This is a genomic window from uncultured Alloprevotella sp. (assembly GCF_963536905.1).
Taxonomy (GTDB): domain Bacteria; phylum Bacteroidota; class Bacteroidia; order Bacteroidales; family Bacteroidaceae; genus Alloprevotella.
Map to the genome: position 1 here is coordinate 1 of NZ_CAUTBW010000002.1, position 57671 is coordinate 57671.

A 57671-nucleotide genomic window follows, 5' to 3' on the forward strand; every position below is an offset into this window, starting at 1 on the left:
GCGGTTGCTGTGTCGTATAGCTGTTGTCAATGTGCTAATGTGCTAATGTGACGCGCGCAAGCTCGCTAATGTGCCAATGCGTGGGCGCGGTTGCTGTGTCGTATAGCTGTTGTCAATGTGCTAATGTGCTAATGTGACGCGAGCCAGCTCGCTGATGTGCTAATGCGTGGTAGCGGTTGTTGTTGCTTTATGCACTTATTTTAGAGCTGAAACGTCAGATCGCCGTGTGCACTATTTTTATTGTTTTCTATTCCTATTATTAAGACGTCTACGACTGGTGCCGATGATGGCGCTCAGTATTCGTTTGATTTCTTCGTTTTGTTGCCAAAGGGATTCATCGAAGGGGTAGCGTTCGTGTCGGCGGCAAATTTTCAGCCAGTAGCTTGTCTCCTCGCATTCCTTGGCGGCAATTTTGAGTTTGTGGATGAAGTCGAGCCGCGTCTCAGCACATTGTGCTTCTTCGATATTTGCACCAATAGATGTTCCCGATCTCCACAATTGGTCGGCCAAGCGATAGATGCGTTGGTCCTCTAACATTTCTGTGAACTTAATGACGTTCAGCGCGAACTCAAAGCTTATGTCCACAATGCGGTTTCCAGTATTCTCCATAAATAGATAAGGTGTGTTTTAGCGTTATATTGTTGTTTACTTGTATTATTCTAGTCTTTAATCCCCTGCTTTCTTGCATCTGCATTAGCACATTAGCACATCAGCGAGCTTGCTCGCGTCAGATTGTGTCATTATTTTGTCTATCCATTCCCTGCTTTCTTGCATTAGCACATTCTCACATTAGCACATTCTCAATTAGCACATTAGCGAGCTTGCTCGCGTCACATTAGCACATTAGCACATTCTCACATTAGCACATTCACTTAACGAGTAATACGATTAGCTTTAAGCAAAAATCGAAGAAGACCATGCGCGGATTAACGTTGGACTCGATGTCGCGCTGTGCCAGTGAAAATTCGTCCATGATACCGATGACGTTGCGCTCATTGATGAAGCGCGCGAAATTGCGACTGAAGTCGGCCTCCTTCTGCGTTTCGTAGTTGAGTTCCGCCTGCCGGAAGTTGTAGATGAAGTTCTCGCGGATGAGTCGCTGGCAGTAGTCGAGGAAATGCTTCTGACGCTCTCGTCCCCAGGTACTCACCGTTTCGCTCCAGCGCGAAAGCTCTTTGATGTCGCGCATATAGCAGCGGCGCATGAGGAGCACAAACATATCGAAATACGTGGCCGCGTCGGCGTTCACTCCGAGCTGCTGGAGTGCCAGAGTGTAGTTGCCGTTCGCGCTGCGGGCTATGGTGCGCGCGTCGGCCTCTTGAAGGCCACGCTGGCGGCAGAGAGCCTGCTCTATGTCCTCTTGGCGAAGTGCGGGGAAGTCGATGCGCTGCACCCTACTAAGGATGGTGGGCAGGAGCTTCTCGGGCTGGTCGCTCACGAGGATGAAGGCCGTGCGCCCGATAGGTTCTTCGAGCGTTTTGAGGAGTTTGTTGGAGCAGGAGAGGTTCATCTTGTCGGCTTGCCATACGATGACGACTTTGTAGCCGCCGGCTTTTTGTGCCACAAGACTAAGTTTCTGGATGATTTCTGTGCTTTGACTTTCGTAGATTTCAGGTTGCTGATTTTCGATGCCGAGGCGGTCGTTCCAGGTGTTGCGACTGATCCAGGGCGTTTCAGAGAGCAGTGTGCGCCATTCAGAGATAAAGGTGTCGCTGACGGCTTTGGTGGAGGAGTTCTTTTTGAAAATGGGGAAGATGAAGTGGAGGTCGGGGTGCGCGAAGTGGGCCGTCATGGCGCAGTCGTTGCAATGTCCGCACGGAGTGAGTCCCTGGCGTTGTTGGCAGAGCAGCGCCGTGGCAAAAGCCAAAGCCATGGGAAGTTTTCCGCTTCCCGCAGGGCCGCAGAAGAGTTGTGCGTGAGGCACGCGCCCTTCCTCCAACTGGCGGAGTAAGAGGCGTTTCACACCCTCCTGACCTATGACCTCGTCCATGTTCATTTTCTTGAGAGCTTAATAGATTTGTTTTGCAATTTGAGCCACACTGTCCACGGCACTCATTGTGTAGAAATGGATGCTCGGTACGCCGGCAGCGATGAGTTCTTTACATTGGCTCACGGCCCATTCTATGCCGAGAGCTTTGGCCTCCTCGTCGGTGCGGCATTTGAGAGCCTCGTGCGCCAGCGGTTCGGGGAAGTCGCAGTGGAAAGTCTTTGGCACAGCTGTCAGTTGCGAAAGGCGGGTGAGCGGTTTGATACCTGGAATTACCGGCACATCCATTCCCGCCTCCTTCACGCGCTGACAGAAGCGAAGGTAAGCCGCATTGTCGTAGAAGAGCTGCGTCACGCCGTAGTCTGCTCCGAGTTCCACCTTCTTGCGGAAGTAGGCGAAATCGGTCTCCAGATTGGGCGCTTCCTCATGTTTCTCCGGATAGCAGGCCACGCCATAGCTGAAATTCATATCAGTTTCGATGGGCGACCCATCGAGAAATGTTCCTCGATTGAAAGCATTGACCTGTTCTTGCAGTTCAGTGGTGTGCGCATAGCCGCCACGCGTGGGAACAAACATCTTTTCGTCGCGAGGTTTGTCGCCGCGCAGCAGCAGGAGGTTCTCGATGCCCAGAAACTGGAGGTCGATGAGCACATACTCCGTCTCCTCCTGTGTGAAGCCCTGACAGAGAATGTGTGGCACAGCCGTAATGCCATATTCGTGTTGTATGGCAGCGGCCACCGCCACCGTGCCCGGGCGGCGACGCAGGGTAGAGCGGCGGAACGAGCCGTCGGGTTGTTCGGAATAGACATACTCCGAGTGGTGCGTCGTGATATTGATATATTTCGGATCGAACTCGCGTAGGCGTTCGATAGTGCGTTGCAGTCCATCGATGCCTCTCCCTTTCTTGGGTGGCAAGACCTCGAAGGAAAAGGCCGTACTTGAGTTCTGTCGAATCAGATCGATGACTTTCATCCTAAAACAAATGCTTCTGGCGCGTAAAGTGCCAATATTTCACGTTGCAAAGATACAAAAAGAAAAATACAATAAGGCTGTCAGCTGACAGCTTTATTGTGTCAGCCAGCATCCTTATTGTGTCAGCTGACAGCCTTATTCTCTTGAGGGTCTGACCTGTCGGACGAGTCGGACAGGTCGGAGATTCTCTTGAGAGGATTGGTTCTCGGACTGGTCTGACCAGTCTGACAGGTCGGAGGTCCTCTTGAGAGGACCAGTCCGAGCCCCAAACCAGTGGCAGCCGAGCACTCCCCCTCATGGGGGAGATGGAGGGGGCTTCCTGTAGGGGCTTTCTGGGTCTTATCCCTCTCTCCCGTCTTTTTATTATCTTTGCAGCCTAAAAACAACGAATTATGAGATATGCCGGACTGATAAGTGGCGGAGTGGACAGTGCTGTGGCCGTTCATCTGATGAAAGAACAAGGCATCACGCCCGACCTTTTCTATATCAAAATTGGTTCAGGACCTGAAGGGGAGTGGGATTGCTCTGCTGAGGAAGACTGGGAAATGGCATCGACTGTGGCGCGAAAGTATGGGTGTCGCCTCGACCTTATCGACTTGCAAAAGGAATACTGGGAATATGTTGTGGGCTACATCGTGGATCGCCTAAAGGCAGGACTAACGCCCAACTCCGATGTGATGTGTAATAAATACATCAAATTCGGGGTCTTCGAGCAGCGCGTGGGACATGAGTACGACCGCGTGGCTACGGGCCATTACGCCCAAACCGAACGCGACACCGACGGCAACGTGTGGCTCACCACCAGTCCCGACCCTGTGAAAGATCAGACCGACTTCCTTGCACAGCTCGACAACCTCGGACTGCGCAAAATCATGTTCCCCATCGGCCATCTCCTCAAGGAGGAAGTGCGCGACATTGCCGAACGCGAACACCTCGCGCCGGCACATCGCCACGACAGCCAGGGCATCTGCTTCTTAGGAAAAATACGCTTCTCCGAACTCGCACGGAAATATCTCGGTGAGAAAGAAGGCCTCGTAGTGGAAAAGGAAACCGGCAACATCATCGGTAAGCACCCCGGCTATTGGTTCTTTACCATCGGCCAGCGCAAAGGCCTCGGCTTCGGCGGCGGCCCGTGGTACGTTGTGGGCAAAGACATTCGCCGCAACATCATCTATGTGTCTCACGGTTTCCAAACGCAAGCCGCCTATGGGCGCGAGTTCTTCGTGAGTCAGCCCAATTTCCTTACGCTCAACCCCTTTGCGGAGGACGGCGAATACGATATCACCTTCAAGGTGCGCCATACTCCCGAATTCACCCCCGGCCGTCTCCTCGTCAGTCGCGGGCGCTATAAAATCATCTCCGCCGAAGATGTTCAAGGCATCGCCCCAGGTCAGTTTGCTTGTCTCTATGATGCCCACCATCATCGTTGCTACGGCAGTGGGGAGATAGCACAAAGTCGCTAACTCTATCTTACAAAATGTGCGAAATCTTTATTTCTAAATAGCAGAAATAAAGATTTCGCATCGTTTTATTTGGCTTGGTGAAGAATAACCCATATATTTGCGCGCTTTTAAGCAGGAAATGAGAAAGTTTCTCCGCTCAAGGCTCGAGCAAAGCGTGCTCCGCCTCTTGCAAGAAAAACAGCACTACATTTCCCTTATATCTATCAATAAATAGTGTTATTACAGATGGTAAAAGAAATAATCATGAGAAAGAAACCGTATGCCTCACCCGTTATCGCCGTTTATTCCTTTTGTGAGGAAGCTCCACTGATGAATATGTCGCCCGGTACAGGCCAGCACAATCCTGGGAAACGCAAACCTGGTCCTCAAGCCGGGAATACGCGCTCTGAAGGCTGGGGCTCCGACGAAAGCTCTCTGCTCTGGGAAGATTGAGGCGTTTTGACCAACAGTGGGAGATACGCCAGAAAATAGCCAAAAGCAGCATAATAATTCTGCTATAAAAACGGTCACAAACTTTTGCAAAATTCAGCACAAGTTTGTGGCTTTTTTCATGTCCTCCCACGTCTTCTCAAATCTGTGTGTTTTCTCTCTTTTCCATCCCTTTTTGGCTGGAAAGTTCATGCTTGAAAGTCGTAAGGCGGTGCCTGAAAGCGTTGGGCGCAACTAAAAAACGCGAGATTATGCCCTACTCTTGCGCTTTTTTCGTACTTTCGCGATATGCCAAGTTTTGCTTATTATCGTCTGCCGGGCAAACGCTCGTATGTCCGACTGTTCCGCGAGGGAGCAGTGGGGACACTGCCGTCGGTAGAAGAAGCCGATGGGCGAGCAGGATTCCTCATTGCGCCTTTCACGCCAAACGAAACAACGCCCATTGTCTTGCTCGAACCAGAAGAGGTGCGGGAAGGCGTTGTGCCCGAGGGAACTACCTTCGAGCTGCCTGCGGCGCGGCGCAGCGAGAACCGCGAAACTTACGGACAAGCCTTTCGCGCCATGCAGCAAGTGCTGCGGATGGGGCAATGCGATAAGGTGGTGCTGGCACGCACGGCCACAATGCCCATTCCTCCTCTTTCTAACGAAGCGTTAGAACGTTTTTTCTTTGCCGCGTGTGCGGCGCATCCCCATGCTTTTGTATCACTTTTCCAAACCCCTCAAACGGGTTGCTGGCTGGTAGCCACCCCCGAACGACTGCTTACGCACGAAAACGGCGCGTGGCAGACGATGGCGTTGGCCGGCACTATGGCCTGTGCGGACGGAGCGTGTGTGCCCCTCGATGCGTGGAGCGAGAAGAACCGCCGCGAGCAGCGCCTCGTGGCGCAGTATGTTCGCGAGCAGCTCCGCCAGCTGATGATTGAACCAGAGGAGAGTGAGACATACGTGCGCAAAGTAGGGGCCATTTGTCACCTCGAAACAGATTTCCGCTTTCTGCTTCCCGAGGATCTCGGCGTGGGAACTGTCCTTTCGCGCCTGCACCCCACGCCAGCCGTATGTGGAGTGCCAACGGAGCGCGCTCGCCGAGCCATTCTTGCGTGTGAGCCGGAGCCGCGCCGCTACTATGCCGGTTTTTGCGGCCCGCTCAATTTGCTCCACGAAACGCGCCTTTACGTCAATCTGCGCTGCCTGGAAGTGATGCCCTCCCTCTTGCGTTTCCACGCTGGCGGCGGACTCCTCCTCGAGAGCAACGAAGAAGACGAATGGCTGGAAACGCAGCGCAAAATGGCAGCTCCGCTCGAGCATCTCACAGCACCTTCCTCCGCAACGCTTTCAGGCGAAGAGTAGTGCGACAGATAGCGTTGTTGGGGCGCAAAAAAGGACACCTGATAACCTTCTTTAGGCTAACGAACGATACAAATGAAACAAAAATATAGCAGTGTAGGAAAGTTCTCCGCCGAAGCCTCCGCGACTTCGGTCTCTCCTTCATCGGCCTCCCCATCAGGCGAGGACACGGGGCGGAGTGCTGCTTCCATCTTCACCTCCCTTCTTCTTTCTTTTGGCGTTTCAGATGCTGTGGTTTGTCCCGGCTCTCGCAATGGCGCGTTGGTGCACAATCTCTATTGCTGCCAACCGCAGTTGAGCGTGTGGCCCGTAACGGACGAACGCTCGGCCGGCTTTGTGGCGCTCGGCATCGCCCTCCGGACGGGGCGCACCACAGTGGTGTGTGTCACTTCCGGTTCTGCACTGCTCAATGTGCTGCCTGCCGTGGCTGAGGCCTACTATCAGCACGTGCCGCTCCTTGTGGTGTCGGCCGACCGCCCTGAGATGCTCCTCGGTCAGTTGGACGGGCAAACGCTGCCGCAGGTCGGCGCGCTCCAGCCCTATACGCCAACGATTCAGTTGCCAGAGTTGCGCAGCGAGGCCGATGCTTGGCATTGCAACCGCCTTATGAACGAGGCGCTGCTCTCAACGCGCCGCCACGGTGGGCGGCCTGTGCATGTCAACATACCGCTCACGCCGCCGCTCTTCCGCTTCGAGGAGGAGCGTTTGCTCGAGGAACGCCTCGTTCTGGAGGACTTCCGCCCCGCTCCCGCCCACTTGGAAGCGGCGTTGCAGGAGGTGGCCGCTGCGCGCTGCCCCGCCTTGCTCATTGGGCAAAGCAGAGAGAACGTGGCGGAGGAGGTGCAACGACTGGCAAAGAGCGGGCGCGTTATCGTGCTCCCCGAATTGCTTAGCAACTGCTCTGGAACGGAGCGCATGAACGCTCTGCGTAATGGCCACTTAGACTTGCTCTCCAACATCGACCTACTGATTTCGGCTGGGGGCAATCTCATCAATAAGGACGTGAAGGAACACTTGCGCCTACAGTCTGACCTGCGCGTAATTCGCCTTGAACCGACGGACGCCATGCCCGATACTTTCTTCCACCTCCACCGCATTTGTCGGACGACATTAGCGGACTTCCTCGCGCAACTCAATGCTGCGCCGATGGAACAAAAGGAGGCGGTGGTCCGCATCAACGCGCTGCTCGAAAATACCCTTATTGCGTCAGCCGACAGTATAAGGCCGTCAGCTGACACAAAGGTTCTGCGGCGCGACACAATAAAGAAACTGACGGACACAACGGCCCTGCAACTCGTGGCCGAGGCGGTGGCGCACCACGGTATCGGTTCGCTGCATCTGGCCAATAGTAGCGTGGTGCGCAATGCCCAACCTTTCTTCGACGGCGGCCGTTTCCCTGTTCTCTGCAACCGAGGTGTCAACGGCATTGAGGGTTCTATGTCCGCCGCTGCGGGCTATTCGCTCCGCGCCGAGGGAACGGCGCTTCTTTGCATCGGAGATCTGAGTTTCTTCTACGATGTGAATGCTCTCTGGAATGCTCGTCTCGACGGTCGCCTGCGGGTGGTGCTCCTCAACAATGGAGGTGGCGGCATCTTTCGCCATCTGCCGGGACTGTCCAACTCGCCGGCTCACGAAGAATATATTGCGGGGCGCAACTGTGCCACAGCTGAGGGCATCTGCCTAAGCTACAACTGCGGCTATCTCCATGCCGCCACGCCCTCCGAGGCTGCTGCGGCTCTCCAAAGCCTGCTCACAGTTCCCTCCGATAGGCCGCAAATTCTGGAGCTTTTTGTGAGCTGACCAGCAGCGAAGGATGTTTTCGGACCAGTCGGACAGGTCGGACGAGTCGGACTGGTCCGACCTGTCCGAGAACCCCAATAAGAAAACAAAAACCCTATAATTATGACAAGAGAATGGACCTCCTTGAAAGAGTATAAGGAGATATTGTTTGAAATGTATAATGGCATCGCCAAGATCACCATCAACCGGCCGCGCTGGCGCAATGCGTTCACGCCGCTAACGGTGGGGGAGATGAGCGATGCCTTTCGTATCTGTCGGGAGAACCCCGAAATCAGTGTCGTTGTCCTGACGGGTGCTGGCGATAAGGCTTTCTGCTCGGGCGGCGATATGAATGTCAAAGGCCGCGGCGGTTATGTCGGTGGCGACGGCGTGCCCCGTCTCAATGTGCTCGACGTGCAGAAACAGATACGTTCTTTGCCCAAACCCGTCATTGCGATGGTCAACGGCTATGCCATTGGCGGGGGACACGTTCTCCACCTCATGTGCGATCTCACCATAGCTTCGGACAACGCCATCTTTGGACAAACAGGCCCGAAAGTGGGTTCGTTCGACGCTGGCTTTGGCGCGTCCTATTTGGCGCGCATCGTGGGACAGAAGAAAGCGCGCGAAATCTGGTTTATGTGCCGCCAATACTCGGCCATAGAGGCAGAGCGCATGGGCATGGTAAACAAAGTGGTGCCTTTCGAGGAACTGGAGGACGAGGTGGTACGCTGGGCGGAGAAGATGATGGAGCATTCGCCCCTGGCCTTGCGCATGATCAAAGCCGGCCTAAATGCCGAGCTCGACGGACAAGCCGGTATTCAAGAACTCGCGGGAGATGCCACCATGCTCTATTATATGCTCGATGAGGCGCACGAAGGTGGTCGCGCTTTCCTCGAAAAGCGCAAACCCGATTTCAAGAAATTCCCGAAACTGCCTTAAGAGGACTACCAACAAACAGCTATGGTTCTCCGACAAGTCCGACTGGTCTGACCCGTCCGACCCGTCCGAGAACTTCTTTCTAAAACAAAACTCCCATGAACATCAGAATCATTCCGCGCACCCTTTGTTTTAAGCAACCGGCGGGTACTTCACGCGGTGTTTACAAAGAGCGGAAGGTGTGGTATCTCGATCTCACCTATGAAACTGAAGGGCGTATAGCTCGCGGACTGGGAGAGTGTGCCCCGCTCCCCCATTTGAGTTGCGACTACAACGGCGATTACAAAGCAACGCTGCGGCGTATCTGTCGCGAGGTGGTGGAGGCTGGACGGCTCGATACGGAGGCCCTCCGCCCTTATCCGTCCATCCTCTTCGGTCTTGAGATGGCCTTTCGCTCTGCCAAAGCCTCGCTCACGGGGCATTATCTCCAGCTCTACGACACGCCGTTCACGCGTGGCGCGGAGGGAATTCCTATCAACGGCCTCGTTTGGATGGGGTCGCACGATGAGATGATGGAGCGAATGAAGGCAAAACTCCGTGAGGGTTTCCATTGTGTGAAACTGAAGATTGGGGCTATCGATTTCGAGAGTGAACTGAACCTCATCCGTCGCCTGCGAGCCCGCTTCTCGCCCGAAACTGTCGAATTGCGCGTCGATGCCAACGGCGGTTTTTCGGTGGACGAAGCGCCACGCCGATTGGAAAAGCTGAGCCGCTACCATATCCACAGCATCGAGCAGCCCATTCGGCAAAACCAATGGGAGGAGATGGCCGCACTTTGTCGCAATACGCCGTTGCCCATCGCCCTCGACGAGGAACTTATCGGTAACAACGACCGCGTTATGCGGCAGCGACTGCTCGACGAGATACGCCCGCAGTACATCGTCCTCAAGCCCTCCCTCCACGGAGGCTTCAGCGGTTGCGAGGAATGGATGATGGAGGCCGACAAACGCGGGGTGGGCTACTGGGTGACGAGTGCGCTGGAGAGCAATGTGGGACTCAACGCCTTGGCGCAATGGGTGAGCCAGTTGCCACCTATGCCCGTTCGTCATCAGGGTTTAGGCACGGGGCAATTGTTCACCAACAATTTTGAAGCCACTACCTTGCAGATACGCGGCGAAAGGCTCTGGATGGAGGATTTCGGGACAAAAGCGTTTCGGAAACAAGTGAACGAATTTCGGCACGAATGGGAGAGCGCAGTCCCCACATTGACGGTGAAAACATCTGGTTCTACCGGACAGCCAAAACTCTTGCGCGTGGAGAAAGAGAGGATGCGCCACAGTGCCGATATGACCTGCCGTTTCTTAGGTTTGAAGGAGGGCGACACGGCTTTGCTCTGTATGCCGCTCGACTACATCGCGGGAAAAATGGTCTGCGTGCGTGCCTTCACCCATGGCTTGCGCCTCGTGGTGGTCAAGCCCTCCGCCCATCCGTTTGAGACGCTGACCACTGCGCCCACCTTTGCCGCGATGACCCCGATGCAGGTGTTCGAAACGCTGAAAGTGCCGCGCGAGCGCGCCCTACTTCGCGAGGTGGGCCAACTCATCATTGGCGGCGGCAGCATCAGTGGGGCGTTGGCCGAAGAACTGCGCGATTTTCCCCATCCTGTTTGGAGCACTTACGGCATGACGGAAACGCTCTCCCACGTGGCTCTGCGCCGCCTGAATGGGCCAGCGGTCGATGAGCGCTACAAACCCTTCGACGGCGTGAAACTCTCCCTTACGGCGGACGGTTGTTTGCGCATCGAAGCCCCCGCCGTTTGTCCCACACCACTTGAGACCAACGACCGCGCCGAACTCTTCCCCGATGGCACGTTCCGCATCTTAGGGCGCAAAGACAATGTGATATGTTCGGGCGGCATCAAGTTGCAAACGGAGGAGATAGAACGCCGCCTCGCCGCCTTGGGCGTGCCGTTTCAGATCACCGCCGTGCCCGATGAGAAGTATGGCGAAGCTGTCACGCTGCTCTATGCGGGCGAAGCCGATGAGGCTGCTCTGGCGCGCTACTGCCGTGAGCACCTCGGGCGTTACGAATGTCCGCGCCACTATGTGCGGGTGGAGCGTTTGCCACACACCGCCACCGGAAAACCAGCAAGGGCAGAAGCACGCACGTTGGCTGCCTCCGCCCTTGGAAAATAAGTGTGGTGAGCGATTTCTCTTTTATACTTCTACCTCATACCCTCCTGTCCATGTCGTTCCGCCTTCAGCCTGCTGGATGAAGGCACGCTCCGCAATGGGGCCGCTGAATCCCTGCAAATCGGGTAGGCCGTACCACGGTTCGAAGCAGACAAACGGACTGTGGACGCCTTGTGGCGACCAGAAAAGCCAGACGGGAGCCGTACTGCGTACGGTGGCTATGGGACGTTGCTCCATGTCGAGCAGCGTGGCAGCCTCCACCTGACGCTCCAAGATAAGGGCTTCGTTGCTGAATGTGTCTACGCACACCGGCACGAGGCCTTCTTCTGTCAGCGGAATGGGGTAGCGCGCCGGCGTTGTTCCGTCCATGATGATACACCCTTGTTCGCCGGCGCGGAGCAGATGGTCGGCCTTGCCCGTAAGACGGATGTAGCCACAGACACCTCCGCCCTCCTTGTAGTCCGGCAGGTTCAGTCCTGGATGTCCTCCCATTTGGAAAAACATAGTTTCAGTGCCCTGATTCTCCACCTTAAAGTCGGCTTTCAGCGTGCGCCCATCGAGGTGGTAGCACACTTCAAGGCGAAACGCATAGGGGAATACCTCTCGCGTGGCCTCCGTAGCTTCGAGGAAGAACGTCACGCTCTCCGCCTTTTGTTCTCCCACCTGCCAGGTCATATTCTTTGCAAAACCATGCTTCGGAATGTTGTAGGCACGGTTGCCAACGCGGCTCTCACCGTTCCAAAGGCCGCCCGTGATGGGGAAAAGGATGGGGCTGTGGCCACTCCAAAAAGCGGGGTCGCCCTGCCAGATGTACTCGCGCCCCGTTTGGGCATCTCTCAAACTTGTTGTCTCTGCACCTTTCTCTGAAAAGGTGGCAATGAGCTGTTTGTTTTCTATCTTGACCATAAGAATAAAGATATGTGTAGGGGCGAAGTTAGGCGAAAAAAGCGATTTTATGGAAAAAAGTTGAGATTTTATTTTGTTCGTACCATTCTTTATGGTACTTTTGCACTCGCTAAAAGGAACTATCCCCTATATAAGTTCCGCAAGCTATTTCTTCGGGGTGTAGCTCAGCCCGGTTAGAGTACGCGTCTGGGGGGCGTGTGGTCGCTGGTTCGAATCCAGTCACCCCGACTGAAGAAAATAGGAAGTCGTCATCGAAAGATGGCGACTTTTTTTTTTCTTCCGCCATTTTGAGTGCTACGGCAGTCATGCAAGTGCATAAAGGCGTAGAAGAAAGTGTTTCTTATCCCTAAAGCCTCATTCGCATTTCGTTTCATTACTTTCCTCTTGGTTATTTGATGCCTTCAACTTTCCTCGTTGATAGAAGGCAGTCAATACCAGGCATGTAGGTATTTCTTATAGGCTCTTTTGCTTGCACATGCAAAACAATAGAATAAGATTCATTTTATTGCGGATAATCTATAAAAACACTCCAGATATTCTTTATATAGAGGATTTAACTATACCTTTGCCAGAAGAAATGATTACTATATGGCAAGTAAAAAATTAAATCGAATAAAAGTTGTTCTTGCGGATAAGCAGCGGACGAATAAATGGTTGGCTGAACAGTTAGGTAAGGACCAAACAACCGTATCTAAATGGTGTACCAACTCAAGTCAACCCGACTTAGGCAATCTGATGCAGATAGCCAAAATATTAGATGTAGAACTGGCCGAGTTAGTGAGGTTTGAAGAATTCAAGAACGAGGCAAAATGAAAAAAGAAGAAATAGAAAAACGATGAAGAAGAAATATAAGGGTATAGATTTGTTTTGTGGCATAGGTGGGTTTCGTCTTGCCATGAAAAGTAACAATGTCAAATGTGTATTCTCGTCAGATAACGATAAGTTTGCACAACAAACTTACGAGGCGAATTTTCACGAGATTCCGACAGGTGATATAAAGGCCATTGAAGCAAAGGATATACCCCATTTTGACATTCTAACAGCAGGATTCCCATGCCAGCCGTTTAGCTATGCAGGAGAGAAACAAGGTTTCAATGACGAAGTTAGAGGTACTTTGTTTTTTGATGTGTGTCGGATTTTGGAATACCACAAACCTCCTATGGTTTTTCTTGAGAATGTAAAAGGACTGAAATCACACGATAAGGGCAAAACTCTTCAGACTGTTTTAGACAGTCTGAGGAAACTTGGCTATTATCCACATTGGACTATTCTATCATCTTTAGATTATGGACTTCCTCAAAAAAGAGAAAGATGGTACTGTGTCGCATTTAGAAGTGATGTGAATTTTGAATGGCCGAAACCTGTAGGTGGTCATCCGACCTTGCGTGATATAGTAGATATGAATGATCATAATCCTTCACTGGCTATTTCTAAATTTGAACTTGATAGGATTGATTACCATTTTGCGAAGGCAAAGCCTGGTGATAGAATTCAACATGACAACTCCAAGTATAAGCCCAATACAAAGAAGGGTAAATATGGAGTGTTTTCGTTCCAAAAACCTGATGGTTCTTTGAGATTTCATGTAGGAGACCTAGCAAAGACTCAAATACAGGAGGCTTTTTATTCGTGTCTTGACACTTATGCCCCCACTATTATAGCCAACAGGACACCTAAGCTATGGGATATTCGTAGAAAGTTATCTGTTCTTGAATCAAAAAGACTCCAAGGTTTCCCTGATGACTTTGTATTCCCCGTATCAGATGCTCAGACATACAAACAATTAGGAAATTCAATCAGTGTTCCAATTATTGTAAAGATAATGGAAAACATGATTAAAACTTACGAAAAAACTATTGAAAAATGAAATACATAAGTGTTAAGTCCGTCGTTGAAGCCTATAAAGGATTTCAAGACTGCATGACCAATAAGTCATGGGGATACTTGGCTTTGCTAAAAGGATGTAATAATAGCATTGAGCCATCTGTTTCTTATGAGGTAAATCTTGATGGTGTTTCCAATTTTCTTGAAAACATATTCAATTTAAGCCAAACAAAAAAACAATATAATAGTGGGCGTTCTTTGTATGTAGTATTTTCTAACAAATGGGAGAAATACTTTAACGACCAAGGTAAACACATTCCTAATATCTATGACATTGCAGTTTGGGCTTATCGGAGAACGTCTTTCGAGGATAATATTACCATTGAGAGCATACTTCAAAAATTTGCCAGTGAATTCAATATACCATTGGATATTATTTATGGAAGTTTCAATACTCATGCTATAAATATTGAGTTTTCAAACTCTTTGTATTTGGAAAGTTCACTAAAAACGGAGTTGAAGAACATAGGTGTAGATGTGTCAAGAGAAAATATTGATGCAAAGAAAGGTAGCGTTGTCGCATCCCCTGGCGAAATAAGCCGTGGTCCTTTTTTCCAAACTCTATATTCTGGATTGGAAATGACAGATTATGTTTTGATTTTACAATCGAACTATCATTCTCTATACGGAAATGGAATAAAGTCAGAGGACAAAGGACATAAGTCCGAACAAAGGAACTCTTTGCAGCAAATCTTTTATGGTGCACCTGGTACAGGTAAGTCACATACCATCAATGAGGAAACGAAAGATGAAGATGTTATCCGTACGACATTTCATCCAGACACAGATTATTCAACATTTGTGGGCGCTTATAAACCAACAACGGCATTACTACCTATTTGTGATGAACTCGGACAACCAATGAAAATTGGTGCGACAACATTACATAAGGAGCAAATTGTCTATGAGTTTGTGGCTCAATCATTCCTGCAAGCATATGTCAATGCTTGGAAGAAATATGATGAGGGAGATAAGCAGTACCTTGTCATAGAAGAAATTAACAGAGGAAACTGCGCTCAAATATTTGGTGACCTGTTCCAACTTCTTGACCGTAATGATTATGGTTTTTCTGATTATCCGATAAAAGCGGATGCAGATATGAAACGACAACTTCTAAAAGCATTTGCAGGATTGTCTATTGCCCAAAGAGACAAAGTTAATGCTATGTATGAAGGCAAAGATATTGTGTCGCAAGTGTTGGATGGCGATATTCTGCTCTTACCAAGCAACCTTTACATTTGGGCAACCATGAACACGAGCGACCAAAGTCTTTTCCCGATAGACTCAGCTTTCAAGCGTCGATGGGATTGGACTTACATGCCTATATCTGATGCGGGAAAGAACTGGATTATAGAAGTTGATGGAAATAACTATGATTGGTGGCTGTTTCTTGAAAAGATAAACGAGAAGATAGGCTCTACAACTAATTCTGAGGATAAGAAACTCGGTTATTTCTTCTGTAAAGCACAAGATGGCATTATATCGGCAAAAACTTTTGTCGGTAAGGTTATCTTTTACCTGTGGAATGATGTGTTTAAGGACTATGAGTTTGGTGATGCCATTTTCAATGATGAGGATGGAAGTAAATTGTCTTTCGACAAATTCTATACCTCAGAAGGTAAGAACTCAAAAGTAGTAGAAGAGAAGGTTGCTTTATTCTTGAAAAACCTTGGGCTCATACCAATAGAAATCTCTAAAGAGGAAAGTGAAATAGAAGATGAGGACGGTAATACGCCAGAATCAAACAGTAGAAACTATGACAAGTTTACTGTAAATGATGGCGCAGAATGTGCCAAAAACAAATTGGCTATAGAATGTATAAAAGAATATATTAAGTTAAATCCAAACATTACAGCCCAAGAGGTTTATAAAGAATGGAATTCATTAGGCAGTATAGTACCTCATTTCATAGAGACAAAGGAACAATTTGATTCACGCACAGATAACAGTAAGCGTTCTGATGCTGTAGATTGTTATGGAACAACTATTTATGTTGCTCGTGATGGATACGGCTGCAATGGTCAAGCTGATACTCTCATGAAATTAGTAAATGAGAAAGATTGGGGTATTACTATTAAGAAAATTATAAAGTAATGCGCATACTGATAGAAGAATATCAATACAACGTAGCCAATATAAAGAACATTCTCTATGGCATTGATGCTTTGGAGAATGTTGAGGGTAAGGTGTCCGTTCATTATGTAGGATATTTCTACAATACTCTACTAAAGGATTGTGTGTTTATCCTGCCCAAGGTGTTGCTAAAAGATGTGGGAGGACAAGAACTTGTATTTGGAAAGTATAAGCCAGAAAGCATTGCTAACTTGGATGAAACCAATCCACTTGATGCTGTTGAGAAAAATTTTCTCTACAAGTTTGCTGTTTGGATTTATCGTGCCATAGTGGTTTACAAAAACGATAAACGCAATGATACCGATATTGTATATCATTCGCAAATAGCTCAAGTTGGTAATGGTCAACGCAGATTAAGCAATACTTATCTTGATATTCTTCTGTCGTTGTTACAATTCAACCGTGACAACCAAAGATTCTTCTTTTTCATTGTAAAGAACTTGCATAGTGGCTTGAACAAAATTAATTGGACTCGAACCATTGGTACGCAAACAGCCATTGTGCAAGATGGACAACCAATCTATTTGAAGCCTGTCAACAAAAAACGACAAATCAACTTTGACGAGGAACTGCTTGTTATATTTTTCTCAATTTTAAATTATATCGGTGAGACTTATGGTTTCCCGAAAGAGATTTGTTGCCAGTTTCAGTTGATAACAGGGAAGAAGTTTGAAACGTACTTGAAAGGCTTCGGCAAAACTCGTTTGCGCCAAATTAAGTACAAATATTTCTCAGATAAGGCACTACAATTATGGCAGTTATGCTATGCCTTCTTTGATGAAGCAAGGCAAGTGTTCATCACAACAGAGCAGAAAGAATACCTGTTGGTCAAGAACTTTTATATTGTGTTCGAGGCTATCATAGACGAGCTGATAGGTGACAATCCTTTGCCTGATGGAATGGAGAAAAAACAAGAGGACGGAAAAATCGTTGACCATCTCTTCACAGCCAAGAGTCTAATTGAAAGTGAAAACAAACAGACTTATTACATTGGTGATAGCAAGTACTATAAGATGGGGCATGAGCTTGGCTCAGAATCCATCTACAAACAATACACATATGCAAGAAATGTCATCCAATGGAATCTTGACATCTTCAATAGTGGCAAAACAACGGAGTCGGGCATTCGGCTTCGTGATGATGTGACGGAAGGATATAACATCATTCCAAACTTCTTTGTGTCTGCCAAGATGGATGAAAATTTTGATTACACTAATGATGGTATCGAAAAAACAGACCGCAAAAAGAATCGACACAAACAAGTACAATTCAACAACCGCTTGTTTGACCGTGATACATTGCTCCTGTTTCACTATGATGTAAACTTTCTTTTTGTCCTATCATTATATGCAAAAAATAACACGGATCAAAAGACACAATGGAAGCAGAGTATTCGTAATCGTTTCCGTACAGAAATACAGGAATGGCTGCAAAAAGATTACGACTTCTATGCAATGAAGGCACATCCAGATGTGAATGGAGAAGAATATATCAAGACACATTTTAAAGAGTTACTTGGCAAAGTGTATACTCCATTTGCGGACGAAAATGTCTATTCTTTAGCGTTAGACACGACAACAGATGCGAACAAGGCGGAGAATGAACTGCTGCTAAGTGAATTAAAGAGATATTTCTTTGTAGCAGATTGCAAACTTGATGAGCAGCCAAATCAAGTCCTTCAAAAACCTATATCCAAGGGCTATTCACCTATTGCTGATGTAACAAAAGACGGGGTCTTGATGGTAATGATGGAGAACTACGATGTGAAGAAACTGAAGTTCCTTCCAACAGGAAAACTTGCTGTTGGTATCAAATACACAAGGGACGGCATAGAAATTGTTGAGAATTTGCAATCTATTGGATATGTGCTATTTCATACTCGTAAAGATGTTGGCCAGCATCTTTTCCGTGTAAAGAGCGTTCAACTTATAAAGTCTGTGGACGACTTGCCTATGTGCGTATACAGGAACGTCAGCACTACGGAAATGTATGTCGTGGTTGATATTGATACATCTAATGAAATGAATGCCTCCAAGATGCATTCTTCGAAGAAGAAATACACTCCAAATACGAGATATGATGCACAATATTCAGAAAAAAGAGTTATCACAAAATAAAGAAGTCGCAGGTAATGATAGATAGAATTATTATCAATTACTATAAATGTATAGGGCAAGCTGATATTAAATTTAACCGTTTCAAGGATATTATTGTTAGCAATAATGGTGTCGGACCAGTCGGACCGGTCTGATTTGTCCGATCAGTCTGAAAAAAGCAGCAGCCACGCAATGTTTTGAATTTGCGTGGCTGCTGTTGTTATAAAGGTCTTTATGCGCCTTTCCCTTTTGGGAAAGGACGAGATGGAGACTTTAGCGTTTCAGTTGCTTCTGACCGTTGACGATGTAGAGGCCAGGACGGCTCACCTTGTCGAGACGGCGACCCTGGAGGTCGTAGATGTCCTTTTGCGTGTTGTCCTCGGTGGCAGATGTGATGCCCGTGAGCGTTTGTGGGTCGAGGAGGAAGGCGCGAACGCCAGCGGCAGAAGCGGCAGAGATGTAGGCGCGATAGGGGTTGAGCGGCGCACCAGCAGTGTAGATGTAGAAGCCTAAGCGATCTTGGTCCGGACCAGCGCTAAAGGTGTATTGCGAACCATCGGCCAGTTGCGGCGTGTACGTACCTGTCAGGACATTGGTCTGCGTGAGTTCCGGAGCCGGAGCAACGATGTTGAGCGTGGCCATGGTGACTTCGTCCGACGGACTGATAAGCAGAACGCCCGTTCCAGCGGGGACGGTGGTGATGGCCGTTGTCTTAGCCGTGCTGCCCGCAATGCTGATGATGTTGGCCGTTATGCCGTTGTCCACGGTGTAGGCAAAAGGCATGTAGGCCGTACTGTAAGCCGCATTCTCAAAGGGGATGAGCGGGAGGATGAGCGTAGTGGCCGGTTCGAGTTTCCATTTCGAACCACCAGCATCTCCTGTTTGGAAGCTGAGACTTGCTCCGCTTGCACTGCTGTTCTGCCAATAGCTGTTGCCCAAGCCGTGGCCGTCCTTGGCATAAATGGCATAGCTGTTGGCGTTCGAGCGAAGCAGGAGGATGGGATAGGCCTGTTCCTGCGCATCTGTGGCCTTGAACGTGTTGTTAGCCACATAGCGGTTGCCATGACTCATGCGGATGGTGCCATCCGTGTTCTGTTCGAGCAAGAAAACGTTGGAAGGATTCATCATCGGTCTGTTGCTCGTTACGGAGAAGTTGCCGTCCGCGCCCAGCATGATATATTTATTAGTCTGGCTGTTCTTCAGACGGAAATAACCGTTGAATTCCTCGGCAGTAGGAGCCGCTTCGACGGTCACATTAGAGCCGGCATCATCGTTTGCCGATGCTTGCCAGTATTTCAAGTAGCCCTCATTGGCGTACTTATTGAAATAGCAGTTTTTGTCCTTCACCTTGATGCTAAAGCTTTTGCCCGAAGCGTCGTTCTGGTTGGCAATGATTTCCCAACGGTCTTCGGTGGTGCCCATAACAGGGTTGCCGCCGTTGTAGGAAGTGCCAAAGGTGAGCGACTGCTGCGTACCCGTTGCCGCGTTGAGGATGCGGAAGCCCTCGAAGGGGTTACCGATGAACGCCCATTGACTGTTGTTCGTGGCACTCGGGGCAGGGGTGAGCAGGTAGGGAGCTTTCGCCGTGTAGTTGATGTAGCCATCGCGCACCTTGAGGTAGTAGTAGCGCAAGTTTGTGGTTGTGCTAGGTTGGAATGGACCTGTGAAATTATACTTCACCGTGACCACTGTGTTACCATTAGCCACCACGTTGGGCGTTGCAGGAATGAAGTTGACAAAGCGTTTTGTGTAAGCCTGCATATCAGCGGGGTAGGTCGTCACAGTAGTGCCCTTCGTGAGGTCGTTAGTGGTGAACGTGTGTAAGACATTGTTCTTGTTGTCCACCACGTTCCAAGTGATGGTGCTGCGGTCTTCGCCCTTCGTCATGAGCACATCTTCGCCGTTGCCCTGGGCAGCCTTGATGGTGTAGGGCTGACCTACGAGGCTCTCCGGCAGCGTGAACTTATTGGTGTTGGCCATGAAGACGAGGTTGCCGTCCTTGTCGTAAACCTTAAAGCCTACTGCGCCCGTACCCACAGCCTGGACGGCTCTGGGATTGGTGACTGATGTGGTGAACTCGTAGGCAGAGCAGGGTTGGTCGAAGCTGGTGTACTGACCCACATCGCCATGCTTGCCGATGAGGTTCTCGTCTTCGTCGCTGAATGCCGTTTTGAGTTCGCCCGGCTGGTGGCCTTCGTAGGTGGCCAATGGAGCTGTGATACGGTCCTCGATAAAGGCAGCGTTGCCGCCGTTCTTGGTGAGGTGCATCGCCTTTACGCGCGCTTTGGATTCGTCAATCATCTGCTGCGTGATCGTGATGTAGTAGTTAGAGTAGTCTCCTACGTGGTAGGCCTTCTGTGTGGTACCATTCAGTGTGTACTCTTGCATTGTCGGAATCTCAAAGAAGCCGTAAGCTTGGAAGAACTCCGTCATGTCGTAGCCGCTGACCTTACATACTGTTTCATAGAAGCGCAGATAGTCCTCTGTAGCCGGCACGAAAGTTTCGGCACGCTGATTGAGTTCAGGACCTTTGCGGAAAGCCTTGAAGAGGTTCGGATAGAAGGATGTGTCCTTACCTGTGGCGTGGAAGAAGAGATAGAGCTGATAGTAGAGATGGACACGTTCCCAGAGGCCGCGGTCGTTCCAGAACACGCCATTGGCCATGTTCTTCAGCGTTGTGGCAGTTGATGTGGCGCGACTCGTGTTGTGGCCTTGGCGGAATACGGCAATGTTGGAGAAGAGATTGGTGGAAATTTCCGTTTGGCCAATCATGTTGATGAGCTTCTGATGGATGTGGCCGTTTTCATGGGCCGGGCCCCACAGTGCACCACCGCTGGTGGTCATTTGGTTAGCATTCATGATGGTGGACAAAGTACCATTATTGTAGTAAGTGCCGTAGTTGGAGGCAAACATATAGCTACGGTCGATACTCGTACAAGTGAGCATACTATTAAAGTAGCCCTTGTATTCCTCCAGTCCCATCATCTCGCGCTCCCAGTCGATGAGCGTGTTCCAGGCAGTAAGGAGCTTCGTCATCTCCGTAGGGCAGGCGCTCGTCACGCGGTCTTTGTTCATGTGGAAGATGAGTTGTTCCGTCTTGAGGTCTAAGACGCTGCTGCCTTTGAGCAGATATTGCTGCAAATTGGCCCAATCCGTGTCGTTGTCGCCACGTGTCAGGTCGAAATAGCCGTTTACTGTGCCGCCCTCGATGTGTACATTAACCGGGGCGTAAGTGCTGAGCGGCGTGAAAGTGTTCGGATTGATGATATTGTTTACGTCGTAGTTGACGAAGACGGTGCCTTCTGCCGGTGAAGAGATCACGTTGTAGCCTTCTTTAAGTCCTATCTGTGTACCCGTAGCAGAGCCTTCGCCTACGATTTCGAGCTTCACTTTCTGTCCGGTCGGTATGCTACCAACATAGACCTGCAAGACGTCGTACTCTTTCACGCTGATACCCGTGGGGTTTGTCAGTTGGCCCAATCTGTAGTCCAGTTTTAGGATTTTCGCCCAGCCATCGTAGCCACCATAGCTATAGGGCTTGTAAGTGCCCACACGGAAGGTTTTCTCCGTTTTGTTCCAACCAGTCTTGTAGACCTCCCAACTGTTGTTTCTCACTTTGAGAACCATCTGGCGAATGGTTTCGGGGAAGCCGTCGGCTGTCAGCGCTGTTGTCAGATTAGCGGCAGACATGGTGGAGTAGGGAACTTTGAGTTCGGAGCACGAACCATCGGTGAAATACTTCGCCAATTTTGTGGTGTAAGCCGCGGTATTTGTTTGCAGCGTACTCAGCGACTGATATTCAGCCTGTGCCGCAGCCAGTGCAGCAGGATCAACGGTAGCCGTTTTGAAGTACCATCCTGTGGCGTCGGCAGAGGTGTGCCAGCCCACAACGGAATAGCCCTGCGATTCTGAACAGTGGAGGCCTCGCGTGGTACCCTTATCGGCCAGTGTGTAGGTGGCAGTCCATTTATCGTTAAACTTAGCCAGCGTGAAAGTGCCTCCATTGGTGGAGGTGGTATATTCTTGCGACAGACCGCCCACATTATTGATGCGTTTGCCTGTCAGGACATTGATGAGGGCATAGTCATTCCCGCCTTTAGAGACGAGCTGCCAAACCTGCGCGAAGTTGTTGGCCTGCACCGCCTTTGCTGCAACGGTCGATGTGCCAACGGCCTCTGTCATCACGCGGTCGCGGTAGCTTTTGTTCACGAGGTAGTAGTAAGTATTCACCGTCGGCGTTGTCACGTAGCCCTGATTGAGGTTGCCCACGATGGTAGCCTCATTGAGATCCGTGGCCGGCTGCAAAGTCCAGTCGGACGGCGTGTTGTCCTGCGAAGCTCCCGCGTACCATTTCACCACATTGTGTTGCGCATCATCGTGTAGGCAAGACTTGTCGGAGAAGTCGGCTTTAGTGCTGATGGTGACAAAGGTGCTGTTGCCCGTGTTGTTTGCGCTGTACTTGATGTAAAAGAGCGTGCCGTCGTTCGTAAGAGCCTGCGGCGTAGGGTGGTCTTTTTCCTTGAGGTAGTGGCCCGTGGCCGCATTTTGGAGGTAGAAACCATTGCCCGACTTGCGGAGCACCCATGCCTGGGAGTAGTCCGTTGCGGAGAGTGGGGCAGTTCTTGCTGCACCGTTGTACTCCTGCATCACATAGTTGGCCGTGCGATTCCCGACAATGCGGAACACGCCGCCCGATTGCAAGTACTGATTGACCAGTGCTTGCCCCGTCTGCGCATGAGCCGTAGTGCCAACGCTCAGCGCCAGTACTATGGACAGGAGTGTTAGAAAGAAATGTTTCATTGAGTGTGATTGTTATTATAGAAATTATTATTTGTTCATCTGACCCGCCCTGCGCCACTTGCGGAGGGAATTAAGAAAATGTCCTGAATTTATAGGTCTATTAAAATATGTGGGCGCGAAGATACAATAAAAAGAAGAGATAGCGATAAAAGAAGTCCACTTACTGAAGGATAGCATAGCGAGCGAAACGCTTCTAAAGTGTCTATGGAAGAGCAGTATAGAGATGATAAAAGTGAGCATAAATGTAGGATTCGTTATCAACTTTGATTTTTATTTTTGAAAACTCTTGTTGAGATGAAAAATGAGAAAGTTTTCCAAAATAAAAATTAAAATATTGATTATTAGTATATTAAAAATTTAGTACAATAAAAAAGTTGTCCAAAACGATAATTTTCAAAATATGTTTTGTAATTTCGCGTCGCTGAAAAGCTAAGCCATGGCGGATTTGCTTTGAGGCAATAATTAACCTACTAAAACAGCAGAGAGAAATGATACAAACTGTGGTGAAACGCGACGGACGCATCGTCGGTTTCAACGAACAAAAAATCCAGGCAGCCATCAGAAAGGCGATGCTACACACAGACAAGGGTGAGGATGAAAGCCTCATCAACCTCGTTACGGACCATGTAAACTTCCGCGGCAAGAGCCAAATGACCGTAGAAGATATTCAAGACTCCGTTGAGAAGGAGCTGATGAAGAGTAAGCGCAAGGACGTGGCGCAGAAGTATATCGCCTATCGCAACCAGCGCAGCATAGCGCGCAAGGCAAAGACGCGCGACATCTTTATGAGTATTGTCAACGCCAAGAACAACGACATCACGCGCGAAAACGCCAATATGAACGCCGACACACCGGCCGGAATGATGATGAAGTTTGCTTCGGAAACAACCAAACCTTTCGTGGACGACTACCTCCTAAGCGAAGAAAGCCAGGAAGCTGTGCGCAACAACGTGCTCCATATTCACGACAAGGACTACTACCCCACAAAGAGTTTGACCTGTGTGCAGCATCCGCTCGACATCATTTTGCAGCACGGCTTCACAGCAGGTCACGGCAGCAGTCGTCCAGCGAAGCGCATTGAGACTGCAGCTGTGTTGGCTTGCATCTCCTTAGAGACTTGCCAAAACGAGATGCACGGCGGTCAGGCTATCCCAGCTTTCGATTTCTATCTGGCCCCCTATGTGCGCTCCACTTATCAGGAAGAGCTGAAGAATCTGGAAGCACTGACGGGCGAGTCACTCTCTGCTCTGTATGATGCTCCCGTTGATGATTATGAGCTGCGCCCCCTCGAAGGTTTGCAGGGCGAGGCGCGCCTGCGTCAGCACGCAGTGAACAAGACAGTAAACCGTGTTCACCAGGCCATGGAGGCTTTCATTCATAATATGAATACCATCCATTCGCGCGGTGGTAACCAGGTAGTGTTCTCCAGCATCAACTACGGTACGGATACAAGTGCGGAAGGTCGCTGCGTTATGCGCGAAATCCTCAAGAGTACTTACGAAGGCGTGGGCAATGGTGAGACGGCCATCTTCCCCATTCAGATTTGGAAGAAGAAACGCGGTGTCAATTATTTGCCCGAAGATCCCAACTACGACCTTTATCAGTTGGCTTGCAAGGTGACGGCGCGCCGTTTCTTTCCTAATTTCCTCAATCTCGATGCCACTTTCAACCAGCACTCCTCTTGGCGTGCCGACGATCCCGAACGCTACCGCTGGGAGGTGGCCACTATGGGCTGCCGCACACGTGTGTTCGAAAATCGTTTCGGACCAAAGACCAGCGTGGCGCGAGGCAATCTGAGTTTCTCCACGATCAATATCGTTCGTATGGCCATCGAATGTATGGGCATCAACAATAAGGAAGAGCGTATCAACGCTTTCTTCTCCAAGTTGGACAATATGCTTGAGGTGACAGCACGCCAACTCGACGAGCGTTTGCAGTTCCAGAAAACAGCCATGGCAAAGCAGTTCCCGCTGCTCATGAAGTATCTCTGGATTGATGCAGACCACCTCAAGCCCGAGGATTCTATCGAAAGTGTCATCAACCAAGGCACGCTCGGCATCGGCTTTATCGGACTGGCGGAATGCCTCAAGGCGCTTATCGGTCAGCACCACGGCGAGAGCGAAGAAGCCCAGCAGTTGGGACTTCGCATAGTGACCTATATGCGCGACCGTGCCAACGAATTTAGCGAGCGTTATCAGCACAACTATTCCGTCCTGGCCACGCCGGCAGAGGGCTTGAGCGGCAAATTCACCAAGCGCGACCGCAAAGAATTTGGCCTGATCGAGGGCGTGACGGATCGTGACTACTACACGAACTCTAACCACGTGCCGGTTTACTACAAGTGCTCGGCACTCCACAAGGCCCAGGTGGAAGCTCCTTACCACGACTTGACGCGCGGTGGCCATATCTTCTATGTCGAAATAGACGGCGATGCTACGCACAACCCGCAGGTGATCATGAGCGTAGTGGACATGATGGACCGCTACAATATGGGCTACGGCTCTGTGAATCACAACCGCAATCGCTGCATGGACTGTGGTTACGAGAATGCGGAGGCCAATCTGGAAACCTGTCCTAAGTGTGGCAGCCATCATGTGGACCGCTTGCAGCGCATCACGGGCTACCTCGTGGGCACAACCGACCGCTGGAATTCTGGAAAACTCGCCGAACTGCACGACCGCGTGACCCACGTGGACACGCCTGCCGACGGCAAAAACTAACCCTCACGGCGCAATGATTTCCCTACTTCAGATAGTGCACGACACAATGGTGGACGGTCCGGGCTTCCGCACCTCCATCTATTGTGCTGGTTGTGAGAATCAGTGTCCTGGTTGCCACAATCCGCAATCCTGGGACATCCACCGCGGCACGCCGACGACGACGGAGCAAATCATGGCCGAGATAGAGAGCGATCCTTTCGCTAATGTCACATTCACCGGCGGCGACCCGATGTTTCAGCCCAAAGGTTTTAGCGAATTGGCCGCAGCCATCCGCAGCCGTACTGATAAGACCATTTGGTGCTACACGGGCTACACCTTCGAGCAGCTCATTCGCAACGAGGCCCAACTCGCGCTCCTGCGCCTTTTGGATGTCCTCGTGGACGGCCGATATGTTGAGGCCCTTCGCGATACCGACCTCCCGTTTCGCGGAAGTAGCAACCAGCGCATTCTGGATGTGAAAAAATCCCTGGAGAAAGGCGAAGCCGTGCCTTATTCTCTCGGTCTCTGACTGGTCGGACCAGTCTGACCAGTCGGACTCGTCCGATTTATCCCATAAGGCTGTCAGCTGATACAATAAGGAAGTCAGCTGGCAGCCTTATTGCGTCAGCCAATACAATAAGGCTACCGACGCACCGCTTTTGAGTGGGTCGGGACTTGCTTTTTGCCAGAAAAAACACTTTTTTTGCGAAAAATTTGCAGACTATATTATAAATGTGTAATTTTGCGGTGTCGTAGTGAGGGACTTAGCAAAAGTTCCTCACTTCTTTTTAAGGACAACAACCCTATTACATGATAGACAAAAAGTTAGTAAAATCGCTGGTTGACGAATGGTTGGACGGTAAGGACTACTTTCTGACCGACCTCACTGTCAGTACTGACGATCGTATTGTGGTAGAAATTGACCACCAGGACGGCGTATGGATTGAAGACTGTGTAGAGCTGAGCAAATTTATCGAAGCTCATCTCGATCGCGAGGAAGCGGATTTCGAACTGGAAGTGGGCAGTGCCGGCATCGGTCAGCCTTTCAAGGTGCTCCGACAGTATGAAATTCATGAAGGCGACCGCGTGGAAGTGCTGACGCGTGAAGGAAAAAAACTTTCCGGCCTACTCAAGGAAGTGACCCCCGAACACTGCGTGCTCACGGTTCAGGAGAAAAAGAAACTGGAAGGCGAGAAGCGCCCCAAGATGATGGATGTGGACTATACATTCCCATACTCCGACATCAAGGAGACCCGCCTCCTGATCGATTTCAAGTAGACTAACAGGTCCCCAAGCGGCTTGTTAGTCTCTTGGTATCAAGAGGAGCAGTTCTCTCAAGAGCTCCAGTCCTCTCAATAGGACCTCCGACAAGTCGGACAAATCGGACCAGTCGGACCAGTCTGAGAACCAGTCCTCTCAATAGGACCTCCGACCCGTCGGACCCGTCCGACCAGTCTGAGCCCACCAAGAAAAGACTCCCCCTCTCTCTCTCTCAGAAAAAACAAAACAAAACAATATATGGCAACTAAGAAAGTTGAGACAATCAGTCTCATCGACACATTCTCTGAATTCAAGGAGACGAAAAATATCGACCGCACGACACTCGTAAGCGTTCTCGAAGAGAGCTTCCGCAATGTCATTGCCAAGATTTTCGGTTCCGATGAAAACTTCGACGTGATTGTCAACCCCGACAAAGGCGACTGCGAAATCTATCGTAATCGCGAAGTCGTGGCCGACGGCGAAGTGACCGACGACAACAAACAGATTGCGCTCAGCGCAGCCCACGAAATCGATGAAGATTACGAAGTGGGAGAAGAAGTGAGTGAGCCCATCGAGTTTGCTAAGTTTGGCCGCCGCGCCATCCTGACGCTCCGCCAGACGCTGGCGAGCAAAGTGCTCGAACTCGAACACGACGCGCTCTACAACAAATACAAGGATCGCGTGGGCGAGATTATCTCTGCCGAAGTCTATCAGACTTGGAAGAACGAGACGCTCCTCGTTGACGATGAGAACAACGAACTGCTGCTACCCAAGAGCCAGCAGATTCCCCGCGACTTCTTCCATAAGGGAGACACCGTGCGCGCCGTCATCGACCGCGTGGACAATGCCAACGGAAACCCGAAAATCTTCTTGAGCCGTACCAGTCCTGCATTCTTGCAGCGTCTGCTCGAGGCCGAAATCCCCGAGATTGCCGACGGCCTTATCAGTCTGCGCCGCATTGCCCGCATCCCGGGCGAACGCGCAAAGATTGCCGCTGAGAGCTACGATGACCGCATCGACCCCGTTGGCGCGTGTGTCGGCGTGAAGGGTAGTCGCATCCACGGTATCGTGCGCGAACTTCACAACGAGAATATCGACGTGATCAACTACACCACGAACACCGCCCTCTTTATCCAGCGTGCACTCAGTCCTGCACAAGTCAATCGCATCATCCTGGACGAGGTAAACAAGAAAGCAGAGGTCTATCTCAATCCCGAAGAGGTGAGCCTGGCCATCGGTAAGGGCGGTATGAACATCAAGTTGGCTTCCATGCTGACAGAATACACCATCGACGTCTTCCGCGAGTCGGACAGCAACGAACCCGAGGAGGACGATATCTACCTCGACGAGTTCAATGACGAAATAGAGCAGTGGGTCATCGACTCTATCAAGGGTATCGGTCTGCGCACAGCTAAGGACGTGCTCAATGCTCCTCGCGAAATGCTCATCGAAAAGGCCGACTTGGAGGAAGAGACCGTCGACGACGTGCTCCGCGTCCTTCGCGCCGAGTTCGAAGAATAACGAGCGTGAGACCGTCAAAAAATGTGCTGATGTAAGGTTCGGCAAACGAACCCAATGTGCTGATGTGGTAAGGGCCTGCGGGCTTGTTCGGAACAAAGGCATAAACACATTACTAAGCATCGGCACAGCACAAAAACAAATCATCAATAGCAGCACATTAGCACATCTCGCGGCAAAGCCGCACCTCATTTTAACAAACAAGCATGGCTATCAGATTAAATAAAGTTATCAAAGAATTCAACGTCGGAATGCAAACCGTCGTCGACTTTCTGGAAAAGAAAGGTCACAAGCTCGAGGAAGTAAACCCCAATACGAAGCTGACGGACGAACAGTACTCCTTGGTGAAAAAGGAGTTTCAAACCGATGAGCACCTCCGCAACGAAGCTGAAAAACTGCGCCAAACTCGACAAGAAGAGAAGCGACAAGAACAGCGCAAAAAGGAGAAAGCCAAGGAAGAACGCAAGAAGGCGGTAGAAATCAAGACCGAAATCCCACAGGTAGGGCCGAAAGTCGTAGGAAAGATTGACCTCGAACCGAAAGCCGCTACACCTGCCGAACAGCCCAAGAAAGAAGCTCCCAAGGCCGAGAAGCCTGCCGAGGAGAAAAAGCCTGAGGCTGCTCCAGCTCCTAAGGCCGAAAAACCACAGCCCAAAGCAGAACAACCCGAGAAGAAACCTGCTGAGGCTCCTGCAACTCCTGCTCCCAAAGCTGAGGCGAAAGCCGAACCACAGAAGAAGCAGAAAGCCAGCGTGGAAGAACGTGCCCGCGAAATAGGCCAAGTGAAGGACGGCGTATTCGAACTCAAATCAACGCCCGAACTACAAGGCCCGAAGGTGCTCGGCACTATCGACCTGGCAGCTATCAATGCCTCCACGCGTCCCAAGAAGAAAACAAAGGAAGAACGCCGCAAGGAGCGCGAAAACAAGCAGCAAAACGCTAACGGAGAAAAGAAAAAACGCAACCGCATCAGTGGTGGACAGCGCGTGGATATTAACGCGGCTGCCAATCAGCAAGGTGGCGGTGGAAACCGTAATCGCAACAACAATAACAACGCTAAGAACAACGGCAACAACCAGGGTGGCGGCAAGAAGAACAATCGCCGCGGTAAAGCTCCGGTGAAGCAAGAAGTTAGCGACGAAGATGTAGCAAAGCAGGTACGCGATACGCTCGCACGCCTCACTAATAAGTCCAAGACGAACAAAGGCGCAAAATACCGCAAGGAGAAACGCGAACAAGTGCGTGCCCAGGAAGAAGAGCTACGTCGGGAAGAAAAAGCAGAGAGCAAGGTGCTCAAGCTCACCGAGTTTGTGACAGCCAACGAGCTCGCAACGATGATGGATGTTCCCGTAACGAAAGTCATCGCTACGTGTATGAACATCGGTATGATGGTCAGCATCAACCAGCGTCTCGAAGCAGAGACCATCGATATTGTAGCCGAGGAATTTGGCTACAAGACCGAATACATCAGTGCAGAGGTGCAGGATGCTGTGGCCGAGGTGGAAGATGCTGAAGAAGATCTCAAGCCCCGCGCACCTATTGTTACGGTGATGGGTCACGTAGACCACGGTAAGACATCATTGCTCGACTACATCCGCAACGCCAACGTTATTGCCGGTGAGGCAGGTGGTATCACGCAGCACGTCGGAGCCTACAACGTGACGCTCGATAGCGGCCGAAACATCACCTTCTTGGATACGCCGGGTCACGAAGCCTTCACGGCCATGCGTGCCCGCGGTGCACAGGTCACCGACATTGCTATCATCATCATTGCAGCCGATGACGACATCATGCCGCAAACGAAAGAGGCCATCAACCACGCTATGGCGGCCAATGTGCCTATCGTTTTCGCCATCAACAAAATCGACAAGCCTGCTGCAAATCCCGATAAGATCAAGGAAAGCCTGGCAGCGATGAACTTCCTCGTGGAAGAATGGGGCGGTAAGTACCAAAGTCAGGACATCAGTGCCAAGAAGGGCATCGGCGTTAAGGAATTGCTCGAGAAAGTACTCCTCGAAGCCGATATGCTTGAACTCAAGGCCAACCCGAACCGCAACGCCATGGGTACGATTATCGAATCCACCCTCGACAAGGGCCGCGGCTACACTGCCACAGTCCTCGTGAGCAACGGAACGCTCCGTCAGGGCGACATCGTACTGGCCGGAACGAGCTTCGGCCGCGTGAAAGCGCTCTTCAATGAGCGCGGAGGGCGCATCCAGGAGGTGGCCCCCGCTATGGCCGCTACGCTCCTCGGTTTCAATGGCGCACCGCAGGCCGGCGACCAGTTCCACGTGATGTCCTCTGAACAAGAAGCGCGCGAGATTGCATCTAAGCGCGAACAGCTCCAGCGTGAGCAGGACCTCCGTACGCAGAAGATGCTGACGCTCGATGAAATCGGCCGCCGCCTCAAGCAGGGCGACTACCAAGAGCTCAATATCATCGTCAAGGGCGACGTGGACGGTTCTGTCGAAGCACTCTCCGACTCGTTTATCAAGCTCAGCACGCCGACCATTCAGGTCAATGTTATCCACAAGAGCGTGGGACAGATCAGCGAGAACGATGTGACGCTGGCGGCAGCCTCAGAAGCTGTCATCGTAGGCTTCCAGGTTCGTCCGAGTCAGGCAGCCCGCAAGTTGGCCGATAAGGAAGGTGTCGAAATTCGTCAATACTCCGTCATCTACGACGCTATCGACGATGTGCGCCAGGCTATGGAAGGTATGTTGAAGCCGATTGTCAAAGAACAGGTTACTTCTACCATCGACGTGCGCCAGGTTTACCACATCTCCAAGGTGGGTACTGTGGCCGGTGCTTATGTCTCCGACGGTAAGGTGAAGCGCACCGATAAGGCCCGCCTCATTCGCGACGGTATCGTAGTGTTCACCGGCGCCATCAACGCCTTGAAACGCTTCAAGGACGATGTGAAGGAAGTGAGCACGAACTTCGAGTGCGGTATCAGCCTTGCCAACTGCAACGACATCAAGGAGGGCGATATCATCGAGACCTACGAAGAAATCGAAATCAAGCAGAAACTGAAGTAAACAGCACGCGGACTGCTGACTTGCCGCAATCCCTTCTCCGCGAGGTGGGAGCGGCCGGCCAACACTCCAAAGGCACAGTTTTTGATATACTGACGGATGAAAGGTTGGAAAGGATTCTCTCCCAATCCTTTCATCCGTTTTTTCTACACATATAATATATATAGGAACAAGAATGTTGGACATTTTCTTACTTATAGTCCTTTTGTGGGCCATCTACGACGGCTGGCACGACGGTTTTGTGAAGCAGCTCGCCAGTGCCGTCGGATTCTTGCTCGGCCTGTTTGTGGCCGCCACGTTCTACTCCACGTTGGGCGAATACCTCACAGTCGACGGTAGTCAGACCAACATGATGACCAGCGTCGTGGCTTTCTTCATCCTTTGGATCATCGTGCCCATCGCCCTCGGCTTTGTGGCAAAAGTCGTGACAAAGGCACTCAAAGGCATGTGCCTCGGGCTTCCCAACAGCCTTCTCGGCGTGGGCGTCAGCGTAGTGAAATATCTCATTCTCCTTAGCTGCGTCCTCAACGTGATGGGAGGTCTCCGCATCCTCGACGAGAGCAAGACATCAACATCCTACCTCTATGCTCCCTGCAAAGGCTTCCTCGGCTGGGCGTTCGACCATGCTTCTACGGAGGCATCCTCATCGACCGTCGATTCCGATAGTCTGCGCGCTCAGCAAACGGCAGGCGACACAGTTTGGGTGGATGTTAGCCACAAGCAAAAGCCCACTCATCGAAAGAAAACTACCAGCGATAAGCCGAAGAAGCATTAACGCTGGTCGAAAACTCAATCATTATGGCAGAACAAAATGAATTCGTCCGCAGTGTAGCCGAGAAAAAATACGAATACGGCTTCACCACGGACGTTAAGACTGATATCATCGATAGCGGCCTCAATGAAGAGGTCATCCGCGAAATATCCCGCCGAAAGGAGGAACCGGAGTGGATGCTCAACTTCCGCCTGAAGGCCTATCGCTACTGGCTCACACTCAAGCAACCCACTTGGGGACACGTCAACCTCCCAGAGATCGACTACCAAGCCATTTCTTACTACGCCGACCCGACAAAGAAAAAACCGAACGGCAAGACGGAAATCGACCCCGAACTGATGCGCACGTTCGACAAGTTGGGCATTCCTCTCGAAGAACGTATGGCATTGAGCGGCGTGGCCGTAGATGCTGTGATGGACTCCGTTTCCGTCAAAACCACCTTCAAGGAACGCCTCTCAGAGAAAGGCGTTATCTTCAGCAGTATCTCTGAGGCCATTCGTGAAAATCCCGAACTCGTCCGCAAATATCTCGGCTCTGTTGTGCCCTATCGCGACAACTTCTTTGCCGCCCTCAACAGTGCTGTTTTCTCTGATGGTTCTTTCGTCTACATTCCCAAAGGCGTGCGTTGCCCGATGGAACTCTCCACTTATTTCCGCATCAACGCCCGCAACACAGGACAGTTTGAGCGCACGCTCATCGTATGTGATGACGGCGGCTATGTCAGCTATCTGGAGGGATGTACCGCTCCGATGCGCGACGAAAACCAGCTCCATGCTGCCATCGTTGAGATAGTGGTCAATAAAGACGCGGAAGTGAAATATTCCACCGTCCAAAACTGGTATCCGGGCGATGCCGAGGGCAAGGGAGGCGTTTACAACCTCGTCACAAAGCGCGGACAGCTCCGCGGAGAGAATTCAAAACTCTCTTGGACGCAGGTGGAGACTGGTTCGGCCATCACGTGGAAATATCCCTCCTGCATCTTGATGGGCGACAACAGCCAAGCAGAATTTTACAGCGTGGCCGTGACCAACAACTACCAGGAGGCCGACACCGGCACAAAGATGGTGCACCTCGGACGCAACACGCGCTCCACCATCGTTTCCAAAGGAATCTCCGCAGGCCATAGCCAGAACTCTTATCGCGGCCTCGTGAAATGCGGGCCTCATGCTGAAGGTGCGCGCAACTATAGTTCGTGCGATTCACTCCTGCTGGGCGATAAATGCGGTGCGCACACGTTCCCCTACATCGACGTTCACCACAACAACGCCATTGTGGAGCACGAAGCCACGACCTCCAAAATCAGTGAGGAACAGCTCTTCTATTGCAACCAACGCGGCATCCCCACCGAAAACGCCGTCGACCTCATCGTCAATGGCTATGCCAAGGATGTCATCAATAAGCTCCCGATGGAGTTTGCCGTTGAGGCCCAGAAACTCCTTAGTGTGAGTCTCGAAGGCAGCGTGGGGTAGTGAGGGAGTGCTCTGCTCCCTGCTTTCTTCTGCCCACGAAAGGGATTTTTTTAGCCCACGAATAGACACGAAGAAGGCGAAGGGACACGAATTTTTTCTTATTGTGCGAGCGGATACAATAAAGGCGTCAGCTGACGGAATAAGGCTGTCAGCTGACGCAATAAAGATATTTTCGAAGGGATTTTTTAGCCCACGAAAGGGAACGAATAAGGCGAAAAAACACGAAATCTATATCTTTTAGCTTATTAAGCTCTCGGACAAGTCGGACAACTCTGACCAGTCCGAAAACCACTACCTAAGCTAAGTAATAAGAAAAAAATTCGTGCTTCTTCGCCTTATTCGTGTCCATTCGTGGACTAAAAACTTTCCTCAGCAGTACTCCAAGTTCTCTTGGCGTACATAGTCGTCCAGGCGCTTACCGCCGTCGATGGAAGCAATACCTTGGGCAAAGACGCGGACAGAGAAATTGCGCTTCACGAGGTTTTTCAGCGTTTCCAACACACAGTAGTCGCCCGCCACGCCGCAAATGGCCATGGGCCTGTTGGTCGTAATCACCTCGTCGGTCATAGTGGCCAGGCGGTATTTGCCATGGGCGAGTTCCAAGATATATTGAAAAGCCCCATACTCTTCGGTTTCCTTCACCTCCCCTTTGCGTATCACCTGAAAAGGTATGTCGCGCTCCAAGCAGGCTTGCACGAGGCGTGGGTCGATCTGCGCGCCTTGTGAGAAACGTATGCAATGGGGCGGCCACGGCCCACCTTGCGGAGCAAACGAATCGTCTTTGGCTTGGTGCCAATCAACGGTGAAAATCACTTCCGCGATGTTGTCCGTCGTTGAAATAAAGTGGAGGATATTTTCCACCGCTGTTTCCGCCCCTTTCACATAGAGCGTGCCCGCGGGATGGCAGAAATCGTATTGGCAGTCCACGACCACCAGTGTGATAGGTTCTTCCATTTCTGATTATGTAAGGATTTTTTTCGCCTGCAAATATAGTGGGATATATTCACTTAAACGTCCCAAGGGCTTAAAGTAATGTATAAAAAAAGACGACAAAGGATGTCGTCGTACAAAGTAAAGGAGTAGAATATCTCAAAGTATCTCCCGCGCGATGGCAGCACAGGCTTCGGCATCGGCCAAGGCATGGTGGTGGTTTTGCAGGTCGTAGCCACAGCGAGCTGCGATGAGGTCGAGGGTGTGAGAGCCTTCGGGCCACACTTGTCGGGAGCGCGCGAGGGTGCAATAGAAAGGATAGTCGGGGTAGTCCATCTGATAGCAGCGGAACACGGCTTTCAGGCAACTTTCGTCGAAGGCTTTGTTGTGCGCCACGAGGGGCAAGCCCTCTATGCGGGGCGCAATCTCGGCCCATACCTCGGGGAAGAGTGGCGCGCTCTGCGTGTCGATGGCTGTGAGACCATGCACCTGTGTGCAGAAATAGTTATAAACTTCGGGTTCGGGCTTGATGAGCGAATAGAACTGGTCCACCTTAACGCCATTCCTATAAATGACAACGCCCACGCTACACACGCTGGTGCGCTGGTTGTTGGCCGTTTCGAAATCAATAGCTGCGAAGTTTTCCATACGGCTGTTGTCATTATTCTTCCGTTTTCTGTCCGTCCTCCCAGGCCTGCCATTCGCGCATAGCCTCTTGCCAGTCGGTGGCTTCTCCCGTGTCCACAGCATCCTGCATTTGCTCGGACTCTCTTTGTGCCTTGTCGCGCGCACGTTTCGCCTTCATCGCCTCGATGGTAGCATCGTCGAGCACCTGGATTGCCCCGCGGTCGATGGTAGCCTGCAAATCCTCCTCGCCAAAAGCCTTGCCCGGCTCGTTGAAGTCGGAGATATTAAATTCGTAGTCCACACGCAACTGATGGCGTATGAGCTTCTGCTGATAGCGGTTGCCAGCATTCTTTCTGCGCAACAGCTTACTGATAGCCTTTATTTCCTTTGCTGAAAATTTGTTTCTTCCCATAATCGTTGAATTCCATGTTTGGAGCGTTGAGCAGCCCTATCGGAGGGACGAAGGCAAGGCACTTACCGAAAGTTCTGAGCCACCATTCTGCCAACAAATACTAAAAAGTCCCAACCGCCCCACACGAGGTGATTGGGAACTTTCCGTGCCCGAAGCGGGACTCGAACCCGCACAGCCATTACTGACCAAGGGATTTTAAGTCCCTCGTGTCTACCATTCCACCATTCGGGCAGAACTGGGTGCAAAGATAAGCTATGATTCGGAAACTGACAAATTTTCGGGAGGTAAATTGAGATAACCGTATCTTTATATGATAAATAAGAGGAAAAGGAGTTCTCTTTACGCTGTTGTTTGAAAATTATCAGAAAAAAGAAAGTAGCCCACTGTTTCGTTGTGGCTACTTTCCTCTTTTATATCAGCTCAATGAATGAAAAAGTACATTCATTGATTGCTCCTTGTCTTTAAGGTTGTTCCATTTTGTAGTTCAATGGTGACTTCTACGGGTGGAAGCACAAGAGCAGGATTTGCTGTATAATAGAAATGTAAGAAAGAATCATCCCACATCTTTTCTAACACTTGATTTGCTGATAACTTTAGAATCTGCTCTTGATTCGTACGAAAAAACTTTCTGTCATAATGGTGCTTAAAATAGTCATTGAGTGGAACGCTTTTCACTGTCAGTACATCATTGAGCGAACTACCAGCAGGATGTGCTGCGTCCATATTGTCAAGTGCTACGACATTGATACTGCGAATGGGTGTTCCCAATGCTTCATGTCGGAAGGGTGCTGTCCCCTTATTGTATGCCGTATCACCATTAACTTTTGCAATCTGAAGAAAACCGGGATCATACGTACCGGCGAAATGAGTCAGAATAACCCCCTTAAAGCGTACTTTCAAACCTTCAGGCGTACCCTTTACAGTCTCAGCAGGTTCTACAACCATGGTGTTGGGTAGCACGTATAAATTAACATAATGCTTACTCTCAGTGTAATCATCCAAATTGACAGAGTCTTTGCAGCCATTGAATAGCACCATCCCTAAAGGAAGTACAATTAAAAGAAATATCTTTTTCATAATGTAAGGATTTAGATAAAGAATTATATATTCATAAACTTCGAGTGTTAAGATGAACTTTCATTATTGAAAACTTATGGACTTATACATAACTCAAAAAACTCTGTATATTGTTAACTTGGTTTTTGCAAAAATAGATATTATATATGTATATTACAAATATATAATACTTTTTTTTGTTTGTAATTTCAGAAAAAAGAGAATATACAATTAAAAAGCCTTATTTAATAGCAAAATGTATATTCTCTTCTAAGCTTCTATTTAGCTAAAGCTTTTGTTTTTTTAGAAGTATAAGTGATAAAAAGATACCTGCAACAAGTTGTATCCTCTTATCTATAAGGGGAATGAGCCTTTATTGATTGTTATGCTTTGTCAGTTGGTGATGACCATCGCATTATTGCCGTATTGGATGTGGTATTGATAGAGTTTTTTATCCTTTTCGCTCTGTGCATTTTCCACCACGGCGCCTTCGTTGGCAAGGCTGTAGATGCGTCGACACCTACTGCAATGGACGAGTGTGGCATCCTGCGTAGAGAATTCTAAGGAACGTTGGATGAAAGAAGAAGTGTAGCAATTGGGGCATACGAGGTCGTAGGCCACCAGTCCTTTGCCAGAGAGCGTTGCCGTGGGAAGCTGACCCACGATAAAGCCGGCGATAAACTGCGGCATACCGTAGGATTTGTCAACTGCCGAGAGATTCTGGCGCGACCGCTCGCCCGCGGTGTTCATATAGTCCACATAACTCATACTTCCCGAGAAGCGGATGGTGCAGAACACACCGCTGTTGGGAGCTAAGGCGTGCATCAGAGCCGGAGCTCCTGCCACGTTGGCACAACGATAGAAGGCACGCACGCGAGCATACTCCGGCGTGGACGAACACGCCGAGAGTAAAAAGAGGACCGCAAGCGTCACCGCCCAACTCCAATGGCGCATCATGGCAGTACGCTCAAGATGTTGGCCAACCCATCGGCAGCCTGCTGGAGAGGTTTTGCCACCATGCCTTTCATGAACATATTGACTTCCGCCCCTACGGTGACGCGAAGTTTGCTGGAGTAAGCATCCGTTGGGAGCATCTGAATCCAGATTGTCAAGGGGATGGGGCTGCCTTCGCTCCCCATCTTGACGAGTTTGGGCTCTTCTCGCTCCACCACGCGGAAGGTGATTTTTCCTACAGGCGTTGTGAGTAAGATGGTGTCTTCTGTAAATTCTACGTTCTGAAACTGCTGGCGAGCCTGCTCCAACTTGTCGGCGGGCAACTCTGCCGCCATGCGCTCTTGTACGGCGGGATCGGAGAGACGCTCTTTGATGCCCTCCAGATTGCGTAGGTTGCTGAAACGTTCGTATAGTTGCTGCTGCGGCTGTGCCACATTTTTCACTTCGCTTTCATATTTGCTTAATCCCATATTCTTATTGTGTTTGTTGGGCGGCAAAGATAATAAAAAGATACGAGGAATAAGGAAACGGACACAATAAGCCCCTTCCGCCACTCCATAAGAGCGTGCGGAAGGGGCTATATGATGATAAAGAATTACTCACTCGTCGGTCGAGCCTACCCCGCGGGAGGGGCGGACATCTCAATGTTTCCCGACGAAAGAATAAGGCGACGGCTTATTTCTTGCCCCAGTTGGCGGGGTCTTTGCGCCAATCGTGGAGCAAGGGAACTTGCTGCTCGCTGATATATCCTGTTTGGAGAGCCGTTTCCACCACTGCTTCGTAGTTGGTCAGCGTGGTGAGTTCGACATTAGCCTCCTCGAACGCCTTGCGAGCCACCTCGAAACCGTAGGTATAACTGGCCACCATGCCGAGCACCTCGCAACCGTGGTCGCGCAAAGCCTGCACAGCCTTCAAACTACTGCCGCCCGTGGAAATCAAGTCCTCCACTACGACAACTTTAGCACCAGGAGCCACTTGTCCCTCAATGAGGTTCTGCATTCCATGATCTTTGGGTTTTGAACGGACATAGCTGAAGGGGAGTCCCAGTTCGTCGGCCACAAGAGCACCTTGCGCGATAGCCCCCGTAGCCACGCCAGCCACAGCCTCAGCTTCAGGATAAGTTTCGAGGATGAGGCGACACAATTCGAGTTTCACGAAAGAGCGCACGTCAGGGAAGGCGAGCACTTTGCGGTTGTCACAATAGAACGGAGAGAGCCAGCCGCTGGCCCAAGTGAAGGGAGCTTCGGGTTGCAGTTTGATAGCTTCAACTTGAAGCAGTTTTTGAGCAAAAAGATGTGCGAGTTTTTGCATAACGGATAGTGTTATTAGTGATGTTGCGGCAAAGTTACACAATTTTTCTTAGGAGAGCAGAAAATCAGCCAGCGGTGGCGATTCTCTTTTGCGGTCTCTCCACCGAAGAGGAGCAGTCGGACGAGTTGGGAGAAACTTTTCAGAGAAGACAGATGAGGCGGACTATTGGGCGTTTCTCTTTTCTCTCAGCGCCTTGACCATGTCCTGAGCAGCGTGTTCGGGAGCGCCGGGTTGCCCGAGAATCTTGGCCATTCGCTCATAGCCCTGCAACTGTGCTTCGCGGCAACTGCCGTTGGGGAGAATAGACTCCAGTTGGCAGCGAACATTCCCAACGTTCATTTCATCGGCCACGAGTTCGGGCACAATCTCTTCGCCGCCCACCAGATTGACCAAAGAGACGAAAGGAACTTTCAAAAAGAGGCGGCGCAGCAGGCGGAAGAGCGGCCCCAAAGTGATGTAGTAGCACACCACTTGTGGAACGCGGAACAGAGCCGTTTCGAGCGTGGCGGTCCCAGAGGTGACGAGAGCCGCCGTTGAGCGCGACAGCAACGCATAAGTCTGATTCTCCACCAGTTTCACTCTGCTGCGCTCCACGCCCGACGCACTGATGATGCGCTCATAGAAATCGAGCGGCAAAGCCGGAGCAACGGCAATCTCAGCCAGCATATCGCGCTCCGCAAGTACGGGAGCGGCCGCCAAGAGCATACGCGAGAGATTGTCCGCCACCTCTTGTCGCCTGCTGCCAGGCAACAAAGCGAGGGTGCGTCCGTTGGGAGTGGGTTGTCCGTGCTGACGGACAAAAGCATCCACCTCATCCATGGTGGGATTGCCTACATAAGTGATGGGATAGTTGTGTTTCCGTTTGAAATAGTCTACCTCAAACGGCAGGATAGAATAAAGGCGGTCGATGTCGCGCCGGATATTTTTGATACGCCGCTCCTTCCAAGCCCAGATTTTAGGGGAGATATAATAGAACACAGGGCAGATTTGCTCCGCGTGAACAAAGCGCGCGATGGAGAGATTAAAGCCCGGATAGTCCACCAGTATGACCACATCCGGTCGATAAGCTCTGATCTGCTCTTTGCACTGCCGCATCCCGCGCAGGATAGTGCGAGCGTGGAGCAATACAGGAATAAAACCCATATAAGCCAAGTCTTCGTAGTGGCGCAAGCATCCCGGCGCAACGGCCTGCATATTGTTTCCACCATAATATTGGAACTCGGCTTCGGGATCTTCAGCCTGCAGAGCTTTCATCAAATGGGCCGCGTGTAAATCTCCGCTGGCCTCACCAGCAATTAGGAAGTAGCGCATAAGGGATTGCTTGTTTTCTCGGACAGGTCCGACGGGTCCGACTGGTCCGACCCGTCCGAGGGAAAATTAAAACAGACTTTTTAGCATCGGCATCAGGCGTGTGGCCGTATTGTCGAGCGTTGTCGGCGTAATAGCTACATAGCCGTGGGAGAGCGCCCAGCGGTCAGTGTCGGTCGCATTAGGCTCTAATTCTTGGCAGTCGCCTACGAGCCAATACCAGTTGCCACTACGCCCAGCATTGTCTAAATCTTTGATATCTTTTTCCCAACGGCTTCGCGCCATCCGACAGATGCGAACACCCTCAAATTTAGCGCGTTTGGGGAAGTTCACGTTCAAGCAAGTGAATTCTGGCAGACCCGCCATGAGAGCCTTCATCGTGATGTCGATCAGATAAGGGCGCAAAGGCGTGAAATCAGCTTTCGCACTCATGTCACAAAGCGAGAAAGCCACAGCAGGGAGGCCCTGCATGGCAGCTTCCTGCACCACGCCCATAGTGCCTGAATAATGAGCATTTACACTGGAATTGTCACCATGATTTATACCACCTATAACGAGATCTGGGCGGCGTTCGATGTAGCGATTAAGGGCAAGTTTGACACAGTCCGTTGGCGTGCCAGAACAAGCATAAACCGTTAGGCCTGGTTCCTTGCGAATGAGGACGGCATGAATGGGGTGGGCTGACGTGATGGCGGTGCTGAATCCCGACCGCGGGCCGTCGGGAGCTACCACTAACAAATCGGCCACGGACTTGAGCGTGTCGATCAAAAAGTTAATGCCACCAGCTTGGTAGCCATCATCGTTGGAGATAAGAATATAGGGTCTATTTTCTGTCATAAAAAAAGAAACAAATCCCGTAAGCGAACCGACGGGCGAAAGGTTATCGTTCCACAAAAAAACGTTGCAAAAATACTAAAAAAGGCTATTATCCATGAGTGTTCCACGATTATTTGTTATTTTTGCGACCTAAATAACGAATTGGAACCCATGGGAAAAATCATCGCAATAGCGAACCAAAAAGGCGGTGTTGGAAAGACCACCTCTTCGATGAATCTGGCTGCCTCTCTGGCAACGCTCGAAAAGAAAGTTCTCCTCATCGACGCTGACCCGCAAGCCAACGCCTCTTCCGGATTAGGTGTTAACCTCAACGAGATTGACACGTCTATCTACGAGTGTATTGTGAATCGCGGCGACATACGCGAAGCCATTTACACAACCGAAATTGAGGGTCTGGATGTGGTTCCTTCCCATATCAATTTGGTAGGGGCTGAAGTGGAGATGCTCAACTTCAAAAAACGCGAGTACATTATCTCCGAGCTTCTCAAACCCGTCAAAGACCTCTACGATTATATTCTCATCGATTGTAGTCCTTCGTTAGGACTGATCACGGTCAACAGTCTTACGGCTGCGGACTCTGTCATCATTCCCGTACAGTGCGAATACTTTGCCTTGGAGGGAATCAGCAAATTGCTGAACACAATCCGCATCATCAAGAAGAAGCTCAATCCCAGATTGGAGATAGAGGGTTTCCTCCTAACGATGTACGACAGTCGCCTGCGTTTGGCCAACCAGATCTACGACGAAGTGAAGCGCCACTTCCAGGAACTGGTATTCAAGACCGTTATTCAGCGCAACGTGAAGCTCTCCGAAGCGCCCAGCCATGGTTTGCCCGCCATTCTCTACGATGCGGAATCCACAGGCTCAAAGAACCATTTGTCGCTGGCCCGCGAACTCATAGAGCGAGAGAAACAAACGAGCGAGAAGTAAAGCATCCTCAGAGAAAGGCTTATCGGAGTGGTTCGCTTCTTTAGGTCCGTCCGAGAATAGAACAAAAGAAAAAAACAATGCCAGTACACAAGAAATTCCCCGCATTGGGTCGAGGCCTCGACGCCTTGATTGATACGGCCGACGAAATACACACCAGCGGCAGTTCGTCTATCAACGAAATCCCCGTTGACAGAATTGTCCCCAACCCCAACCAGCCCCGCCATGAGTTTGACGAAGAAGCGCTGGAGGAGTTGGCAGAAAGCATCCGCCAGTTGGGCATCGTCCAGCCCATCACACTGCGACAGATGGACGACGAGAGCTATGAGATTATTGCCGGTGAGCGACGTTGGCGCGCCTCAAAGTTGGCAGGTCTCACAACAATTCCCGCCTACGTCCGCACCGCCAACGATGAAAATATGATGCAAATGGCGCTGGTGGAGAATATCCAGCGCGAAGACCTCAACGCCATTGAGGTGGCGTTGGCTTACCAAAAGCTCATTGAGCAGTACCACCTCACGCAGGAGGAACTGAGCGAGAAAGTGGGTAAGAGGCGGGCCACGGTGGCCAACGCCTTGCGTCTCCTCAAACTTCCCGCCCCTGTGCAGCTGGCTCTGCGCAACAAATCCATCGACCAAGGCCATGCCCGCGCCATTCTCGGTGCGCAAGAGCCCAGCGTGATGCTGAGACTTTTCAAAGAAGTGCAGGAACGGGGCTACAGCGTTCGACAAGTGGAGGAAATGGTAAAGGCCCTCAACGCTGGCGAGACTGTGAAGAGCGGTCGGCACCAGTTGAGCAACCGCAAGAACCGCTTGCCTGAAGAATACAACGAACTAAAAGGTCGGCTCAGCGACTTCTTCCAAACCAAGGTGCAGATGACTTGTTCACAGCAAGGCAAAGGCAAAATCACTATCAACTTCGGCAACGAAGAAGAATTGGAGAAAATCATCGCTATGTTCGACAAGATGAGAAGTTAGGCCTTTGGCCACTCCTACAACAATGACGAAAACGCTATCGCAATACATCCTCATTATTTTGGTCGCCGCTTTCCTTGCACCTGCGAAGGGAGCGGCGCAAGCACGTCTTATTGTGGACGACTCCACAAAGGTCTCGTCCGTGAAAGCTATCAGCAAAAAAGCCAAGAAGCAGCAGAAAGCCATTGAGACAGAAATGCTGAAGGGCGAAACCATAGAGATGCTGACCGACACGGTCAAGAAGGCACAAGAGGGGAAGCTGCCAGCCGACACGGCGCGCCTGCGAAAGATGGCGGAAAGCGTTACGAAGGAGAATCTCAAAAAGGCCGCCAACGCTGCCTTTGTTCCCGATCCTAAGCGCGCCCTCTGGTTGGCACTTGTGTGCCCAGGTGCGGGACAGATCTATAATCGCAAATACTGGAAACTGCCTATCTTCTACGGTGGTTTCTTGGGTTGTACTTACGCCCTCATGTGGAACCAGCAGATGTACCGCGACTATTCGCAAGCCTATCTGGACATTATGGACGACGACCCAAACACAAAGTCGTATCTGAATATGCTTCCTCCCAACTACGATATCACAGGGAAGGAAGAACGCTTCAAAACCATCTTCAAAAACCGCAAAAACCGCTATCGCCGTTATCGCGACATGAGTATCTTTGCCTTCGTGGGCGTTTACGCCTTGAGCGTGATCGATGCCTATGTAGATGCTCAGCTCTCTGTGTTCGATATTTCGCCCGACTTGAGTATGCAGCTCCAGCCGGCCGTTATCCAGCAGTCGACACCTCTGATTCGCCAAACTTCCTACGGCATCGGTTGTAGTTTTAATTTCTAACCCCAACGAACATCTTTACGTTGGGACACAGCCCCCTTAGCATTGTGGGGCACACGCTAAAGAACAGTATGAACAAAATCAACAAGATATTTCTCACATTGGCTCTGACGGTTCTTCCCGCAGGCCTCGCAGCACAAAGCGAAATCACAGTTCACGACTCCATTACCAACCGTGATGAAGTCTTCGACATACCCGAAGGTATGAATAGCAACGAGAGTGTCCAACTTCAGAAATGGTTGGCCAAAAAGTATCTCTACGTTGACACTACCGCAACCACCTCAAACTATAATGTGACATACGCTCCGGAGGTGTACCGCGAGCGATTGCAACGCTTACCCAACAAGATGGAGATGCCCTACAATCCAATCGTGCAGAAGTTCATCGACCGCTACACAGAGGAGTTGCGCAACAAGGTGAGCTATATGCTCGGTGCAGGCAACTATTACATCCCCATCTTCGAGGCAGCACTCGATGCCTACGGCCTACCGCTCGAACTGAAATATCTGCCCGTTGTTGAATCAGGTCTCGACCCAACGGCCATCAGCCGTGCTGGAGCCGCCGGCCTCTGGCAGTTTATGATCACTACAGCCCGCCGCTACGATCTGAAGATAAACAGTCTCGTTGATGAGCGCATGGACCCCTACAAAGCCAGTTGGGCTGCCGCCAAGTATCTCAAAGACCTCTATAATATTTATGGCGATTGGAATCTCGTCCTCGCGGCCTACAATGCAGGGCCTCAGCAAGTGAGCAAAGCCATTCGCCGAACGGGCGGAGAACGCGACTATTGGAAAATCTATCGCTACCTGCCCAATGAAACACGCGGCTATGTGCCCGCATTCATAGCTGCTAACTATGTGATGAACTACTATTGCGACCACAACATCGCACCGATGAAAAGTCGCTATCCGATACTGACGGACACGGTGCTCGTTGACCGCACGCTCCACATGCAGCAGGTGGCCGAACTTTGCAAAGTAGACATCGAAGTTGTTCGCGCACTCAATCCGCAGTACAAAACAGATATTATTCCGGGACTTTCAGCGCTCTCCTCGCTCACCTTACCTCAGGACGCCACAGAAAGGTTTATCGACTTGCGCGATAGTGTCTACAACTACCGCGCGGATGAACTCTTGACGCAGCGTGCCGAAGTGGAAGTGGACGAAACAGAGGCACCGCGCACCACACACAGTCGCTCCAGTCGTGCAGACCGACAGGAGACAACGTCCTCCAGCAACCGCGAGAGCAGAGCGGAGGCACGCCGCCATACGCGCAGTACGCGCCACAGCCAGACTGATGAGCGCGACGACAATCGCAGCAACAGCAAGAGCGACAAGCGTAAAGGACGCCACAGCAAGACGGCAGATACCAAGAGAACAAAGAAAGCAGAGAAAAACTCCTCTACAACGGTCAAGAAAGGCGACACACTCTCCGATATCGCTAAGCGCAACAACACCACAGTAGAGAAGCTCAAGAAAAAGAACAAGATCTCTGGTTCGAAAATCAAACCCGGACAAAAACTCAAAGTGAAATAAGCAACGGCACAACCACTTCGAGCCATTTCTCCACCCCCTTAATTTCACAATCATGATGACCGACACGACGAAAAAACTTACACCTCAGGAGTTGAAAGATGAGGAAATGATCAGTGCAGCCTTCCAAAAGTTGCTCGATACCTATCTGGCCACCAACCACCGCAAGAAAGTGGATGTCATCACCAAGGCTTTCAATTTTGCCAAGCAGGCCCACAAAGGTGTGCGCCGACGTTCGGGAGAGCCATACATACTCCATCCCATCGCCGTTGCGCAAATAGCCTGCGAAGAGATAGGCTTAGGCTCCACTTCGATCTGTGCTGCCCTGCTCCACGATGTGGAAGAGGACACCGATTATACTAATGAGGACCTCTCCAACCTCTTTGGCCCGAAAGTGGCCAATATCGTGGAGGGACTCACCAAAATTTCTGGGGGCATCTTCGGCGACCGCGCTTCGCTACAAGCCGAAACCTTCAAGAAGCTCCTGCTCACGATGAGCGACGACATACGCGTCATCCTCATCAAGATCAGTGACCGCCTCCACAATATGCGCACCCTTTCGTCCATGCTGCCCTCAAAGCAGTATAAAATTGCGGGCGAAACGCTCTATATCTATGCCCCGTTGGCCGACCGCTTAGGTCTCAACAAAATCAAGACAGAGCTGGAGGACCTGAGTTTCCGTTATGAACACCCGGAGGAGTATAAAATGATTGAGGATATGCTGGCATCCACACAGGCCGATCGCACTTCAATCTTCGACAACTTTGTGCCGCCCATCCGCGAACTGCTCGACGGCATGGGCTTCAAGTATCAGATTCAGCAGCGCATAAAGACGCCTTACTCCATCTGGAACAAGATGCAGAACAAGCACGTGGCGTTCAACGAAATCTACGATATTCTGGCCATTCGCATTGTCTACGTTCCGCTCGATCGCAAGAAAGAAATCGACGAGTGCTTCAGCATCTATGCGGGCCTAACGAAAATCTATCGTCCCCATCCTACGCGCTTCCGCGACTGGCTCTCATCGCCCAAGGCCAATGGCTATCAAGCGCTCCACAACACGTTTATGTCGGCCCAAGGTAAATGGATTGAAGTGCAAATCCGTTCCGACCGCATGAACGATATTGCCGAGCAGGGCTTTGCGGCACATTGGAAATACAAAGATAAGGATGCCGACTACGACGAGAATGAACTCGACAAATGGCTCGACTCCATCAAAGAAATCCTCGACGACCCGCAGCCCGACACGCTTGATCTGCTCGACACCATCAAGCTCAACCTCTTCTCTAAAGAAATCCTCGTCTTCACGCCGAAAGGTGAAATCAAGACCATGCCCAACAACGCCACGGCTCTCGACTTCGCTTTCCATATCCACTCCTTCCTTGGCACCCACTGCTTTGCGGTGAAGGTCAACCATAAGCTCGTGCCGCTGAGCTACCGCCTCAAGAGCGGCGACCAAGTGGAGATTCTCACCTCTCGCGAGCAACAAGTGAAGCCCGAATGGCTCAATTTTGCCACTACGGCTAAGGCGCGCGGAAAGATTCAAGCCATCTTGCGTCGTGAGAACCGCGAGAAGATGCGCATCGGTGAGGAACGCCTTGCTGCTTTCTTTAAGGAGCAAGATATTGAAGCCACAAGTACCAATATCGACATCCTGCGCCGTTTCCACAAATTGGCCGACCGCGATGAATTGGCACTGGCATTAGGGGCCGACAAAATTGAGCTGGGACAGCCCGATGTGGATGCCATCACTGGGAAAGTACGCAAAACGGGCTGGCGACGCTATGTGCCGTTCATTGGACCTAAGAAGCAAGCGGAGGTCAACTCCACGGATGTGGAGGACTTTGTGCGCGGCCTCAATCGCAAGCAAACGCTTGTACTCAATGAGGACACATTGCAGAAATGTACCATAGCGCCGTGTTGCCACCCTATTTCCGGCGACGATGTCTTAGGCTATATCACGCCCCAGAATACGCTCGAAATCCACAAACGCAGTTGTCCCACGGCTGCAAAACTCAAAACGCGCTATGGCAATAATATCATCGCGCTCAAGTGGGATACCCACAAAACTCTCTATTTCCCCGTCTGTATCCATGTTAAAGGTGTTGACGACCACGGCGTGCTCTATGCCATTGCCGATGTACTCCACAACAGTGAGCAGAACCTTATAATCAAAAACATCACCCTCGACACCAACGATGGTATCTTCGACGGAACAATCGAATTCCTCCTCCACGACACTGACGACGTGAAGCGTATCTGCGATACCCTTCTCCGTCTCCCCTACATTGAGAGTGCCTACCGCGAGGATAAAAAAGACTAACAAATGACTCCCAAACGTTTTCTCTCCACATTATGCCTGACTGTGCTTGCCCTTGTGGCAATGGCGCAGCCCAGGGCTAAGTATGTATTCTATTTCATTGGCGATGGCATGGGCGTTAATCAAGTCAATGCCGCCGAAACCTTCCTGGCTGCCCGCGAGGGACGCATCGGAATGAAACCGCTCTGCTTCACGCAGTTCCCTTATCTGGGGCTCGTCTCCACTTATTCTGCCTCCAGCGGTGTTACCGACTCGGCCGCAGCGGGCACGGCCTTAGCTTCGGGTGTTAAGACAAAGAATGCCGCTGTCGGAGTGCTGCCCGACCTCACCACGCCTGTCAACAGTGTGGCTTGGCACGCGCAGCAACACGGGGCAGCTGTGGGCATCTCCACTTCAGTGGGGGTCAACCACGCCACGCCGGCCGTTTTCTACGCTCATGTGCCTGAGCGTCATGCTTACCATGAAATCGGACGCCAGCTCACCCTCTCTGGTTTCGACTTCTTCGCGGGTTCCGACATCTTGAAACATCAATCGGAGAACGGTGATAAGGACCTCTATCAGCAGGCTGCCGACAATGGGTATAAAATTGTGCGCGGCTACAATGAGTTTCTCCAACAGGCCAACCGACAGAAGAAGCTGATTCTCCTTCAGCCGCTCCGCGACAGTAAGCAGAACGATTACGCCATCCCTTATAAGCTCGATCGCAAACCAGAAAATCTCTCGCTGGAGCAAATCACGCAGGCGGGCATCCGTTTTCTCACCGAACGCCAAAAGGAACGCAATGGCTTTTTCCTGATGATTGAGGGCGGCATGATTGATATGGCCTGCCACTCTAATGATGGTGCCGGATTCATCCATGAACTCATCGACATGGACAGCTGTGTTCAGATTGCTTACGAGTTCTACAAGAAAAAGCCCGACTCTACGCTCATCGTTGTCACCGCCGACCACGAAACAGGTGGTTTGTCCCTCGGCAGAGGAAAATATGCCCTCCACCTCGAAAAGCTCCTCCACCAGAAAACAACCTTCTTTGCCTATCCGCGCCACCTGGCTGCTTTGCGCCGCGAAAAGGGCAGCGCGTTCAGTTGGGATGTGGTGCGCCAGGATCTGAAAGAAAACTTTGGTTTCTGGGAGGGCCTCGAACTAACGAAAGCACAAACCGAACGCCTCCACAAGGCCTACGAACAACTCGTCGATGACTCATCGGAGAACAAGAAGAGTCTCTACAACTCCGTAGACCCCGTGTCTTACACCGCGAGCCAAATCATGGACGAACACAGTCTCATTGGCTGGCAGAGTAACGGCCATTCCAATGGCTTCGTGGGAGTCTACGCCATCGGGGTGGGCGCAGAGCAATTTGCTGGACAAATCGACAACACCGAGATTCCCCGCAAAATTATGCGCGCCGCAGGCTGGGAATAGAAATATAACTACAACCGCTGATAATGAAAACCGCTCCTCAACTTTCACCCATATTTTCTCGCCGCAGCAAGAAAGAAACGAAGGCTTCTGAGGGGCGGCTTTCATCTTTTCTGCCAGTAAGCGTTCAGGCAAGAATGCTTGTCGGTTTCCTGCTCCTATGGCTCTTTGGCAACCTGAGTGGTACAGCCAGCTCTGCTTATGCCGATAACAGTTCCGCCCGATGGAGCACAGAATTCGTCCATACTGCCGCATCGGTCGAGAAGGACAAAGCTACCACACAGCGCCATGCCTTAGCAAGAGACAAGGAACTGTTTTGCCACCTCCCTCTTGCTCCCATCGATACAGCGCGGGGCGACAGCAGTGCAGTGGGTGCGCATCCGCGCATCGTCCTTCCACAGCAACCCAGTTCCCCGGTAGCGGCGCGCACCCTGGCCTTGCGGAACTCCCCAACGGCCTACAATGTCAGCCCCATTAGCTGGGACATCTACCAATATATTGGGCGTGAAACTACCTTTATCACCGACAGAAAAGCCATTACGGACATCTTAGGCAACCTCTGCGAGCAGATGAGCGTTTCCACACAAGAGGCCACGCGCCTCGAGACTGCCCTCGGACTCAAAGAAGGCTCTCTCCAAAATGGTTTCAAAATCCGCGAAATATCTCTCACGGGGATGCCGCCCGAAAGAATCCGCGTTCCCGAACGCGGCAACAAGCATTTCTTGGGCAAAGGGAAAGGTCTGCCCGGCGGCGGCCCTGAACTGGAACTCCAGCCACGAGTATCGACCAAAGACAATGAGGAAGTTCGCACCATAGCAACCGTGAGCATCTTGAAGCTCTTCTAATACTATCACAAAAGGAAAAAAATACACCCTATAAAGCCAAGCGTAAATATCCTTATTGCGTTTGAAAATACAATAAGGCTATCAGCTGACAGCCTTATTCTGTCAGCTGACGCCCTTATTGTATCTACGCCGACAATCGCAAAGGATCTTTACCAAAGGTTTCTTTCATTTTCCCCTTACAAGAAGCTCATTCCCAAGAAAAAGCTATCAAAAACTGCCTCAAAAGTTCGCCAACGATTCCAGTATTTATCGGCTCAGCACATCACAAAACATCCGTCCTTCTCTCTCATAATTTTCTCGAAGAAAAAGAGCCGTTGCTCAGAGAAACAAATAAATGGTCCATGGCCCTACTTTGCCCCATGAGTTTCATTAAAAACGCCACATTTTTGTCAATAAAAATCCCCCCCCCCCCCATAAATTTCTTTTGTTATTTTGTAGCCTCAAAAAAATGTAGATGTAAAAATATAGCCCTATTTTTGCAATAAAATAGAGTAAATAAACGAATAAACATGCCACATAAACTGAGGTTTTCCTTTGGAAATCATTCTGATAATAAAAAAAAGAGGAAAGTACAAAAAGGGTAAATGATATGAAAAATAAAACTTTAAGATGAAAAAGCATCAGACAATAATCATCACAGATACAATTGAAATGTAAAAATAAACGCTAAAAATAAGTATTATTATAAATGATGTAATACAGACACGAGAAGATAGCAAATATTATAACAACATTATCCGTTTTAGTTATCTCCTCCTCACAAAAGAAAATAATGATAACCCAGAAAAATGTTGGCTAATTAAATACGCTTCACTTTAAGATATAAAATAAATTAATTTAATGAGCTTATGAACAAAATTAAACTTTTGCTATTGACGTTACTTTCAATAGTAATGCCAATGAGTTTGTCTGCCTACACAAAGGATCAGATTGTTCATTTTGGTGCGAACCACTACAAGGTGGTTTCTGCAACAGAAAACACTCTCTACTTTTTAGGGACAGACGACTCAAGTACAGGAGAATTAGAAATTCCAGGAACAATCCCCGATGGAAATGGCACCACTTTCAAAGTTATAGGTGTGAGCGCTCATTCGCTTTACAGATCTATCAATATCACTTCTGTAAAACTTCCTGAGACTATCGAAAGGTTGGAAGGAGCAAGCTTCAGAGGTGCACGCTTGGAGAGAATCAATATTCCGAAGAGTGTAAAATACATTGATCCTTATGCTTGGGGAGAAGTTCGTCGTGTTCCTAAACACGATGTAGCTACTGATAACCCTAATTACTGTTCAGATTCTCAAGGTACACTCTATTCGAAGAACTATACTACACTCCAATCTGTGCCTTCTGATGTAAATCCTACTGACGGAGTTTATACCGTTGACAGTCGTGTGCAAAAGATTACAAACCCGGCATTTCGCTTGATCGAAGGGCTGAAAAAGATTGTTCTGCCTAAGGATTTAAAAGAGATTAAAGAAGGTTACCCCACTATTGCGCCCACGCCCACGCTCGAAGCTTTTGAAATTGTAGGTGGAGGAGACACGCCTTACTCCGTTGATGCAGGTGTACTTTTTAAAGACACAATCCTTATGGTTTATCCTCCTGCAAAGCCCGAAAAGACTTATACAGTGCCCAACAATATTACAACAATTGGAAGCTGTGCCTTTTTGCTGCCATCCATACTGGAGGAGATTGACCTAAACAATGTGAGAAAACTGAATGTGGCTTCAATTGATAATGCAGCGAAACTCAAAAAAATCACCCTTCCAAAGGGTATCAAAACCTACAATCCTACCACAAAGATGGGTATGGCTGAGGGGTGCTTCACATCTTGTACAAAAGTTGAAGAATATATTGTTCCGAATGAAAATACCGACTTCGTAGCTGAAGACGGTATAGTCTATTCCAAACCTGCGAAGGACATCCTCTATTTCTATCCGCCTAATAAGGCTGGCGAAACCTACGCAATCCCAGCCTCGGTAAAGAAGATGGCTAAGAGATGTTTCATATCGGCACAAAACATCACCTCAATGGTTATTCCGAAAAATGTAGAATCTTTAGGTCAGGAAGCTTTCCTCGGTGCCCGAGAACTCAAGACCGTAACATTTGAAGAGCCCTCGAAGATTACAGAACTCGGTTTTAGAACCTTCGGTTCTTGTCCGAAATTAACTACCGTAACCTTTCCCACATCTCTCAAAAAAATTGGTATTACTTTCCCTGAATGCTGGAATCTGGAAACTATCAATGTCCCCAACGGCTCACAGCTGGAGGAGATTCCCGATAACGCATTTACTACCAATACGAAACTGAAGGCTTTCAACATCCAAGGCAGTTGCCCGTTGAAGACCATCGGCCACAATGCTTTTGCTAACTTGAAGGAACTAGAAAAATTCGAGTTTCCCAAAACAGTAACCACTATCAATAGCAACGCTTTCAGCGGTTGCGAGAAAATGGCGACGGCAACGTTTGCTGACGACGCCGAGATTCAAACCATCGGCTCTGGTGCATTTGCCGACTGCGGATTGGTAAACTTCAACGTGCCTAAGAATGTAAACAAGATTGAGCGCGAAGCTTTCCGCAATTGTGCTGCATTGGACACTGTCAACATTTCAGAAGCCACTACCGACATCAGCCCTGAGGCTTTCAAAAACTGCTCCAACCTCAAAGCTATCAACGTAAGCAAGAAAAATTCCGTCTACTCAAGTGTTGATGGTTATCTCCTATCGCAGAACAAAAAGACATTGATGATTTTCCCTCCAGGAAAAGCAAACGACCGCTTCACCCTGCTACCTCCGTCAATCACCTCTATCGGGAAATATGCTTTCTACGACTGCAAGAACCTGAAGAATGTAACCATCCCTAATTTGGTTACCTCAATCGGTGAACGTGCTTTCGGTCTTTGCACTAATCTTAAAACAATCACATTCCTCTGCGATGAAAAAATCAAGGCGGACAGCATCAATAAAGAAGAGAATAAGATGTCGTTCGATGATGGAACACAGACGAGTCATAACATGTTCCAAAACATCAATATTCAGGTGCGAAAGGAAAAACTAAATGACTACAATAGCGATCCATTCTACCAGAAGTTTAAATCCATCAAACCTTCTTTTGAGGTTGGCACGGAAGAATACATCGCGGTGTCAGATAATGCTGTAAATATGCTTAATACAAAGCGTACTGACGAGACCTTTGTTCTGCCAACGGAAATTCCCCATGACGGCAAAAACTACAAAGTGAGCATGATCGGCGACTATGCTTTCCAGCACGTCACCTCTGGCATAAAGGAAGTGGTAGTAAAGAAAGACGTGGAATACATTGGTGCTCAAGCTTTCATCACCAACCGCGCAAACAATACAAGTATCATCAAGAGCGTATTCTTCATTGAAAGCAACCCCACGAAGCAAATGTTGAGCACTACTCGCTTCGATCTCGACCAAACAAACACAAACTACAGCGAGTTCGCTAAGGCGACGAAGATCTATGTGAAGAAAACGGCGCTTCCAATCTATAAGAAAGAATGGGCGAAGACAGTCTATAAGAAAGATACTGATAAAAACGAGACGAGTCCTTACGACTTCACTTCACAGCTTGAGTTCAAAATCAAGGATGTCAAAATTAGTAAGAAGTACGGTACTTTCGCTCGTGAGTTCGATGTAGACTTCAGCGACTACTACAATGAGAATCACCGTTCAGAGATAGCAGCTTTCGTAGCCAGCACTAAGATTTTGGATGGAAAAGGCGACTATGGCACAGCCACCAAGCACGTTCGAATGACGAGTGTTGATAAAAACGATGGTTACACAGGTTCTTATTCTTACGTTCCTGCTTATACGGGCGTACTTCTCAAGGTTCTTGATAAGGAAGCTACAGATGCTGACTTCTACTACACGATTGGAGAACAAGACCAGCAAGTCTACCATGTCACAAACAACGTTATGACAGGTGTAACAGTAAACCCCATTACCTCTCTCACAGCCACAACTACCGATCCCATTTATGTGATGCAGGGCGGTACCTTCCGCAAGGCTGAGAGCAATATCAATAACTTCCCCATCCACAAGGCGTATATGAAGTTCAGCGCTCTACCCGCAGGCACACGAGTTGTGTTCGATTTTGACGATACCACAACAGGAATTGAGAGTATCGAAAGCATTGATACAGGCAGTTCCAATCGAGCTGCTGATGTTTACTACAATCTGCAAGGTCAGCGCATCAACAAGCCGCAGCAGGCAGGTCTCTACATTCTCAATGGTGCGAAAGTAATAATCAAATAAAGTCGCAGAAGACAATGAATAAAAAACAATATACAGCACCTAAAATAACTTCTATTACCTGGTCTGCTGAAAGTTTGATGCTTGTTGCCAGCCCAGGTGTAGGAGGAGGTTACAATTCTGGCGAAGAGATTGATTCTAGAAAGCAAGGTCCGTTAGAAGAAAATAGTGGCTCAAATATCTGGGACAAACAAAATTCTCTCTGGGAAGACTAATCAGAGAAATATCTCTTTTCTGCAATCATTTCCCATTATGGGATTTATGATAAAAGCAATTGACATTGGGGAAGGCTTCACTGCCTTCTCCAATTTTTTTATTCTTGCTGCCTGACCCACTTAGAAAGACCAGATTGCTTCTATTCGCAAGATCTAAACAATAAGGTTTGCGGAGTTTTTTTGAGGACACATCAGCAAAATTTATAGAAGAATGTAACGAAAAAGGCTTCGCCGTCGGGGAGAGGCGAAGCCAAATGAAAGAGGGGAGTATCTTATTGTTTGATTTTATGGTAGCGGCTGATTATCAGAAACCGAGGGAGAGGCCGATGGCTATGCGGCGAGAGTCGTCAGAGCCAGTGGCATCTTGGAGGATGCGGCAGGGATTGTACTTCACATAGAGACTCACGAAGTCTTTACCTACTTGTCCGATGATATCGGCCGAGACGCGATTGGTGCGAATGTTCTTCATCTTCTCCATAAAGTCGCGCCCATTGAGCGAATATTCGGAGCGAACCTTAGCTCTCCAAGCATAGTGGAGGTTGGTGCGCAGACCCACGAACCAGTCGTGGCAGAACGTATAGCGATAGCTGAAACCCAGGTAGTTGGTCGTGAGGAAAAGGCGAGAAAATTTAGGATCTGAACCAGCGGGATAGGCTTCGGGGGTGAGACCGTGGGAGGCATTCTTGCCGTAGCGCAGTTGCTTGCCTTCGTGGCACAAGGAAGCGGTGTAGAAACCTGTGTGAATGGCCAACGCATGGTGGCGACGCTGAAAGTTCACGTTGAGAATGTCGAGGTAGAACTCGGCAGATTTGCTCATCTTAGCTTTGAGTCCGTCGGGCATTCCTGGAGTGGCCACCCAGCCCATTGCCAGACCTAAGATGCCTAATTCTTTTTGCCATTTGTTGGACTCTTCCTGTTCCTTTTTCTTCTTGCCAAAGAGGATGTTAAAGTCCCAGTCGTCCGCGCTTTGACGGACCACCGATTCGGAGTTTTTGCCCACGGATTTGGAGTAGGAATAGCGGAACGTGGGGTCTGTGCCGTTGCCAAAGATGTCGATGTTGACCACTGAGTCCCGCTCCGTCACCACCACGCGGCGTGCGTTTTCCACGGTGGTCACTGTGTCGGTTGTCACTTGTGCTGTTGCAGACAGTGTGCCCATGAGTGTCAGGGCAAGGAAAGCTTTGAGTTTCATATTTATAAGGTTTTATTGTTATTTTTCTTTGTTTTATTTGCTAAACATCCGTTTGAGTTCGGCCGCCGTGGCTCGTCCCTGCAAATAGATGAGGGTGAGACGTCCGTCAGAGCCCGGTTGATAGGAGTTGTTCCGATAGAAGATGTAGCGGTTTTCAGCACCCACGGATGAGAGTTTGTAGAAACCGTAGTAGACATGACCACTCTTTCTCACCTCTTCTTTTGACACAGCATGCGCCGCATCGCGAAGCACGGCAGTTTCTATTTGTCGGGTGTCGGCCGCCGAGGGAGTGAGCGAAAGGCTGCGCGAGAGGCTCAGATTGAAAGCCTTGAGCCTGCTGCCCGAGAACTGCACCGAAGTGGCATCTTGACGGGTGGAGTAGCTACCTTCAAAGATGGAGGCAATATTTAGTCCTGCTTGGGCCTGGGCGGGAAGCACCACGCTCATTAGAGCTATAAGAATCATCAGAATGCGTTGCATGACTTTATTGGTTTAGCGTGTTAAACATATCCTTGAGTTGGCTCTCCGGCGTGGGCGCATCTGTGGGGCTGCTCACGGCCTGCATCTCTTTTTGCATCAGTTTGACCACCTCGTCGGGGTTCGTCACCTTGCGCCCATTGACATAGGCGATGCAAACATCATCTGGGTGAGCCTGCTGAATGGTATAGACACCTCCGAGCATGAGTACCACCACGGCGGCTGCGGCTGCCTGCCACCAACGGATGGCGCGGTGTGACTTGCGGCGCAGCTTACGCCCCACGGCGGTGAAGCCCATCACGGCGCGCACTTCATCATAGCGCGCATCGGAGGCGTAAGGGCCAGTGATGAGCCGTTGCAGTTCGCGCTCTTCCTCCAGCGTTGTTTCCGCGTCGAAATAGCGGTTGATGAGTTCGTCCAAGTTTTTACTATTCATCTTCATAATCTCTTCTGTAAATTTCTCGAATGGTGCGTCGAGCGCGTGAGAGTTGCATCCTGACGGCTGCCGGTTGCATTTGCAAGCTCTGGGCAATGGCGTCGTAGTCCTGGCCTTCATAATCGTGGCGGCGAAGGATGTCGCGCTGTAGCGGGGAGAGTTCGGAGGCCACGATGCGTTCCACTGCTTGGAAGCGGCTTTCCACATCGGGCGCGTCCTCTTCAGCTCCGTCGGTCTCGGTCAGACTCACACTGGCTTCCCGCTGCTGCTGGCGTAGGTGGTCGATGCTGAGATGTTTCACCGTCGTGGTGAGTAGTCGGCCGGCCTCATCTTCGGAACGCAACGTTGTGCGGCGTGTCCAGAGGCGGACGAAAGCATCCTGCAAAGCATCGTCGGCCACGCTCTCCCCCACCATGGAGGAGGCCAAGCGTCGCAGCCCTCGCTGGAGGCGCTGAAATGCTGGGAGGAGTACTTCCTCTTTCGAGCCGTCGCTATTTAGGAACTTCTGAGCCATTCGAGTGGTTGGTTTACATTGTGCTAACGCAGGACTTTCGGTTTTGTAACATCAAAAGTAAGATTTTTTTCTTTTATTCAATAAAAGAGAGGCAGCTCAGAGGCCGCTTACTTGAAAATCGGACAGGTCCGACGCGTCCGACCTGTCCGACTGGTCCGACTTGTCCAACAGGGCAAAAAAATGCAATAAGGCTGTCGGCTGGCTTCCTTATTGTGTCAGCTGATAGCCTTATTGTGTCGGCTGACATCCTTATTGTATTTACGGGGTGGTTTAAGGGGTTGATTAGCAGGAGTATATGAGCTGAGTTTTCAGAAAGAAAAGCCGTTCCCTTGGCTTTTCCTCCTCGAAAGTTGGCAATATTTAGGAAAAGCCCGTATCTTTGCTTCGATAAATCCACGCGCACCATTGGCAAGGCTGATAGGTGGCGCAAAAAAACGGTAGTTATTTATGAAAATTCTCCTTGCAGCCACAGGGCTGCTTCTCTCTCTCGCATCTTGCAGCGTATCCGTTCCAGGTATCAAGAGCGTGAATGCCAATGAGTTTGAAAAACTGCTGCAAACCGGCAATATTCAGCTTTTGGATGTTCGCACGGCTGAAGAGTTTGCTCAAGGCCACATTCCAGGCGCCACGAACATTGATGTGCAGCAACCCGACTTTCTCGA

General features: G+C 50.1%; 45 protein-coding genes and 2 tRNA genes (1 of these 47 running past the window's edge). 28 read left to right on the forward strand and 19 right to left on the reverse strand.

The window, feature by feature from the left end:
* Nucleotides 1-237 precede the first annotated feature (237 nt).
* The 3 genes from ABLA33_RS00380 to metF all read right to left on the reverse strand — a co-directional run bounded on the left by ABLA33_RS00380 (nt 238) and on the right by metF (nt 2959).
* A complete protein-coding gene (locus ABLA33_RS00380) occupies nt 238-609 on the reverse strand; it encodes a four helix bundle protein (protein WP_009348044.1) in 372 nt (123 codons plus the stop codon).
* A 259-nt stretch (nt 610-868) separates the two neighbouring features.
* Entirely contained in the window at nt 869-1996 is a 1128-nt protein-coding gene (gene holB / locus ABLA33_RS00385; RefSeq protein WP_347718790.1) for a DNA polymerase III subunit delta', read from the reverse strand.
* 12 nt (nt 1997-2008) lie between these two features.
* Nucleotides 2009-2959 carry a methylenetetrahydrofolate reductase [NAD(P)H] gene (gene metF, locus ABLA33_RS00390; RefSeq protein ID WP_347718791.1) on the reverse strand — a complete coding sequence of 317 codons (951 nt, stop codon included), beginning with the start codon at nt 2957-2959 and terminating at the stop codon, nt 2009-2011.
* 392 nt (nt 2960-3351) lie between these two features.
* On the opposite strand from metF, the gene mnmA reads away from it, so the two are divergent.
* The 6 genes from mnmA (at nt 3352) to ABLA33_RS00420 (ending at nt 11048) form a co-directional block, all read left to right on the forward strand.
* Nucleotides 3352-4422, forward strand: coding sequence for a tRNA 2-thiouridine(34) synthase MnmA (gene mnmA / locus ABLA33_RS00395; RefSeq protein WP_347718792.1), 1071 nt, complete (start codon nt 3352-3354; stop codon nt 4420-4422).
* 243 nt (nt 4423-4665) lie between these two features.
* Nucleotides 4666-4854 carry a hypothetical protein gene (locus ABLA33_RS00400; protein ID WP_347718793.1) on the forward strand — a complete coding sequence of 63 codons (189 nt, stop codon included), beginning with the start codon at nt 4666-4668 and terminating at the stop codon, nt 4852-4854.
* A gap of 285 nt (nt 4855-5139) precedes the next feature.
* Nucleotides 5140-6198, forward strand: a complete 1059-nt coding sequence (locus ABLA33_RS00405) for a chorismate-binding protein (RefSeq protein WP_347718794.1) — start codon at nt 5140-5142, stop codon at nt 6196-6198.
* Between the two features lie 72 nt (nt 6199-6270).
* Nucleotides 6271-7995, forward strand: coding sequence for a 2-succinyl-5-enolpyruvyl-6-hydroxy-3-cyclohexene-1-carboxylic-acid synthase (menD, locus tag ABLA33_RS00410; protein ID WP_347718795.1), 1725 nt, complete (start codon nt 6271-6273; stop codon nt 7993-7995).
* Nucleotides 7996-8097: 102 nt separating this feature from the next.
* On the forward strand, nt 8098-8916 hold the full coding sequence (menB, locus tag ABLA33_RS00415) for a 1,4-dihydroxy-2-naphthoyl-CoA synthase (protein ID WP_347718796.1): 819 nt from the start codon (nt 8098-8100) through the stop codon (nt 8914-8916).
* A gap of 95 nt (nt 8917-9011) precedes the next feature.
* On the forward strand, nt 9012-11048 hold the full coding sequence (locus tag ABLA33_RS00420; protein WP_347718797.1) for an enolase C-terminal domain-like protein: 2037 nt from the start codon (nt 9012-9014) through the stop codon (nt 11046-11048).
* A gap of 21 nt (nt 11049-11069) precedes the next feature.
* Here ABLA33_RS00420 and ABLA33_RS00425 read toward each other — a convergent pair whose 3' ends face one another.
* Nucleotides 11070-11951, reverse strand: a complete 882-nt coding sequence (locus tag ABLA33_RS00425; RefSeq protein ID WP_347718798.1) for an aldose 1-epimerase family protein — start codon at nt 11949-11951, stop codon at nt 11070-11072.
* Nucleotides 11952-12104: 153 nt separating this feature from the next.
* Between ABLA33_RS00425 and ABLA33_RS00430 the strand changes: the two genes are divergently transcribed.
* From ABLA33_RS00430 to ABLA33_RS00450, 5 genes are all read left to right on the forward strand, one after another.
* A tRNA-Pro gene (locus ABLA33_RS00430) sits at nt 12105-12179 on the forward strand.
* A 360-nt stretch (nt 12180-12539) separates the two neighbouring features.
* Nucleotides 12540-12764: a helix-turn-helix transcriptional regulator gene (locus ABLA33_RS00435; RefSeq protein ID WP_347718799.1), complete on the forward strand. Its 225-nt coding sequence runs from the start codon at nt 12540-12542 to the stop codon at nt 12762-12764.
* A 22-nt stretch (nt 12765-12786) separates the two neighbouring features.
* Complete coding sequence (locus tag ABLA33_RS00440; protein WP_347718800.1) at nt 12787-13818, forward strand: DNA cytosine methyltransferase; 1032 nt, start codon at nt 12787-12789, stop codon at nt 13816-13818.
* Nucleotides 13815-15929 (forward strand): AAA family ATPase, encoded by a 2115-nt coding sequence (locus ABLA33_RS00445; RefSeq protein ID WP_347718801.1) that lies wholly within the window; start codon nt 13815-13817, stop codon nt 15927-15929. The genes ABLA33_RS00440 and ABLA33_RS00445 overlap by 4 nt, the downstream gene beginning before the upstream one ends.
* Nucleotides 15929-18085, forward strand: a complete 2157-nt coding sequence (locus ABLA33_RS00450) for a restriction endonuclease (RefSeq protein WP_347718802.1) — start codon at nt 15929-15931, stop codon at nt 18083-18085. The genes ABLA33_RS00445 and ABLA33_RS00450 overlap by 1 nt, the downstream gene beginning before the upstream one ends.
* A gap of 252 nt (nt 18086-18337) precedes the next feature.
* Here the strand turns inward: ABLA33_RS00450 and ABLA33_RS00455 are convergent, their stop codons facing one another.
* Nucleotides 18338-22864, reverse strand: coding sequence for a M60 family metallopeptidase (locus tag ABLA33_RS00455; RefSeq protein WP_347718803.1), 4527 nt, complete (start codon nt 22862-22864; stop codon nt 18338-18340).
* Nucleotides 22865-23352: 488 nt separating this feature from the next.
* Between ABLA33_RS00455 and ABLA33_RS00460 the strand changes: the two genes are divergently transcribed.
* The 7 genes from ABLA33_RS00460 (at nt 23353) to sufB (ending at nt 33617) form a co-directional block, all read left to right on the forward strand.
* Nucleotides 23353-25584: an anaerobic ribonucleoside triphosphate reductase gene (locus tag ABLA33_RS00460; protein ID WP_347718804.1), complete on the forward strand. Its 2232-nt coding sequence runs from the start codon at nt 23353-23355 to the stop codon at nt 25582-25584.
* Between the two features lie 13 nt (nt 25585-25597).
* Nucleotides 25598-26092 (forward strand): anaerobic ribonucleoside-triphosphate reductase activating protein, encoded by a 495-nt coding sequence (gene nrdG / locus ABLA33_RS00465; RefSeq protein ID WP_347718805.1) that lies wholly within the window; start codon nt 25598-25600, stop codon nt 26090-26092.
* 281 nt (nt 26093-26373) lie between these two features.
* A complete protein-coding gene (gene rimP / locus ABLA33_RS00470; RefSeq protein WP_347718806.1) occupies nt 26374-26841 on the forward strand; it encodes a ribosome assembly cofactor RimP in 468 nt (155 codons plus the stop codon).
* A gap of 240 nt (nt 26842-27081) precedes the next feature.
* Nucleotides 27082-28344 carry a transcription termination factor NusA gene (gene nusA, locus ABLA33_RS00475; RefSeq protein WP_347718807.1) on the forward strand — a complete coding sequence of 421 codons (1263 nt, stop codon included), beginning with the start codon at nt 27082-27084 and terminating at the stop codon, nt 28342-28344.
* A 203-nt stretch (nt 28345-28547) separates the two neighbouring features.
* A complete protein-coding gene (gene infB, locus ABLA33_RS00480) occupies nt 28548-31379 on the forward strand; it encodes a translation initiation factor IF-2 (RefSeq protein WP_347718808.1) in 2832 nt (943 codons plus the stop codon).
* A 172-nt stretch (nt 31380-31551) separates the two neighbouring features.
* Complete coding sequence (locus ABLA33_RS00485) at nt 31552-32151, forward strand: CvpA family protein (RefSeq protein WP_347718809.1); 600 nt, start codon at nt 31552-31554, stop codon at nt 32149-32151.
* A 23-nt stretch (nt 32152-32174) separates the two neighbouring features.
* A complete protein-coding gene (sufB, locus tag ABLA33_RS00490) occupies nt 32175-33617 on the forward strand; it encodes a Fe-S cluster assembly protein SufB (protein WP_347718810.1) in 1443 nt (480 codons plus the stop codon).
* Between the two features lie 369 nt (nt 33618-33986).
* Here sufB and ABLA33_RS00495 read toward each other — a convergent pair whose 3' ends face one another.
* The 10 genes from ABLA33_RS00495 to surE form a co-directional block, all read right to left on the reverse strand.
* Complete coding sequence (locus ABLA33_RS00495; RefSeq protein ID WP_347718811.1) at nt 33987-34571, reverse strand: isochorismatase family protein; 585 nt, start codon at nt 34569-34571, stop codon at nt 33987-33989.
* A gap of 135 nt (nt 34572-34706) precedes the next feature.
* Nucleotides 34707-35195 (reverse strand): 3'-5' exonuclease, encoded by a 489-nt coding sequence (locus ABLA33_RS00500; RefSeq protein ID WP_347718812.1) that lies wholly within the window; start codon nt 35193-35195, stop codon nt 34707-34709.
* A gap of 13 nt (nt 35196-35208) precedes the next feature.
* On the reverse strand, nt 35209-35586 hold the full coding sequence (locus tag ABLA33_RS00505; RefSeq protein ID WP_315091210.1) for a hypothetical protein: 378 nt from the start codon (nt 35584-35586) through the stop codon (nt 35209-35211).
* A gap of 146 nt (nt 35587-35732) precedes the next feature.
* Nucleotides 35733-35817 (reverse strand) — tRNA-Leu (locus tag ABLA33_RS00510).
* A 210-nt stretch (nt 35818-36027) separates the two neighbouring features.
* Nucleotides 36028-36663, reverse strand: coding sequence for a hypothetical protein (locus tag ABLA33_RS00515; RefSeq protein ID WP_347718813.1), 636 nt, complete (start codon nt 36661-36663; stop codon nt 36028-36030).
* Between the two features lie 372 nt (nt 36664-37035).
* Nucleotides 37036-37599, reverse strand: coding sequence for a hypothetical protein (locus tag ABLA33_RS00520; RefSeq protein ID WP_347718814.1), 564 nt, complete (start codon nt 37597-37599; stop codon nt 37036-37038).
* Nucleotides 37596-38066 (reverse strand): hypothetical protein, encoded by a 471-nt coding sequence (locus ABLA33_RS00525; protein ID WP_347718815.1) that lies wholly within the window; start codon nt 38064-38066, stop codon nt 37596-37598. The genes ABLA33_RS00520 and ABLA33_RS00525 overlap by 4 nt, the downstream gene beginning before the upstream one ends.
* A 205-nt stretch (nt 38067-38271) precedes the next feature.
* A complete protein-coding gene (gene pyrE, locus ABLA33_RS00530) occupies nt 38272-38907 on the reverse strand; it encodes an orotate phosphoribosyltransferase (RefSeq protein WP_183696242.1) in 636 nt (211 codons plus the stop codon).
* 162 nt (nt 38908-39069) lie between these two features.
* Entirely contained in the window at nt 39070-40218 is a 1149-nt protein-coding gene (gene lpxB / locus ABLA33_RS00535) for a lipid-A-disaccharide synthase (RefSeq protein ID WP_311489741.1), read from the reverse strand.
* 66 nt (nt 40219-40284) lie between these two features.
* On the reverse strand, nt 40285-41052 hold the full coding sequence (gene surE, locus ABLA33_RS00540) for a 5'/3'-nucleotidase SurE (RefSeq protein WP_347718816.1): 768 nt from the start codon (nt 41050-41052) through the stop codon (nt 40285-40287).
* Between the two features lie 150 nt (nt 41053-41202).
* Here surE and ABLA33_RS00545 point away from each other — a divergent pair, with 150 nt between their 5' ends.
* The 9 genes from ABLA33_RS00545 to ABLA33_RS00585 all read left to right on the forward strand — a co-directional run bounded on the left by ABLA33_RS00545 (nt 41203) and on the right by ABLA33_RS00585 (nt 54390).
* Nucleotides 41203-41982, forward strand: coding sequence for an AAA family ATPase (locus ABLA33_RS00545; RefSeq protein ID WP_315091197.1), 780 nt, complete (start codon nt 41203-41205; stop codon nt 41980-41982).
* Nucleotides 41983-42059: 77 nt separating this feature from the next.
* On the forward strand, nt 42060-42956 hold the full coding sequence (locus ABLA33_RS00550; RefSeq protein ID WP_347718817.1) for a ParB/RepB/Spo0J family partition protein: 897 nt from the start codon (nt 42060-42062) through the stop codon (nt 42954-42956).
* 193 nt (nt 42957-43149) lie between these two features.
* Nucleotides 43150-43788, forward strand: a complete 639-nt coding sequence (locus tag ABLA33_RS00555) for a DUF5683 domain-containing protein (RefSeq protein WP_347718853.1) — start codon at nt 43150-43152, stop codon at nt 43786-43788.
* Nucleotides 43789-43856: 68 nt separating this feature from the next.
* Nucleotides 43857-45320, forward strand: coding sequence for a transglycosylase SLT domain-containing protein (locus tag ABLA33_RS00560; protein ID WP_347718818.1), 1464 nt, complete (start codon nt 43857-43859; stop codon nt 45318-45320).
* A gap of 55 nt (nt 45321-45375) precedes the next feature.
* Nucleotides 45376-47640 carry a RelA/SpoT family protein gene (locus tag ABLA33_RS00565; protein WP_347718854.1) on the forward strand — a complete coding sequence of 755 codons (2265 nt, stop codon included), beginning with the start codon at nt 45376-45378 and terminating at the stop codon, nt 47638-47640.
* A 3-nt stretch (nt 47641-47643) separates the two neighbouring features.
* Nucleotides 47644-49059: an alkaline phosphatase gene (locus tag ABLA33_RS00570; protein ID WP_347718819.1), complete on the forward strand. Its 1416-nt coding sequence runs from the start codon at nt 47644-47646 to the stop codon at nt 49057-49059.
* A 23-nt stretch (nt 49060-49082) separates the two neighbouring features.
* Nucleotides 49083-49901 carry a hypothetical protein gene (locus ABLA33_RS00575; RefSeq protein WP_347718820.1) on the forward strand — a complete coding sequence of 273 codons (819 nt, stop codon included), beginning with the start codon at nt 49083-49085 and terminating at the stop codon, nt 49899-49901.
* A gap of 848 nt (nt 49902-50749) precedes the next feature.
* Entirely contained in the window at nt 50750-54178 is a 3429-nt protein-coding gene (locus ABLA33_RS00580; RefSeq protein WP_347718821.1) for a leucine-rich repeat protein, read from the forward strand.
* 14 nt (nt 54179-54192) lie between these two features.
* Nucleotides 54193-54390, forward strand: coding sequence for a hypothetical protein (locus ABLA33_RS00585; RefSeq protein WP_315091336.1), 198 nt, complete (start codon nt 54193-54195; stop codon nt 54388-54390).
* Nucleotides 54391-54694: 304 nt separating this feature from the next.
* On the opposite strand, the gene ABLA33_RS00590 is transcribed toward ABLA33_RS00585, so the two are convergent.
* The 4 genes from ABLA33_RS00590 to ABLA33_RS00605 are packed head-to-tail and all read right to left on the reverse strand — an operon-like array spanning nt 54695 to nt 57009.
* The gene (locus tag ABLA33_RS00590) at nt 54695-55582 is read right to left on the reverse strand and encodes a hypothetical protein (protein ID WP_347718822.1); all 888 of its coding nucleotides are present in this window, start codon (nt 55580-55582) and stop codon (nt 54695-54697) included.
* A 33-nt stretch (nt 55583-55615) separates the two neighbouring features.
* On the reverse strand, nt 55616-56062 hold the full coding sequence (locus ABLA33_RS00595; protein ID WP_347718823.1) for a DUF6108 family protein: 447 nt from the start codon (nt 56060-56062) through the stop codon (nt 55616-55618).
* A 4-nt stretch (nt 56063-56066) separates the two neighbouring features.
* Nucleotides 56067-56495, reverse strand: a complete 429-nt coding sequence (locus tag ABLA33_RS00600) for a hypothetical protein (protein WP_347718824.1) — start codon at nt 56493-56495, stop codon at nt 56067-56069.
* Nucleotides 56488-57009, reverse strand: a complete 522-nt coding sequence (locus tag ABLA33_RS00605) for a sigma-70 family RNA polymerase sigma factor (RefSeq protein WP_347718825.1) — start codon at nt 57007-57009, stop codon at nt 56488-56490. Before ABLA33_RS00605 ends, ABLA33_RS00600 begins: the two co-directional genes overlap by 8 nt.
* 447 nt (nt 57010-57456) lie before the next feature.
* Between ABLA33_RS00605 and ABLA33_RS00610 the strand changes: the two genes are divergently transcribed.
* Nucleotides 57457-57671: the 5' portion of a rhodanese-like domain-containing protein gene (locus tag ABLA33_RS00610; protein WP_311489755.1), read on the forward strand. The gene runs 169 nt beyond the window's last position; only the first 215 of its 384 coding nucleotides appear in the window; its start codon is at nt 57457-57459; its stop codon lies off the right edge, out of view.

Coding starts and splice junctions, on each gene's coding strand:
- ABLA33_RS00380 (WP_009348044.1), bottom strand. CDS start 609: ATGGAGAATACTGGAAACCGCATTGTGGACATAAGCTTTGAGTTCGCG.
- holB (WP_347718790.1), bottom strand. CDS start 1,996: ATGAACATGGACGAGGTCATAGGTCAGGAGGGTGTGAAACGCCTCTTA.
- metF (WP_347718791.1), bottom strand. CDS start 2,959: ATGAAAGTCATCGATCTGATTCGACAGAACTCAAGTACGGCCTTTTCC.
- mnmA (WP_347718792.1), top strand. CDS start 3,352: ATGAGATATGCCGGACTGATAAGTGGCGGAGTGGACAGTGCTGTGGCC.
- ABLA33_RS00400 (WP_347718793.1), top strand. CDS start 4,666: ATGAGAAAGAAACCGTATGCCTCACCCGTTATCGCCGTTTATTCCTTT.
- ABLA33_RS00405 (WP_347718794.1), top strand. CDS start 5,140: ATGCCAAGTTTTGCTTATTATCGTCTGCCGGGCAAACGCTCGTATGTC.
- menD (WP_347718795.1), top strand. CDS start 6,271: ATGAAACAAAAATATAGCAGTGTAGGAAAGTTCTCCGCCGAAGCCTCC.
- menB (WP_347718796.1), top strand. CDS start 8,098: ATGACAAGAGAATGGACCTCCTTGAAAGAGTATAAGGAGATATTGTTT.
- ABLA33_RS00420 (WP_347718797.1), top strand. CDS start 9,012: ATGAACATCAGAATCATTCCGCGCACCCTTTGTTTTAAGCAACCGGCG.
- ABLA33_RS00425 (WP_347718798.1), bottom strand. CDS start 11,951: ATGGTCAAGATAGAAAACAAACAGCTCATTGCCACCTTTTCAGAGAAA.
- ABLA33_RS00435 (WP_347718799.1), top strand. CDS start 12,540: ATGGCAAGTAAAAAATTAAATCGAATAAAAGTTGTTCTTGCGGATAAG.
- ABLA33_RS00440 (WP_347718800.1), top strand. CDS start 12,787: ATGAAGAAGAAATATAAGGGTATAGATTTGTTTTGTGGCATAGGTGGG.
- ABLA33_RS00445 (WP_347718801.1), top strand. CDS start 13,815: ATGAAATACATAAGTGTTAAGTCCGTCGTTGAAGCCTATAAAGGATTT.
- ABLA33_RS00450 (WP_347718802.1), top strand. CDS start 15,929: ATGCGCATACTGATAGAAGAATATCAATACAACGTAGCCAATATAAAG.
- ABLA33_RS00455 (WP_347718803.1), bottom strand. CDS start 22,864: ATGAAACATTTCTTTCTAACACTCCTGTCCATAGTACTGGCGCTGAGC.
- ABLA33_RS00460 (WP_347718804.1), top strand. CDS start 23,353: ATGATACAAACTGTGGTGAAACGCGACGGACGCATCGTCGGTTTCAAC.
- nrdG (WP_347718805.1), top strand. CDS start 25,598: ATGATTTCCCTACTTCAGATAGTGCACGACACAATGGTGGACGGTCCG.
- rimP (WP_347718806.1), top strand. CDS start 26,374: ATGATAGACAAAAAGTTAGTAAAATCGCTGGTTGACGAATGGTTGGAC.
- nusA (WP_347718807.1), top strand. CDS start 27,082: ATGGCAACTAAGAAAGTTGAGACAATCAGTCTCATCGACACATTCTCT.
- infB (WP_347718808.1), top strand. CDS start 28,548: ATGGCTATCAGATTAAATAAAGTTATCAAAGAATTCAACGTCGGAATG.
- ABLA33_RS00485 (WP_347718809.1), top strand. CDS start 31,552: ATGTTGGACATTTTCTTACTTATAGTCCTTTTGTGGGCCATCTACGAC.
- sufB (WP_347718810.1), top strand. CDS start 32,175: ATGGCAGAACAAAATGAATTCGTCCGCAGTGTAGCCGAGAAAAAATAC.
- ABLA33_RS00495 (WP_347718811.1), bottom strand. CDS start 34,571: ATGGAAGAACCTATCACACTGGTGGTCGTGGACTGCCAATACGATTTC.
- ABLA33_RS00500 (WP_347718812.1), bottom strand. CDS start 35,195: ATGGAAAACTTCGCAGCTATTGATTTCGAAACGGCCAACAACCAGCGC.
- ABLA33_RS00505 (WP_315091210.1), bottom strand. CDS start 35,586: ATGGGAAGAAACAAATTTTCAGCAAAGGAAATAAAGGCTATCAGTAAG.
- ABLA33_RS00515 (WP_347718813.1), bottom strand. CDS start 36,663: ATGAAAAAGATATTTCTTTTAATTGTACTTCCTTTAGGGATGGTGCTA.
- ABLA33_RS00520 (WP_347718814.1), bottom strand. CDS start 37,599: ATGATGCGCCATTGGAGTTGGGCGGTGACGCTTGCGGTCCTCTTTTTA.
- ABLA33_RS00525 (WP_347718815.1), bottom strand. CDS start 38,066: ATGGGATTAAGCAAATATGAAAGCGAAGTGAAAAATGTGGCACAGCCG.
- pyrE (WP_183696242.1), bottom strand. CDS start 38,907: ATGCAAAAACTCGCACATCTTTTTGCTCAAAAACTGCTTCAAGTTGAA.
- lpxB (WP_311489741.1), bottom strand. CDS start 40,218: ATGCGCTACTTCCTAATTGCTGGTGAGGCCAGCGGAGATTTACACGCG.
- surE (WP_347718816.1), bottom strand. CDS start 41,052: ATGACAGAAAATAGACCCTATATTCTTATCTCCAACGATGATGGCTAC.
- ABLA33_RS00545 (WP_315091197.1), top strand. CDS start 41,203: ATGGGAAAAATCATCGCAATAGCGAACCAAAAAGGCGGTGTTGGAAAG.
- ABLA33_RS00550 (WP_347718817.1), top strand. CDS start 42,060: ATGCCAGTACACAAGAAATTCCCCGCATTGGGTCGAGGCCTCGACGCC.
- ABLA33_RS00555 (WP_347718853.1), top strand. CDS start 43,150: ATGCTGAAGGGCGAAACCATAGAGATGCTGACCGACACGGTCAAGAAG.
- ABLA33_RS00560 (WP_347718818.1), top strand. CDS start 43,857: ATGAACAAAATCAACAAGATATTTCTCACATTGGCTCTGACGGTTCTT.
- ABLA33_RS00565 (WP_347718854.1), top strand. CDS start 45,376: ATGACCGACACGACGAAAAAACTTACACCTCAGGAGTTGAAAGATGAG.
- ABLA33_RS00570 (WP_347718819.1), top strand. CDS start 47,644: ATGACTCCCAAACGTTTTCTCTCCACATTATGCCTGACTGTGCTTGCC.
- ABLA33_RS00575 (WP_347718820.1), top strand. CDS start 49,083: ATGAAAACCGCTCCTCAACTTTCACCCATATTTTCTCGCCGCAGCAAG.
- ABLA33_RS00580 (WP_347718821.1), top strand. CDS start 50,750: ATGAACAAAATTAAACTTTTGCTATTGACGTTACTTTCAATAGTAATG.
- ABLA33_RS00585 (WP_315091336.1), top strand. CDS start 54,193: ATGAATAAAAAACAATATACAGCACCTAAAATAACTTCTATTACCTGG.
- ABLA33_RS00590 (WP_347718822.1), bottom strand. CDS start 55,582: ATGAAACTCAAAGCTTTCCTTGCCCTGACACTCATGGGCACACTGTCT.
- ABLA33_RS00595 (WP_347718823.1), bottom strand. CDS start 56,062: ATGCAACGCATTCTGATGATTCTTATAGCTCTAATGAGCGTGGTGCTT.
- ABLA33_RS00600 (WP_347718824.1), bottom strand. CDS start 56,495: ATGAATAGTAAAAACTTGGACGAACTCATCAACCGCTATTTCGACGCG.
- ABLA33_RS00605 (WP_347718825.1), bottom strand. CDS start 57,009: ATGGCTCAGAAGTTCCTAAATAGCGACGGCTCGAAAGAGGAAGTACTC.